The following is a 54014-nucleotide window of genomic DNA, read 5'->3' on the forward strand; positions in this document are numbered from 1 at the left end:
GCCCGGCGATCTCGTCGTTCGACAGTCCCAGTGCGACAAGCCCCACGACGTCGCGTTCCCGTCGCGTCAGCCCCGCTCAGCAGCGGGGCGCACGGCCGTGTCCGGGTCCGGGTCCCTCGCTCACCGTCCGCTCAATCGAGGCGCGCGTCCGCGTACACCACCTCGAACTCCTCCAGGCCGACCACGTCCACGTGCGCCTTCGCCGTCGCCGCGTGGCGCGCGCCGGCCATGGCCGCGCGCGAGGCGGCCAGGCAGGTACGGTCGGTGAACAGGGCCCCGGCGACGCCCCGGCCCCCCTCGCGGTCGATCAGCAGCGAGATCCTGGCCAGTCCCGGAAGGGACTCGGCCCGGGGTACCACCGTCGACCGGAACGTGTCGATGACCAGGTCCGCGTCCGGGGGGTCGAACTCCAGCCGGGTGACGCGCAGTCCGCCGCCCTGGAGGGGGTGTGCGAGGTGGTGGACCACCGCGGCCTCGTAGGCGGCTACCGCGACCGTTCCCGCGAAGGGCTCCAGGAGTCCCGCACGCCGCTCGCGCATCACCTCGTCGCTGTTCCGGCGCGCCTCCTCGGTCTCCCACCAGCTCGCGGTGAAGATCTTGCCGAGGACCCGGTCCGCGAACACACTCGCCCCGCGGTATCCGGGGCGTTCCTCCAGCAGGTCCCGTCCCTGACTGTTCAGGGACCGTACGGCCGTGCCGAGCAGGGCCGGATCGCCGGTCGCGTACACCGTGCGCACGAACATGAGCCTCGCCTCCCGAGGGCTGTGGCCGCCCGGCACCGCCGGACAGGTGCAGCACATCCGACCCCTCCAGTCTCACGGGTGGGGCAAAACCCCGCAATGCGCACGGGATTCAGCCGTTCGCCACCCAGCGCTTGACGCGGGCATGGCGGCCGGGCACGGTGGAGGACATCTGGTAAGGAAACTTTCCTAACAGAAAGGTCCCTCCCATGCGCCTCCGCTCCCTGACCCTGGCCGCGGCCTCCGGCACCGCCCTGCTCGCCGCCGGACTCCTGCCCGCGCACGCCTCCGCCGTCCCCACGCCCAGGTCGGCGCAGGAGGGCACGGTCAGCGCCGCCGACCTGCTCTCGAAGGTGACGTCCTGTTCCCAGGTCTCCAACGGCAAGTACCAGACCGACGAGGAGACGTCGGCCACCGTCCCCGTGTGCGGCAAGAACGGCGCGGTGTTCTGGAAGGCCGACCTGGACATCGACTGCGACGGCCAGCGCACCACCAACTGCAACGAGGACCGCGACCCCTGGTACCAGGACGACACCGCCTTCCACCAGTCCGACGGCAAGCCGCTCAAGGCGGAGACGCTGCCGTACATCGTCGTGCCCAGCACCAGCGGCATCTGGAACTACTCCAACGCCGGCATCAAGGGCGGCGGCGTGGTCGCCGTCATCTACAACAACAAGGTCGAGTACGCCGTCGTCGGCGACACCGGCCCCACGAAGATCATCGGCGAGGCCTCGTACGCCACCGCCAAGGCGCTCGGCATCGACCCCGACCCGGCCACCGGCGGCGCCGACTCGGGCGTGACCTACATCCTGTTCAAGAACTCCAAGGTCTCCCCCATCGAGAGCCACAGCGCCGCGGTCAGCCTCGGCAACCAGCTGGCCCAGCAGTTCCTGTCGAACAACTGACACCACCCGCCGTCTGCGGGGTGTCAGACGGGCCGTACCCCGGCGTGCACCGTGTAGGCGCCCAGGACTAACAGGTCCGGCCGCAGGTGCACGCTCGCCGGGTCGGAGGGGTCGAGCAGCCGGTCGAGGGTGGCCCGGTCCCCGGCGTCGAGGGCGTCGCCGAAACCGTCGCGCAGCCGGGACAGGTGCGCGGCGACGTAGGCGCGGGTCCGGCCGGCGGCCGGGGCGGGCAGGTCGAGCAGGAAGGTGCGGGTACGGGTGCGCCCGAGGCCGGCGGCCCTCAGCAGGGCGGGCCAGTCCTCGGTCTCGGTGGCCGAACCGGGCAGGTCGGCCCGCATCCGCGCGAACCACTCCTCCTCCAGCGCGTCCAGCCGCGCCTGTAGTCCGGGACGGCCGATGCCGATGTCCCGGGGCAGGAAACGGGAGGGCAGGCCGCCCTCGAGCAGGGCCAGCGTGCCGCCGGGGGCGAGCCGCCCGGCGAACGCCGTGAGCCCGGCACGCTGGTCGCCGAGGTGGTGCAGGCTGCGGCTGGCCCACAGCAGGCCGGCAGGGCGGTCCAGCTCGTCGAGTACGCCGGGCAGTTCACCGGCGAGCGTGCCGAAGCGGTCGGCGACGCCCTGGCGGGCGGCCCGGGCCCGGGCACGCTCCAGCAGCGGTGCGGCGCCGTCCACGGCGACGACCCGGGCGCCGGGGAAGGCCTCGGCGAACAGGCAGGAGACGACTCCGGGACCGCTGCCCGCGTCCACGATCAGGCCCGGCTCGGTCACCTCTTCCGCGAGCCACGCCATGGCCTGCTCGTACACGGGGGTGAACAGCTCCGCCTGTGTCTCCAGCAGGGGGCCCAGCTCGTTCCAGTCGAGGTCCGTGCCGTGCCCGTGGCCGTGGCCGTGCTGATGGGCGGTGCCGTGGTGGTCGTGGTGGTCGTGCGCCATGGTGGTCAGCCTCTCTTCCGGATGCGGTCAGCGTGCGACGGCACACCGGACGAGGGCCACCCATGTTGCCGATACGGCAAAAACCGGGTGCGCCGCCGGGGCCCGGCCGACGAGACCGGACCCCGGCGGATCCTCATCCGGCTACGGAAGCGCCGGGTACGCGTTCTGCATCAGCTGCTGGAACTGGGCGGAGAACCAGTGCCCGGCCAGCGGCGCGTTCGGCAGCGCGCCCGAGGGGCTGTTGCCGTTGCGGCCGTTGCCGCCGTAGGTGGGGTCGCACATCCGGTCGAAGCCCTTGCCCTCGTCGTTGGTGATGGCGGAGCTGGCGCCGTCCGACTCCCCCGGGGGCTTCACCCACACGTAGGCGTCGATCCCGGCCGCGGGGGCCGCGGTCGGCCGCTCACCGAGACCGGCACCGCTCTGGTTGCACCAGTTGCCGACGTGGATGCGCCGGTCGGTGCGGCTGCCGTTGACGTAGTCGTCGACGGAGGTCAGCGGGCCGGACTTGGTGGGCCGGGCGGCGCCGCCCCAGCCGTTGCGGGAGGTGTCGATCAGCATGCCGAGACCGGAGTTGAAGCCGACCGAGACCAGCTTGTCCCGCAACCCCTGGGCGAAGGACTGCTCGTCCACGTACTGGTTCCAGTCCACCCACTTCGACTGGCGCACGGTCTGCCCGTTCACGCTGTCGGTGACCTTGAAGTACGGCTCCTTGGTGGCGCTGTAGTTGGCGGTGTTGACGATGAAGCCGGTGACGTCGTTCACGCTGGCGCCGTTGGTCGTGGCGACCTTGTAGAACTCCTGGGCGGCCGGGCCGAGGTTGGTGTCCCAGCCGAGCCAGCCGTGGTGGCCGGCGTCGATGTAGTTGTAGACGTTCGGGATGGCGCCCAGCTTGTCCAGGGCGTAGCTGACGCCCTTCTCGTAGTTGCCGTTGGCCTTCATGGTCGCGCAGGCGTCGGTGCTGCCGGCGGTGCCGCCGGCGTTGGTGGTGAGGTTGGGCAGCGAGTCCGGTTCGATGACGGTGGCGATGCGCAGGCCCGCGTACTTGGCGTCGGCCAGGATGGACGCGATCGGGTCGATGTACTGCGACTTGTACTTGTCGATGTCGTTCGGGCCGAGCTCGCCGTTGGAGGCGAGGGCGGCGCAGTCCCGGCCGGGCAGGTCGTAGATGACCAGCTGGACGACGAGGTTGCCGGAGCCCTTCTGCTTCAGGGCCTCGTCCAGATGGGCGCGCAGGCCCATGCTGCCGCTGACCCCGTTGATGGTGGCGATCCGGTCGAGCCAGACCGCGGTGGGCTGGTTGGAGACGCGGCTGCCGCCCGGTTCCGCGGCGGCCTTGGCGGACCACTCCGGGTTCACGTAGACCTTGGCGCCGGTGTAGGGGTTGTCGGCGCGGCTGCCGGTGTCCCCGCCGCCTCCGCCGCCCGTACTGCCCCCGGTGTCCCCGCCGGTGCTGCCACCGGTGGTGCCGCCGGTGCTGCCGCCGGTGCTGCCACCCGTGTCCCCGCCGGTGCTGCCGCCGGTGCTGCCACCGGTAGTGCTGCCACCGGTGCCGCCGTCGGCGTTGCAGGTGACGCCGTCGAGCGTGAAGGTGGCGGGGACGGCGTTGGTGCCGCTGTAGGTGCCGTTGAAGCCGAAGCTGACCGAACCGCCGGTCGCGAGCGAGCCGTTGTAGCTCTCGTTGGCAGCGGTGACCGCGGTGCCGCTCTGGGTGAGCTTGGCGTTCCAGCCGCTGGTGACCTTCTGGGTGCCGCCGTACGACCACTTCACCGCCCAGCTGGACTTGGCGGCGGCGTTGTTGGTGACGGTCACGGCGGCGGTGAAGCCGGTGTCCCACTGGCTCTGGATCTTGTAGTCGACCGTGCAGGGCACGGCGGCGGCGGTGTCGGCGGAACCGGCCGGCAGGGCCGCGAACGCCGTCCCGGAGGCTCCGGCGAGCAGGCCGAGGGCCACCAGCAGTGTTGTTCGGGTACGGCTCATGGGTGCGGGTTTCCTTCTTCCGTGGGTGCGGGGCTCAGGGGTTCAGGGCGCGCAGGTGGTCACGCAGCCCGGCGCCGTACGCGGTGGGTGTGCCGTCGTAGGCGGAGATGAGGGACGGCCCGGAGGAGCAGTCCCAGGTGTTCCAGGTCCAGCCCAGGTAGGACAGGCCGTGGTCGTCGAACCACTTCATGACCTGGTCGACGAACCCGTGCGAGCAGGTGTTCTCACCTATCTCCCCGGCGATCAGCGGCACTTGGGCCGCCACCGGGGCGAGCGTGGAGTTCCAGCAGCTCTCGGTCGAGCAGGTGTTGAAGTTGTAGACGTGGTAGGCGGCGGCGAGATTGTCGGCCGGGTCGGTGGGCCGGTACGCCGCCCACTGGCTGAGGTCGTTCGAGTAGGCCAGACCGCCGGCCATGACGACGTTCTTGGCTCCGGTGCCGCGGACGCTGTCGACCAGGTCCTGCATGCCGGCCACCTCGTAGGAGATCCCGGGGCAGGTGCCCCCGTCCCGCCAGCACTTCCAGGCGTCCGCGGCAGTGCTGGTCGCCCGGTCCGGGTACGGCTCGTTGAACAGGTCGAACACGGCGGCCCGGTCGTCCTTGAAGGTGTTCGCCACCGACGCCCAGAACGACGGGCTGTACTGCATGTCGGGCATCGGCTTCTGGCAGGTGGCGTGCACGTCGGAGCAGCCCGCCGAGTTCCCGGTGTACTGGCCGTAGGTCCAGTGCAGGTCCAGGATCGGCGTCATGCCGTGCGCCTCGACGCGGGCCACCAGCTCCTTCACGGCGGTGATGTAGTTGGCGCCGGCGTACTCGGGTTTGACGTTGGCGAGACCCAGCCAGCACTCCTCGTTGAGCGGGATGCGGACCGCGTTCGCCTTCCAGTCGGCGATCGCCTTGACGGCCGCGTCGTCCACGGGGCCGTCCCAGATGCCGTAGCCCTGCACGCACATGAACTCGCCGCCGGACCGGTTGACGCCGAGCAGACGGCGGGTCCGGCCGTCGGCGTCCACGAGTTTGCTGCCGGAGACGTGCAGTGCGGGCGCGGTGCCGCCGGACGGGGGTGGCGTCGTCGGTGGCGGGGTCGTGGGGGGTGGGGTCGTCGGTTCGGTGTCCACGTTGCAGGTCGTGCCGTTGAGCTTGAACACGGTGGGCGTGGCGTTGCTCCCCGACCAGGAGGCGAGGAACCCGGCGCTGACGCTCGCGCCGGTGCCGAGCCCGCCGTTCCAGCTCTCGCCGGCAGCGGTCACGGTGGTGCCGGACTGGGACCATGAGGCGTTCCAGCCCTGCGTGACCTTCTGCCCGCCGGCGAGGTCGAAGGTGAGCTTCCAGCCGCTCAGCGCGGCGCGGTTGTTGGTGATCTTCACCGACCCCTGGAAGCCGTTGTCCCACTGGCTGGTGACGGAGTACTCCACCGAGCACGCGGGCGTGGCTCCCTGGGCCGACACCACCGGGACGATCGCGCTCGTGACGAGCGCGATCGCACCGGAGGCGGCTAGAAGTACTGAACGCGGGGGGTGTCGCATGAGCGACTCCTTGCAGTTTGGCGCGCCGTGACGGACGCGTCGACTGAATGGAATCGCTCCCACTGGTGCGATGGAAGGTAGCGCCAACTCGCCGCCGTGCCCAGGGGAGTTGCTCGACTTTTCTCCAACCGGTCCAGTCGAATCTTTTCGATTCTTCAAGCATCTTGACCGCCCCCGCCCGCATCCCCACTATGGGAGCGCTCCCACTGGTTCAAGCCTTGACTTCTTCCCGAGCCGCACGCCGCAAGGAGGAACCAGCACCATGGATCCCGGACGGAAGAGCAGAGCCGGGCGGCGGTGGTGGACCGCGGTCGCCGCCGCGTTCGCCCTGCCGCTGTCGATGCTCGCCACCGGCACGGAGACCGCCCACGCGGCCACCGTGCAGTGCAGCGTCGACTACAAGACCAACGACTGGGGCTCCGGCTTCACCGCCGAGCTCACCCTCACCAACCGTGGCACCGCCGCCCTCGACGGCTGGACGCTGACCTACGGCTACACGGGCAACCAGAAGCTGTCCAACGGCTGGAACGGCACGTGGTCCCAGTCCGGCCAGACGGTCACCGTGAAGAACGCCTCGTACAACGGCACCGTCGCCGCGGGCGCCGCCGTCACCACCGGCGCCCAGTTCACCTACAGCGGCACCAACACCGCCCCCACGTCCTTCGCGGTCAACGGCACCTCCTGCACCGGCGCCCACCAGCCGCCGGTGACCGTGCTGACCAGCCCGAGCGCGGGCGCGGTCTACACCCAGGGCGAGGCGGTGCCGCTCGCGGCGACCGCGGCGGCGGCCGACAACGCGACGATCGGCAAGGTGGAGTTCTACGACGACACCACGCTGCTGGGCACGGACACGAGCGCGCCCTACTCGCTCTCGGTCTCCAGCCTGGCCGCGGGCAGCCATTCGCTGGTGGCGAAGGCGTACGACAGCCTGGGCGCGTCCGCCGCGTCCACCCCCGTGGGCATCACGGTCGCCTCCGGGCCCGCCGTGGTCGCCTCGCCCTCCCAACTTGGCGTGCAGCAGGGCAAGTCGGGCACGTTCTCGGTGAAGCTGTCGACGCAGCCGAGCGCGAACGTGACGGTGAGCACCGCCCGTACCGACGGCAACGCGGGCCTGTCCGTGACGGCCGGTTCCGCACTGACCTTCACCCCGTCGAACTGGAACACCGCGCAGCCGGTGACCATCACGGCGGACTCCTCCGGCACCGGCGGCGCGACCTTCACCGCGTCGGCCACCGGGCACACCAAGGCGACGGTCACGGTCACGGAGCTGCCCGCGTCGAAGGCGTACGACGCCCGCTTCCTGGATCTGTACGGAAAGATCACCAACCCGGCTAACGGTTACTTCTCCCCCGAGGGCGTTCCGTACCACTCGGTGGAGACGCTGATCGTGGAGGCCCCGGACCAGGGCCATGAGAGCACGTCGGAGGCGTACAGCTACCTGCTGTGGCTCCAGGCGATGTACGGCAAGGTCACCGGTGACTGGTCGAAGTTCAACGGCGCGTGGGACGTCATGGAGAAGTACATGATCCCCACCCACGCCGACCAGCCGACGAACTCCTTCTACAACGCCTCCAAGCCGGCGACGTACGCACCCGAGGCGGACACGCCGAACGAGTACCCGGCGAAGCTCGACACGTCCGTGCCGGTGGGCACGGATCCGATAGCCGGCGAGCTGAAGAGCGCGTACGGCACGGACGACGTCTACGGGATGCACTGGATCGAGGACGTGGACAACGTCTACGGCTACGGTGACGAGCCCGGCAAGTGCGAGGCCGGACCGACGGCCACCGGACCGTCGTACATCAACACCTTCCAGCGCGGGCCGCAGGAGTCCGTCTGGGAGACGGTGCCGCAGCCGACCTGCGACGCCTTCAAGTACGGCGGGAAGAACGGCTACCTGGACCTGTTCACCGGCGACTCCTCCTACGCCAAGCAGTGGAAGTACACCGACGCCCCGGACGCGGACGCGCGCGCCGTGCAGGCCGCGTACTGGGCCGACGTGTGGGCGAAGGCGCAGGGCAAGGGCGGTGACGTCGCCACGACCGTGTCCAAGGCCGCGAAGATGGGCGACTACCTGCGGTACGCGATGTACGACAAGTACTTCAAGAAGATCGGCAACTGTGCCGGACCCTCGTCCTGCGCCGCCGGCACCGGCAAGGACGCCTCGCACTACCTGCTGTCCTGGTACTACGCCTGGGGCGGCGCCAACGACACCAGCGCCGGCTGGGCCTGGCGGATCGGCTCCAGCCATGTCCACGGCGGCTACCAGAACCCCCTGGCCGCGTACGCGCTCAGCTCCTACGCCGACCTGAAGCCCAAGTCGGCGACGGGCGCCTCCGACTGGAGCAAGTCGCTCCAGCGGCAGCTGGAGTTCTACCAGTGGCTCCAGTCGTCCGAGGGCGCGATCGCGGGCGGCGCGACCAACAGCTGGCAGGGCCGGTACGCGACCCCGCCGGCGGGCACGTCCACCTTCTACGGCATGTACTACGACGAGGCTCCCGTCTACCACGACCCGCCGTCCAACCAGTGGTTCGGCTTCCAGGCGTGGTCGATGGAACGGGTCGCCGAGTACTACCAGCAGACCGGGAACGCCCAGGCGAAGGCGGTCCTCGACAAGTGGGTGAAGTGGGCGCTGTCCAAGACCACGGTCAACCCGGACGGCACCTTCAAGATCCCCTCCACCCTCCAGTGGTCGGGGCAGCCCGACACCTGGAACGCGTCGAGCCCCGGCTCCAACAGCGGGCTGCACGTGACGGTCGCCGACTACACCGAGGACGTCGGCGTGGCCGCCGCGTACGCCAAGACCCTGACGTACTACGCCGCCAGGTCCGGTGACGCGACCGCCAAGTCCACGGCGAAGGCGCTGCTGGACGGCATGTGGAACAACCACCAGGACAGCCTGGGCATCGCCGTCCCCGAGACCCGCAGCGACTACAGCCGGTTCAACGACAGCGTGTACGTGCCGAGCGGCTGGACCGGCACCATGCCGAACGGCGACGCGATCAACTCCTCGTCCACGTTCGCCTCGCTGCGGTCCTTCTACAAGAGCGACCCGAACTGGTCGAAGGTCGAGGCCTACCTCAAGGGCGGCGCCGCGCCCGTGTTCACGTACCACCGGTTCTGGGCCGAGGCGGACATCGCCATGGCCATGGGCTCGTACGCGGAGCTGCTCGAATAGTCCCCGCTGACGCTCCGCGTGCACGGCCCCGTCACCGGACGACGGGGCCACCCGGCCGGGCGGCCACCACCCGCACAGGTGGCCGCCCGGTCCGCGCGTCCGCCCGCCCCCGGACGCGCCACGATTCCCCCCCGTGACGCCCGCCGTCCTCCCGGGGCCGTCCCGGTCCGTCAGTCGCCGTCGCTCACGCGGAAGTGGCCGGGGCGTTCGTGGGCCGGCGGTTTCCGGAAGGCCAGTAAGCCGAAGCGCGGGTCGGGGCGCGGGCGGTCCTGGTCCGGGAGTCCGGCCAGCCGTGCGGCGAACTCCTCGGTGCGCGGCTCGCCCGGCGGCAGCAGGGTGAACCAGCCGCGGCGCAGGTCGGCGATGGTGCTGCGGGGGCTGCGGCCCTGTCCGGCGCCGCGGAACGCGGTGCGGCCGGCCGGCCGGAACCCCTGCCGGACGGCGTGGGCCGTCACGGCGCCGGGGGCGTCCGCGGCGGGGCGGCGCGGGCGGGCGGCGAGGACGGCGTCGATGTCGCTGCCGACGTCGTGCGCGGCGGCCTTGTCCACGGTGGTGACGTACGTCCCGCCGGGCCGCAGCACGCGCGCGCACTCGGCGACCACCGCCCGCACGTCCTCCGGGTCGTGCAGCAGGTGCAGCAGCCAGACGGTGACGACGGCGTCGAAGGTGCCGGCGCGGAAGGGCAGCCGGCGGCCGTCGGCCCGGACGATCGCGCCGGGCAGCCGGGCCGCGGCCCTGCGCACCATGGCCGGGGTGGCATCCACGCCCGTCACCCGCGATTCCGGGCGGACGGCGGCGAATCGCCTGGTCACGATTCCGGTGCCGCAGGCGACGTCCAGGAGGCGGCCCGGACCGCCCGGTATCAGACCGAGGACGGCTTCCGCGGCAGCCGCGGCGCGGGCCTCGCCGCCGCGCAGGGCGTCGTAACGGCCGGCTTCCTTCTCGTAGTCCAGCACATCGCTCAGTGTGCTCCGTGGCCCGGCGCGATGTCCTCCACCCTGCGGGCGAGAGCGAAGTCCTTCGCGGTCACGGCGCCGCCCGCGCTGTGGGTGTGCACGGCGAGGGACACGCTGTGGTAGCCGAGGGTGAGGTCGGAGTGGTGGTCCAGCTCGTCCTGGACGGCGGCGATGTGCACGACCAGCGCCGCCGCCGCGACATGCGAGGGGAGCCGGTAGGAGCGGGTCAGCCGGTCACCGTCGGCCGACCAGCCGGGCAGTTCGGTGAGCCGGTCCTCGATCTCCTGCTGCGACAGCGGTTCCACGGCCATGGCCGGGCTCCCTTCGTGAGGTGCGGGGTGCCGGACACGGGTCCGGCGGTCCAGCGTGCCACGGGGGCGGGGGGCGCGGTACGGCGACGCGTCGGGACCGGCGCGTCCGCCGTTCGATGCCCTCCGCCGTCCTCGACTAGGGTCGGCGGTATGACGATCGTCGCGTCGAGCCCGACCGCCTCCGCCGCCGCCCTCCCGGGCAAGGGGGCCGGGCCGTTGCTGCGCGCCTGGCGGGAGCGGCGCCGGATCTCCCAGCTGGAGCTGGCGCTGCGCGCCGACTCCTCCGCCCGGCACATCAGCTTCATCGAGACCGGGCGGTCCCGGCCGAGCGAGGAGATGGTGCTGCGGCTCGCCGAACAACTGGACGTGCCGGTACGGGAGCGCAACTCCCTTCTGCTGGCGGCCGGTTACGCCCCGCGCTATCCGGAGACCCCGCTGGACGACCCGGCGCTGGACGCGCTGCGTGACGGCATGGAACGCCTCATCCGGGGCTACGAGCCCTACCCCGCGCTGGTGGTCGACGCCGGGTACACGGTCGTCGCCGCGAACCGGGGCATCGCGATGCTGCTGGAGGGCGTGCCGGAGGAGCTGACGGCACCGGCGCCGAACGCGATGCGGCTGACCCTGCACCCCGAGGGGCTGGCGCCGCGCATCCGGAACCTGCGCGAGTGGCGCGGGCACCTGCTGGCGCAGATGGAGCGGGAGATCGCCCTGCACCGCTCGGACCGGCTCCGCGCCCTGTACGAGGAGGTGGCGGCGTACCCGGTGCCCGAGGAGCCGCCCGGCGCCGAACCGGCCGCACCTGTCCCGTACTTCGCGCTGCCCCTGCGCATCGAGCACGACGGCCGGATCCTGTCGTTCGTGTCCTCGATCTCGACGTTCAACACGCCGATGGACGTCACGGTCGCCGAACTCGCCATCGAGACGTTCCTGCCGGCGGACCCGGCGACCGCCAAGTACCTGCACACACTGGTCGGCTGAGCCGTCCTCCCGGCCGCCGGCCGCCCCGGGGGCGGGTACGGGACGGCGGCACATGACAGACTGCTGCCCGCGTACGTCGGTCGCAGGGGAGGGGCGTGGCGTGAGTGAGCGGCGGGCCGCGCCCACGGTGGGTCAGGTGGTGCTCGGCAAACGGCTTCAGGAACTGCGCGAGGCGGCGGGGCTCAGCCGTGAGGAGGCCGCCCGCGTCCTGAGGGTGGCGTCGGCGACCGTACGGCGGATGGAGACGGCCGAGGTCGCGCTGAAGATCCCTTACGTGCAGGTGCTGCTGTCCACCTACGGGGTGACCGGGGAGGAGACCGACGCGTTCGTGCGGCTCGCCGAGGAGGCGAACCAGCCGGGCTGGTGGCAGCGCTTCCACGACGTGCTGCCGGACTGGTTCAGCCTGTACGTCAGCCTGGAGGGCGCCGCCCGGATCATCCGCTCCTACGAGCCGCACTTCGTGCCCGGACTGCTCCAGACCGAGGCGTACGCGCGCGCCGTCATGGAGGCCGGGACGATCGGGCAGACCTCGCCGGAGACGATCGAGCGGCATGTGTCGCTGCGCATGGAACGGCAGCGGCTGCTGGAGCGGGACGACCCGCCCCACCTGTGGGTCATCATGGACGAGACGGTGCTCAGACGCCCGGTGAGCGCACGGCCCCAGGTGATGCGGGACCAGCTGGACCGGCTGCTGGAGTACGGCGAACGGGACCGCGTCACCCTCCAGATCGCCGAGTTCGCGGCGGGCCCGCACCCGGGGACGTACGCGCCGTTCACACTGTTCCGGTTCGCCGAGCCCGAACTGCCGGACATGGTGTTCACCGAGTACCTGACCGGCGCGCTCTACCTGGACGCGCGCCGCGAGGTCGCCACGCACCTGGAGGTGCTGGACCACATGACGGCCCGGGCCGGGTCCGCCCGGCGCACGCGGGAGCTGCTGCTGGAGTACCGCGACCGCCTCTGAGGCCGCGGGCCCGTCCGGTGTGACCCGTACGGGTCCGGTGACGGGTGCGTTCCGGGACGCGGCCCTAGGTTCTGAGTACGGGGCGGACCGAGGGAGCGCACGTGACCGACACGCAGACACCGCCCGGGCAGTCCGGTGCGGCCCCGCTCGCCGCCGCCCGTCTCCTCCGGCCGGGGCCGGCCGTACCCGGCCCTTCCCCAGCCGGCTCGTACGGCCCGGGCAGTCCGGTGCGGGAGCCCTGATGCCCTCGGACGCGGTGCTCCACCAGGCGGCCGCCCTCTGTCTGACCTATCCGGACGAGGACCTCATCGCCCGTCTGCCACTGCTGCGCGAGGCCGCCCCGCAGCTGCGCGGGTTCACCGACCACGCGGCCGTCACCCCCGCCCGGGAGCTGGCCGCCCACTACCAGCGGGTCTTCGCCGCCGGGCACCGGCACGGCCTGTACCTGAGCCGGTGGCGCGACGGCCCCACCCCACGGCGGGCGGCACTGGACCGCTTCGAGAGCCTCTACCGCCGGCACGGCCTGGAGTGCGACGGCGGGCGACCGCCCGACTTCCTGCCCGCGGTGCTGGAGCTCACCGCGCGGACCGGCGACACCAGCGTGCTGACCGAGTACCGCGACGGCCTGGAGCGGCTGCGCGCGCGGCTGGCCGAGGACGGCACGCCGTACGCCGGTGTGCTGGACGCGGTGTGCGCCACCCTCCCGGCCGCCCACGGCTGAGCGGTACGGCCGGCGGCCCGCCCGGGAACCGCGATGCCGCGCCCCGGCGGGGGCGCGGCATCCGGGGACGGACGAGCGTCAGGCCAGCTCGGCCGTCAGGGTGATGGTCGTGCCGGTCAGGGCCTGGCTGACCGGGCAGTTCTTCTTGGCGTCCTCGGCGGCGGAGGCGAAGCCCTCCGCGTCGACGCCCGGCACCTCGCCGCGCACGGTGAGGTGGATGCCGGTGATGCCCTCGCCCGGCTGGAAGGTGACGTCGGCCTTGGTCTCCAGCCGGGTGGGCGGGGTGCCGGCGCCGGCCAGGCCGTGCGAGAGGGCCATGGAGAAGCAGCTGGAGTGGGCGGCGGCGATCAGCTCCTCGGGGCTGGTCCTGCCGTTCGCCTGCTCGGCGCGCGAGGGCCACGACACCGGCTGCTGGCCGATGCCGGAGGAGTCGAAGGTGACGACGCCGTTGCCCTCGAGCAGGTTGCCTTCCCAGACGGTGTGCGCGGTGCGCGTGGTTGCCACGATGGTTCCTTTCGCGAGTGTCGCGTACGGGGTTCCCCGTGGCCCTATCCGATCACATCCGGGCTCGTCGCACGCTGCGGACGGCCCACGCGGCCCGGACGGGAGGCACATCGGGCGGCGGGACGGCGGGTTCAGGCGGCCTGCTCCTCCTCGGCGGCGGCGGTGAGCGGCACCTGCGGTCCGTCCAGTTCGCGCAGCCAGCGGCGCAGTACGCGGTGGACGTGCTCGGCGCCGGCCGGTTCCCCGCCGTCCTCGACCGGTGCGGACAGCTCCCGCGGGAAGAGCAGGAACGGGCGGGACTGGGCGCCGCCGAGGCCGCCGTGGGAGCCGATCTGTTCCTCGAAGGCGAGGACCTCGCCGTCGGCGGGATCGTAGGCGGAGTTCACCATGATGTCCGCGGTGTGCGGGAAGGAGTGGGTGCGGCGGACGGCGTCGGCGGCACCGGGGCCGAAGGGGGCCAGCGGGCCGGGCTCGTCGTCGAGCCGGGCCAGCGGTGTCTGGGCGCCGTCGGCGCCGAGCACCACGCCGTCGTGCTCCGCGCTGCGCACCAGGAGGAATCCGACGCCGGGATGGTTGGCGAGGGTGGTGAGCAGCGCGGGGTGTCGGGCGTCGATCTCCTCCTTGGTCATGCGGTGCGGGACGTCCGGGAAGGAGACCAGACCCAGGTTGCCGGAGGCGAGCACGATCGGCTCGAACTCGCGGTCCGGGCCGTGGCCCTCGTCCTTGGGCCGCTCGGGCCGGCGCAGTGCGGCGCGGACGGTGGCGCGGGCCTCGGCGCCGCTGCGGGTGCGTTCGGCGCGGCGGGACACGGGCAGTCCGCAGCCGGCCCGGACGAGGTCGCCGAGGGTGAGGCCGTAGCGTGCGCGGAAGGTTTCGCCGGGGCTCTGTCCGTGGTCGGACAGGACGACGATGCGGTAGGGGCGCGGGGCGTGTTCGGCGACGCGTTCGATGAGGGCGAGGGACCGGTCGAGGCGCTGGAGGACCTTCTCGGCGTCGCGGCTGCGCGGGCCGGAGTGGTGGGCGACCTCGTCGTAGGCGACGAGGTCGGCGTAGACGGCGGTGCGGCCGGCGAGCATGTCCCCCATGACCGCGGCCACCACGACGTCCCGCTCGATGACGGTGGCGAACGCGCGGATGAACGGGTAGAGGCCGCCCCGGCCGACCCGCGGGCGCTGTCGGCGGATACGGGCCCGGGTCGACTCACCGATCTCGCGCGCCACCTCGGCGACGAAGCTGAGCGCGGTGCGGACGGCGTTGGCGGGGTCGCCGAAGTAGGCGAAGTACCCGGCGCGGGAACGGTTCTGGCGGCCGCGGCGGCGGATCGCGATCGACAGCACGAGGGCCTGTTCACCGGCGCCGCCGCTGAAGAGGTTGCCGCGGCTGGCGCCGTCGACGGCGAGCAGCCCGTCGTCGCCGGTGCGCAGGACGGCCCGGCGTTGCAGCTCGGCCGCGCTGGTCGGGCGGTTGCACACCATCACCTCGCCCCGGTCCTTCTCGTACCAGCGGAAGGCCGGCACGTCGAAGGTGCTGCCGTGCAGGATGCCGAGCTGGCTGGCGCCGGTCTGGCTGGACCAGTCGGTGCGCCAGGGCGTGAGACGGTGGGTGGGCCGTGCGCCGCCCGCCCGCTCCTCCCCGGCGGCGGCCGGGGACATGCCGTCCCGCGGGGACAGCCAGCGGGCGACCGTCGGCATCAGGCCCTCCCGGACCGCGTCGACGAGGACGTCGTGACCGACGCCGTCGAGCTGCACACAGACCAGCCCGGGGGCGCTCGGGCACGGTGGCGAGAACCGGCGGTCGCGGGTGGCGAGGCGGAGCAGGCGCCGCCGGTAGGGCTCGTCGTCGCGGACGGTGAGGGCCGCGCCGGTGGCGGAGGCGACGGCGGACATCACGGCGGCGACGATGACCGCGGTCTCGGGCGCGGCCTCCGCCCGGCCGGAGGGGCTGATGTACAGGGCGAGCAGCAGCAGAGAGCCGTTGAGGAAGAAGACGAGCAGGCCGAGGACGAGGGCGGGGACGAGCAGCAGGAGCCGGACGAGGAGCGGCCAGAGCACGGCGGAGAGCACACCGAAGGCGCCGGCGCCGCACGCGGCGGTCACGGCGATGCGGGTGGCGCTGTCGCCGTCGGGGGACTGGAGCCGGAAGTCGGGCAGGAGGCCGGCCAGGGCCAGCATGGTGGCCGTGGAGACCGCCCACACGGCGATGCTCCGCCCGATCTGACCGGCGGTCCGCCGCCACCGTACGTCTCGTAGGCCCCGCACGCCCCGTACCCCCCACGTCCCGGCCCGCTCCGCCTACCGGGCCGGCTCCACCTTGTCATATGGGCCGACCGGGCCCGGGAGGGGCCTTGCGAGGGTCACCGTCCGTCGTAGCCGGCCGTGGGCATCGACAGCCGCCGGTGCACCCGTGCCTTCGCCTGCGCGTCGTACGACGGCTCGGCCCGCCCGACCGTCTCCACGCGCACCCCCCGGCGGGCGCACTCGGCGGTGAACTCGTCCACCGACGACAGGGCCCGCCGCAGCACCCGCAGGCTGGGGGCCACGAACAGGTCCACGCCGGGCCGGACCCCGTCCCACAGCGCGCAGTGGTCGAACCGCAGCCCGCCGACGAGGAGTTCCCGGGCGATGACGTAGCCGTGCTCGGCGGCCCAGTGGGCGCACATGGCGTGCTGACTGCGCGAATCCACCAGGAAGGGGTCGGCCTCCAGCTCCTCCAGAGGTGTCAGGCTGGCGATGGCGGTCACCCGCACCGGCGTGAACGCGCCGAAGCAACCCAGCAGCTGTCCCATCGCCTACCCCTCACCTCCGGGTTTCGCCGCCGACCCTACTCCTGCCCGTAGGCTTCGGGGAGTCGCGTGAAGGAGGCGAAGAAGGTGCCGGTGGAGATCACCTGGTGGGGTCACGCCACCTGCACGGTGGAGGACGCGGACACACGGGTGCTCACCGATCCCCTGTTCGCCCGCCGGCTGGCGCATCTGCGGCGCCGCCGGGGTGCCGTGCCGCCCGCCGGGGCCCGTCGCGCGGACGTGGTGCTCGTCTCCCATCTGCACGCCGACCATCTCCATGTGCCGTCGCTGGCCTGCCTGGAACCGGGCACGCGCCTGCTCGTGCCCCGGGGCGCACCACGGTCGGTACCGGGTCTGCGCCGGCTGCGGCAGCTGCGGATCACGGAAGTGGCGCCCGGTGACGAGGTGCGCGCCGGCGGCCTGCTGATACGGGTGGTGCCGGCGCTGCACGACGGGCGGCGGCTGCCGGTGGGACCGCACCGCTCCCCCGCGCTGGGCTACGTCGTCCAGGGCGAGGCACGGACCTACTTCGCCGGGGACACGGGGCTGTTCGACGCGATGGCCGAGCAGGTGGGGCCGGTGGACGTGGCACTGCTGCCGGTGGGCGGCTGGGGGCCGTACCTCGGGGAGGGGCATCTGGACGCGGGACGGGCGGCGCGGGCGCTGGCCCGGCTGGCACCGCGGGCCGCGGTCCCGGTGCACTACGGCACGTACTGGCCGATCGGCATGGACGCGGTGCGCCCGCACGAGTTCCACGCCCCGGGTGAGGAGTTCGTGCGGCTGGCGGCCGAGGCCGCGCCCCGGGTGGCGGTGCACCGGCTCGGGCACGGGGAGAGTGTGCGGCTGGAGGTCGCCCGGTGAGATGGCCGGCCGCCGCGGTGCTCGCCACCGCCATGACGTCGACCGTGCCCGACCCGACGCGGCAGGCGCTCGGCTATCCGTCGCTGTTCCTGCTCGTGCTGACCGGGGCGCTGGTGCCGGTGGTGCCGACCGGGGCGCTGGTGAGCGCGGCGGCGGTGGTGGCCTTCCACCGGACGGCACCCTTCTCGCTGCTGCTGGTGTTCCTGACGGCGTCGCTGGCCGCGTTCCTGGGGGACGCGGCGCTGTACTGGCTGGGCCGGCGCGGACTGCGGTCGAAGAACGGATCGCGGTGGCTGAAGGCGATCCGGTCGCGGGCACCGGAGGAGCGGCTCGGGCAGGCCCAGGAGAAGCTGGCCGGGCACGGGGTGGCGGTACTGGTGCTGTCGCGGCTCGTCCCGGCCGGGCGAATACCGGTGATGCTGGCCTGTCTGCTGGCCGAGTGGCCGCTGCGGAGGTTCAGCCGGGGCAACCTGCCCGCGTGCCTGGCCTGGGCGGTGACCTATCAGGTGATCGGCATTCTGGGCGGCTCGCTGTTCAGCGAACCGTGGGAGGGCGTCGTCGCCGCGATCGCGCTGACCGTCCTGGTCAGCGCCGTGCCGGGGGTGGTGCGGCGGGTGCGGTAGTCCTCCCGCCGACGGCGTCGGGCCCTGACAGCGCGTCAGTCCAGCACGCTGGAGGCCCCCACCGGCAGGTCCCACAGGTTCTCCCGGTCCAGGCCGGCCCGCTGCCAGGCGGCCCGGGTGCGAATGAGGGGTTCGAGGACCGGTTCGGCGGAGAGGACGAACGTGCCCCAGTGCATGGGGGCCATGCGGCGGGCGCCCAGGTCCAGGGTGGCCTGCACCGCCTCTTCGGGGTCGCAGTGGACGTCGCTGAGCCACCAGCGCGGGTCGTAGGCGCCGACGGGCATCAGGGCGAGGTCGATGCCGGGGTAGCGGCGGCCGATGCGGGAGAACCAGTGGCCGTAGCCGGTGTCGCCGGCGAAGTACAGGCGCTGTCCTTCGGCGGCGGTGAGGACCCAGCCGCCCCAGAGGCTGCGGCAGGTGTCGGTCAGGGTGCGCTTGGACCAGTGGTGGGCCGGCACGAAGTCGAAGCGGACGCCGGACAGTTCGGCCCCCTCCCACCAGTCCAGCTCGGTGACGCGGGTGAACCGGCGCCGGCGGAACCAGCGGCCGAGCCCGGCGGGTACGAACACCGGGGTGTGACGCGGGAGTCGGCGCAGGGTGGGAGCGTCCAGGTGGTCGTAGTGGTTGTGGCTGATGACGACGGCGTCGACGCGGGGCAGGGAGTCCCAGGGCACGCCGACCGGGGTGATGCGGGCCGGGGTGCCGAGGATGCGTCGGGACCAGACGGGGTCCGTGAGGACGGTGAGCCCGCCGATGCGGACGACCCAGCTGGCGTGCCCCGCCCAGGTGACGGCGACGGTACGGGTGTCGACGCGGGGCAGCGGCGCCGGCGCGTACGGCAGCCGGGGGAGGTCGGCGAGGCCGTCCGGGCCGGGGCGTAGGGCGCCTTCGCGGGCGAAGCGGGCCATGGCCCTGAGGCCGGGCAGCGGGGCGGTCAGCCGGTCGTGGAAGGTCCGGGGCCACACCCGGTGCTCGCCCAGCGGGCGGGGCCCGGCCGGCGGCGGGGACGGAGGCGCGAGCGGGACCGGCGTGCCGGGTGTGCCGGCCGGCGTGGCCGTCGGGGCCGGACCGGGCTCGTGCGTCTGCGTCATCGAGGAGACTCCCGTCGCTGAGCGTCGTCGCGGAGATCGCCGAAGGCCGACCTCAATGAGGTCAACGCGCGGTGAAGGTGGGGCAGTTCCAGCGGTGCGGGGGACGTGAGGCATTCCAGGCGCTCCTGAGCCGTGCCGCCCAGCAGGGCTCCGGTGGAGAGCCGTACCCGCAGCGCCCCCAGATCGTCACCGAAGCGGTGACCGCCGGCTGCGGGCATGCCGAGCCGGGCGGTGAGGACGTCCTCCAGTTCCTGCGCGTCCCCCACGTCCCGGGCGGCGAGCGGTTCGCGCAGCGGCCCGAGGTCGGCGTACAGGTGGCGGCCGGCCCGCGGCGGCCGGGCGAGCGCGCCGGCGGCGACCACCGCCGTGTACGCGGCGGCGGCCACGCGCGCGTGCAGCCGTACGGTGGCCTCGCGCCGCTCGGTGACGGGCGGGGGCTCGTCGAGGGCGTAGCCCGCGGCCGCGGCGACCGGTGCGGCGATGCGGGCGCCCAGTGCGGTGAGGATGTCGAGCACGCGCGCGTGCAGGTGCCGTCCGGTGCCGGTGTCCGGGAACCGCGCGACGGCGGCGGGCCAGCCGGTGGGCAGCAGGGCGCCGGCCAGGTCGGTGACGACGGTGACCCGGTCGGGCCGCATCTCGGCGGGGCTGAGCAGGACCGTCCCGTGCGGGTCGTGCAGGGTGTCGCGCCAGGTCTCGTCGCTGACCAGGTGCAGGTCCTCGGCGGCGGCGGCCTCCACGGTCTCGTGCAGCAGTTCGGGCGGGGCGACGGTGGCGGTGGGGTCGTCGGCGACGGACAGCACCAGCAGCCGTGGGTCGCCGCCCTCGGCGCGGACCCGGCGGACGGTCTCCAGGAGGGCGTACGGGTCGGGGACGCCGCCGCTCTCGGCGGTCGTCGGCACGTGGTAGACGGGCCGCCCGAGGATCCGGGCGTACGGTGCCCACCAGGCGGCGCAGGGGCGGGGCACGAGGACGTCGGCGCCGTCACCGGCGAGCGCGGCGGTCAGGGCGAGCAGCAGGGCGGGGGCGCCGGGACCGGCGGCCACCTGGTCGGGGACGGTGGGCAGTCCGCGCCGGGTCCAGTAGCCGCAGGCCGCCTCCAGCAGGGCGGGGGCGCCGCCGACGGGCTGGGCGTCGGAGCGGCTCGCGGCGGCGGCGAGGACGGCGGACAGTTCGGGGAGCACGGGCAGCCCGTCGGCGGGGAGGGGCGGGCCGTAGCGGACGGGGCCGTGGTCCTCGCCGGGATCCGTCCGCCGCATGTCCGCCTCCGCGCAGTCCGTCGTGCCGTCGTGCCGCCCGGTGGGGCCGCGCTGTCCGTCCGGGTCCCGCCGCTCCCGTCAGCCGCCGCCGTCCCGGCTGCCGGGGGTGCCGCCGTGTGTGCCGTGTGCCGTGTGTCGTGTGCCGTCGGTCCGTTCCGTCGCCGTGCCGTCGCGAAGGTGTCTACCCGCCCGGTCGCTCTCCATGAGCGGCGGCACGGTCGCCCTGGTCACATTCCCGTGGACCGGTCCCCCGCGGAACGCCTGCGGCCGTACAGCCGGTACCCGGCTCCCACGCAGGCCGCCGCGATGAACACGCCGCCGGTGACGAGCGCGGGCACGGAGCCGGCGAAGGTGCCGCCCTCGCCCGCCTCCACCCCGCGCTGGACGGTGGCCGGGGCGCATCCGGCGCCGTCGTGGGACTCGCGGCAGTCGGGACGGCCGTCCGGGCAGGCCCCGCCGGGGGTCTGTCCGCAGCGGTGCCCCCCATCGGCACAGGACGCCGCGCCGGCACACTGCTTGCCGGCGTCGTGCTTCCCCCCGTCCTGTTTGCCCCCGCCCCCGTCCTGCTTCTGGCCGTCCTGCTTGCCCTCGCCCCCGTCCTGTTTGCCCCCGCCTCCGTCCTGCTTCTGGCCGTCCTGCTTGCCACCGTCCTGCTTACCGCCGACGTCCTGCCTGCCGCCCCCGTCCTGCTTGCCGGTGTCGTCCTTGCCGGGCTCGTGGCACTGCTCGCCCGGCCCGCACGCGGACCGCTCCGGGCACAGCTCGTCCTGCGGGCAGCGCGTGTCCTCCTGGCAGGCACCCCCTTGCTCGCACAGCGCGCCCGCCTCACCGGCGCAGGGTGCGCCCCCGTCGCACGCGTCGGCGGTGCCCGCGGCGGCGGACGGGCAGGCGCCGTCCGGCGGAGCGGCGCCGAGGGGGTCCGGCGCCTCTCCGGAGAGGGCGTCGCAGGGGACGGAGAGGGGGACGGCGGCGGGGCCGGCGACGGCGGTCGGCCCGGTCAGGGCGAGCGCGGCACCGGCGGCGAAGGCGACGGACAGGGTGCGGACGGTGCGGCGCATGGGAGGGGCTCCTCGGCGGGCGGCGGGGCGGTCGGAGGGGCGGTACGCCGGCGCACCGGTACGACGGCAACGCCGTGCGGCGCCCGGGTACGGGGCACGGGTCGTGCCCTCGCTGCCATCACAGCCCGCCCGGCGCCGTACCGCGCGCGGCCGGACCCCATTCGCGGGACACACGGGGCCAGGCGGGTGACGGGCGCGCCGGAGGAGCCGGCCCGAGGTTTTCCGTCCCCCGGGCAGGTGACTCGGACCCTGCTGACCGGATCGTCCGCACCGCACCGCACCGCACCGCACCGGGGAGGTCTCTCCATGAGCATCAAGGTCTCCGACCACATTCTCGAGCGCCTGCGCGCCTGGGGTGTGGAGCAGGTCTTCGCCTACCCGGGCGACGGGATCAACGGCCTGCTGGCCGCCTGGGGCCGGGCCGAGGACCGGCCGCGTTTCATCCAGTCGCGGCACGAGGAGATGTCCGCCTTCGAGGCGGTGGGGTACGCCAAGTTCAGCGGCCGTATCGGCGTGTGCGCGGCGACGTCGGGGCCAGGCGCCGTCCATCTGCTCAACGGCCTTTACGACGCCAAACTGGACCATGTGCCGGTGCTGGCCATCGTCGGCCAGACCAACCGGACCGCGATGGGCGGCTCCTACCAGCAGGAGATCGACCTGCACACGCTCTACAAGGACGTCGCCTCGGAGTTCGTGGAGACGGTGACGGTGCCGGAACAGCTGCCGAACGTGCTCGACCGGGCGATCCGCACCGCGTACGCCCGGCGCTGCCCGACGGCGCTGATCATCCCCGGTGACGTGCAGGAACTGGACTACTCGCCGCCGACGCACGAGTTCAAGATGGTGCCCTCCAGCCTGGGCATGAGCGACTACACGACGACCCCGACGGACGAGGCGCTGCGCCGGGCCGCGGACGTGCTGAACGAGGGCGACAAGGTCGCGGTCCTGATCGGCCAGGGTGCCTCGGGCGCGGTCGCGGAGGTGCAGGAGATCGCCGAGCTGCTCGGCGCAGGGGTGGCGAAGGCGCTGCTCGGCAAGGACGTGCTGAGCGACGAACTGCCGTACGTCACGGGGCCGATCGGGCTGCTGGGCAGCCGGCCGTCGTACGAGATGATGCGGGACTGCGACACGCTGCTGACGATCGGTTCGTCGTTCCCGTACACGCAGTTCATGCCGGAGTTCGGCAAGGCGCGCGGCGTGCAGATCGACATCGACCCGCACATGATCGGTATGCGCTACCCCTACGAGGTGAACCTCGTCGGGGACGCCCGGGCGACGCTGCGGCAGCTGATCCCGCTGCTGAAGACGGACCGGGGCGGGCGCGAGTGGCGCGACACGGTGTGCGCGAACGTGCGGCGCTGGCACGAGACGATGGACCGGCGGGCCGCGCAGTCGGCCGACCCGATCAACCCCGAGTACGTGGCCCGGGCGCTGGATCCGCTGCTGCCCGACAACGCGATCCTGACCTCGGACTCCGGGTCGGTGGCGAACTGGTACGCGCGGCACATCACCATGCGGCCGGGCATGCGGGGTTCGCTGTCGGGGACGCTGGCGACGATGGGTCCGGGGGTGCCGTACGCGATCGGGGCGAAGTTCGCCCACCCGGACCGGCCGGTGTTCGCCCTCGTCGGGGACGGGGCGATGCAGATGAACGGCCTGGCCGAGATGATCACCGCGGCGAAGTACCGGGACCGCTGGTCCGATCCGCGGCTGGTGGTGGCCGTGTGGAACAACCAGGATCTGAACCAGGTGACCTGGGAGATGCGCGCGATGGAGGGCGCCCCGTCGTTCCTGCCGTCGCAGTCCCTCCCGGACGTGCAGTACGCGGCGTTCGCCCGCTCGCTCGGCCTGACCGGCATCCGGGTGGAGAAGGCCGAGGACGTGGAGGCGGGCTGGCGGGCGGCCCTGGAGGCGGACGGGCCGGCGGTGATCGAGTTCCTCACCGACCCGGCTGTACCGCCGATCCCGCCGCACGCCACCTGGGAGCAGATGGAGGCGACGGCCAAGTCGGTCCTGAAGGGCGACGCCGACCGGGGCTCGATGATCAGGCAGGGCCTGAAGGCGAAGGTCCAGGAGTTCCTGCCGGGGCGGGACAAGCAGTAGCCGCGCGGCTGTGGCACGGCACCGGCCTACCGGTAGAAGACCGCTACGCCCCCGTGGTGCGAGCACGCGCCCTGATGGTGGGCGGCGTACGAGTAGGTGCCGTCGTTGCAGAGAGCGGTGGCGCCGTTCGACGCGTCGCCGGAACCACCCGAGGAGCTCGAACTCCCGCTCCCGGACGACCCGCCCGACGCGTCACCACCGCCTCCCGAACCCGCGGCGGCCGCGTGCGCGGTGACGGTGACCCTCACCTTCACCTTGACCGTCTTCGTCGCCGTCACCGTCGGCGCGGGCGCGGGCGTCGCGGTCTCCGTGGCCGTGGCCGTCGCGGTGACGGTCGCGGTCGCGGTCGGCCGCACCTTCGCGGCCGCCGCCTTCACATCCTTGCCGTTGTCGTTGCTCCGGCCGTCGGCACCGGCGCCGATGCCGATGAAGAAGGCGAGCCCGAGGGCGGGCAGTACGTAGCGCTTCCGCGCCCACCTCGGCGCCGTTCTGACAGGCGGCTGTGGCGGCATGGTGTACGGGTCGGTCATGTGTCCCCCCAGGGCGCGTCGGAGCGCTGACCGTAACGCCCCCTGTGAAGACCGTGTGCCGTTTCGGTGTAGTAGTCATCTGTTCGTTATTCAACTGTGGTCGGCATTCCGGTCACCGTGGCAGCACGCCGGTCCGGCGAGCTGCGTCCCTCTTGGCGCCGACCGCTGTTACGGGAGAGCCCATCCGGGTACGCGGTGCGGACCGTCGACCCTCTGGAGGGAGACATGCAGCGAGGCAGTGACCGGCTGAGCGTCCACCGTGACGACGAGATGAAGCATGAGCTGAGGGGGTTGCTGAGGTCCGGGCATCCGACGCGCGTCGAGGAGTGGCACGACCCCGAACCGGCCGCGGACGACGATCCGGAGGTCTGGAGCGGCCCGGTGGGCGGCCTGGGCTCCCCGGCGTCGCTGGAGCGGACGAGGCTGGAGCTCGCCCGGCACTTGAGCCGGCACACGTTCCCGGCGAAGCCGGGCGAGGTCGCCCGGGCGCTGCGGCGCAACAACGCGCCGGGCGGCCTGATCGACGCCGTGGCCGCCCTGCCGCACGGGGAGCGCTACGAGAACGCGCAGCAGCTGGCGGAGGCGCTGGCGGGCGGCGAGTGAGCGGGGGCCAGGCGGCTCGGATCGCGGGTGGCGGCACGGTCGACACCGTCGACGTGGGAGATGTCACCACGCGGTTCCTGCTGTACGGGCTGCTGCCCGGCTGGTTCGTCCCCGGGCTCGCCGACTGGGTGATGCACCGGCGGACCCGGATCGAGGACACGGCGGGGACGAAGGAGTCCCTGCTGCACTCCCTGATGATGGCGGAGGTGGGCGCGCCCATCGCGCTCACGCTGCGCTACGAGGTCAATCCGCTGCTGCTGACCGTGCAGCTGGGCGCGGCGGCGGTGCACGAGGCGACGGCGCTGTGGGACGTGCGGACGGCCGTCGGCAGTGACCGGGAGGTCAGGCCGGTCGAGCAGCACATCCACAGTTTCCTGGAGTCGCTGCCGTTCGGCGGACTGGTCGCGCTGATGTGTCTGCACGCCGATCAGGTGCGGTCGTTGCTGCGGGGCGGGCGCGGGGACCCGGACGCGTGGCGGCTGGTGCCGCGCCGGCGCCCGCTGTCGCCTGGCTATCTCGCGGGCATCGGTGTGGCGATCGGGGCGTGCGTGCTGCTGCCGTACGGCGAGGAACTGGTGCGGTGCCGGCGGGCTGCCCGGGACAGGAAGCGGCGTGCCCGGGCGCACCGGGCCGTGCTGCGGAGAGTGAAAGGAAGCTGAGGATCATGCGTATCGCGTTTCTGGTGGCCCCCGAGGGCGTCGAACAGGTGGAGCTGACCGAGCCGTGGCAGGCGGCCTCCGCAGCGGGGCACGAGCCGGTGCTGGTGTCGACGGAACCCGGGAAGATCCAGGCGTTCAACCATCTGGACAAGGCGGACACCTTCCCCGTGGACGAGGTGGTGGGCGAGGCGTCGGCCGGGTCGTTCGGCGGTCTGGTGCTGCCGGGCGGCGTCGCGAACCCGGACTTCCTGCGGATGGACGAGAAGGCCGTCGCGTTCGTGAAGGACTTCTTCGAGCAGGGCCGTCCGGTCGCCGCGATCTGCCACGCGCCGTGGACGTTGGTGGAGGCGGGTGTCGTGCGTGGCCGGGTGCTGACGTCCTGGCCGAGTCTGCGCACGGACATCGAGAACGCCGGCGGCACCTGGGTGGACGAGCAGGTGAAGATCTGCGACCACGGTTCCAACAAGCTGGTGACCAGCCGCAAACCGGACGACCTGAAGGCGTTCTGCGACGCGTTCCTGCACGTGTTCGCCGCCGAGACGGCCGGCTGACCGTCACCCGGACGCAGCAGGGGCCGGCCCGTGGGGGCCGGCCCCTGCTGCTGCCCGGGGCGCTGCCGGTGCCGGTCGCCGCGGGCAGTCAGGTGCCCGAGGTGCCCGGGACCGCCGTCTCGCCGCTGCCCCGCCCCCGGGCGCCCTCGCGGGTGCGGGACGAGCTGACCAGGCGGCGCGGGTTGCGGCGCAGGAACTCGCCCTCCAGCTGCGCCATGCGCTCGTTGTGGGCCCGCAGCGCGTCGTTCGAGCCGTACAGGAGGGTGTCGTGACGCGTGCGGTGGATCGTCTCCAGCTCCTTCATGAGCTGCTGGTCGTCCAGCCGGCTGGGATCGACTCCGGTCGTGGTGGTGCCCCGCTCATCGTGTTCGTTCATGGGGTCCGGGTACCCCGCCCGGCGCCCGCTGCCCCCGGAGGTTCTGCCCGGGGAGTCACCGGGCGCGCTCGACCCGGCGTTCGTCCCAGACCGGTTCGGGGGTCTCGCGGACCCGGCCGTCGCTGCCGAAGACCAGGAAGCGGTCGAAGGAGCGGGCGAACCAGCGGTCGTGGGTGACCGCGAGGACCGTTCCCTCGAACGCCTCCAGACCCTCCTGGAGGGCCTCGGCGGACTCGAGGTCGAGGTTGTCGGTCGGCTCGTCCAGGAGGAGCGCGGTGGCGCCCGCGAGTTCCAGCAGCAGGATCTGGAACCGGGCCTGCTGGCCGCCGGAGAGCCGGTCGAAGCTCTGTTCGGCCTGCTGGGTCAGTTCGTAGCGGCGCAGCCGGGACATGGCGGCGCCGCGGTCCTGGGCGTGTTCCTTCCACAGGATGTCGAGGAGGGTGCGGCCCCGGAGTTCGGGGTGGGCGTGGGTCTGGGCGAAGTGGCCGGGTACAACGCGCGCGCCGAGCTTCCACTGCCCCGTGTGCGTCACGTCCTCGCCGGCGAGCAGGCGCAGGAAGTGCGACTTGCCGGAGCCGTTGGAGCCGAGGACTGCGACCCGTTCGCCGTAGAAGACCTCCAGGTCGAACGGCTGCATCAGGCCGGTCAGCTCCAGCCCCTCGCAGGTGACGGCCCTGATGCCGGTCCGGCCGCCCTTCAGGCGCATGGTGATGTCCTGCTCGCGGGGCGGCTCCGGCGGCGGGCCGACCTCCTCGAACTTGCGCAGGCGGGTCTGCGCGGCCTGGTAGCGGGAGGCCATCTCGTGGCTGACGGCGGCGGCCTGCCGGAGGCTGAGCACGAGCTTCTTCAGCTGGGCGTGCTTCTCGTCCCAGCGGCGGCGCAGTTCCTCGAAGCGGGCGAAGCGCTCCCGGCGGGCCGCGTGGTAGGTGGCGAAGCCGCCGCCGTGCACCCAGGCGTCGGCGCCGGCCGGGCCCGGCTCCACGGAGACGATCTTTTCGGCGGCGCGGGCGAGGAGTTCACGGTCGTGGGAGACGAACAGGACCGTCTTGCGGGTCTCCCGCAGCTGTTCCTCCAGCCAGCGCTTGCCGGGCACGTCGAGGTAGTTGTCGGGTTCGTCCAGCAGCAGCACCTCGTCGGTGCCGCGCAGCAGCGCCTCCAGCACGAGCCGCTTCTGCTCGCCGCCGGAGAGGGTGCGCACCTGCCGCCACTGGGCGCGTTCGTAGGGCATGCCGAGCGCGGCGGTGGTGCACATGTCCCACAGGGTCTCGGCCTCGTAGCCGCGGGCCTCGGCCCAGTCGGAGAGGGCCTGCGCGTACGCCATCTGGGCGGCTTCGTCATCGACGGTCATGAGGGCGTGCTCGGCCTCGTCGACGGCTTTCGCGGCCTGGCGGAGTCGGGGCGGGGCGACGGAGACGAGCAGGTCCCGTACGGTCGTCTCGTCGCGTACGGAGCCCACGAACTGGCGCATCACGCCGAGGCCGCCACCGACGGTGACCGTGCCGCCGTGCGGCTTGAGCTCGCCGGAGACCAGCCGCAGCAGGGTGGTCTTGCCGGCGCCGTTCGGGCCGACCAGGGCCACCACGGCGCCTTCGCCGACCCGGAAGGACACGTCACCGAGCAGCGTCCTGCCGTCGGGGAGGTGGTACTCGAGGTGCGCGGCTTCCAGATGTCCCATGGGCAGGCATTCTCCGGGTCGCCCGGGACCCGGGGCAAACCGTTATCGAAGGCGCCGGGCGGCGCCCGCGCCGGCCCCGGCGGCGTCAGGGCCCCTGCGCGGGCCCCCGGGGCGGTGAGCGCCCGGCGTGCGGAGCACAAGAAACGGGCGCTTACGGGTAAGCGCACCCCATGAGCCCAGACCTGGACCTGACTGTCCCCGCCTCCGCGGCCCGGACCCCGCTGCGCACGGCCCTCGCACTCGACGGCCGGCTCTTCCAGGCCGCCGCCGGCTGGCACTGGCCGGGGGCCGAGCGGGTGCTGCCCCGGCTGAGCCGCGGCGCGAACCACGGCGTGCTGTGGTGCGGGGTGGCCGCCGCGATGGCCGCGAGCCGCACGCCGCGGGGCCGCCGGGCGGCGGTCCGCGGGCTGGCCTCGCTCGGCCTGGCCTCACTGACGATCAACACCGTCGGCAAGGCGTCGGTGCGCCGGGCACGGCCGGCCCTGGATCCGGTGCCGCTGGTGCGCCGGCTGAAGCAGCAGCCGATCACCACTTCCTTCCCGTCCGGGCACGCCGCCTCCGCCGCTGCCTTCGCGACCGGGGTCGCCCTTGAGTCGCCGGCGTGGGGCGCGGCGGTGGCGCCGGTGGCGTTCTCGGTGGCGGCGTCCCGCGTGTACACGGGGGTGCACTTCCCGAGCGACGTGCTGGCCGGGGCCGCGCTCGGGGCGGGCGCCGCCTTCCTGGTACGGCGCCTGGTGCCGACCCGTGCGCAGGTCCGGGACTCCGCCCGCCCGCGGGCCGCGGCCCCGGCGCTGCCCGAGGGCGACGGACTGGTGGTGGTCGCCAACCAGGGGTCGGGCACGGCGGACCGGGTGCGCGCGCTGCACGACGCGCTGCCGAAGGCGGAGATCGTCGAGTGCGCGCCGGAGGACGTCGCCGAAGAGCTGGAGAAGGCGGCGGCCCGGGCGCGGGTGCTCGGGGTGTGCGGCGGTGACGGCACGGTGAACGCGGCGGCCGGGGCCGCCCTGCGGCACGGTCTGCCGCTCGCGGTGCTGCCCGGCGGCACTCTCAACCACTTCGCCTACGACCTGGGCGTGGAGGACGAACGGCAGCTGGCCCGGGCGGTCCGGCACGGCGAGGCGGTCCGGGTGGACGTGGGCCGGTTCGCCTCCGGGGACACGGAGGGCGTGTTCCTGAACACGCTCAGCCTCGGTGTCTACCCGGAGCTGGTGCGCGCGCGGGACGGCTGGTCGCACCGGATCGGCGGCTGGTCGGCCGGGGTCCTCGGGGCCCTGCGGGTGCTGCGGGCCGGCCGGCATCCGCTGGAGGTGGTGGCGGGGGGTGAACGGCGACCGCTGTGGCTGCTGTTCGTCGGCAACGGCGTCTACCACCGGATGGGTCTCGCACCGGGCCGCCGGACCGATCTCGCGGACGGTCTGCTGGACGTGCGGGCGGTGCACGGCAGCCGCAGGCCCGCGCTGCGGCTGCTCGCGGCGGCGGCCGCGGGCCCGCTGACCCGGTCGCCCGCGCACGCGGCGGTGCAGGTGAACCGTCTTCGGCTGACCGGCATCGCCCCCGGCACCCCGCTGGCCTACGACGGCGAGGTGACGACCGTGTCGGGCGAGGTGCGGCTGGAGAAGCTGCCCGAGGCCCTGACGGTGTACTGCCCGCTGGACGCGTGCGCCTGACAGCCCGTCAGTCCGCATGGCGAAATCCGTATCTCATCATTCGGTTGACGGGCGTACCGTGAGGCGGACCGGTGGACGGGCCGTCCGGTCCGCCGACGAGGGGTGAAGGGGTACAGCCATGCCGAAGGCGCAGGAGACCGCCGTCTACACGCACGGGCACCACGAGTCGGTGCTGCGTTCGCACACCTGGCGGACCGCCGCCAACTCCGCGGCGTATCTGCTCGGCGCGCTCCAGCCCCGCATGCGCGTCCTGGACATCGGCTGCGGCCCCGGCACCATCACCGCCGACCTGGCGGAGCTGGTCCCGGACGGCCATGTCACCGGCGTCGACCACGCCCCCGGCGTCCTGGAGCAGGCCCGGGCCACCGCCGCCGCCCGCGGCCTGACGAACGTGGACTTCGCGGTGGCCGACGTGCACGCCCTGGACCACCCGGACGACACGTTCTGCGTGGTCCACGCCCACCAGGTGCTCCAGCACGTGGGCGACCCGGTGCAGGCGCTGCGCGAGATGCACCGGGTGACGCGGCCGGGCGGGTTCATCGCCGTACGCGACGCGGACTACGGGGCGATGACCTGGTATCCGGCGCTGCCCGGCCTGGACGACTGGCTGGACCTGTACGAGCGGGTGGCCCGCGCCAACGGCGGCGAACCCGACGCCGGGCGCCGGCTGACGGCGTGGGCGCGGGCCGCCGGGCTGCGGGACGTCACCGCCACCTCCAGCACCTGGACGTTCGCCACGCCCGACGAGCGGGCCTGGTGGAGCGGCCTGTGGGCGGACCGCACCCTCGCCTCCGCCTACGCCGACCGGGTGAGGGAGGGCGGTCACGCCACGGCGGAGCAGCTGCGGGCGGTCTCGCAGGCCTGGCGGGAGTGGGGCCGGCGGGAGGACGGCTGGTTCGCCGTCCTGCACGGGGAGATCCTGTGCCGGAAGGAAGCCTGATCCACGCATCGCGGGAAACCCGGCGCGCAGGAGGTGCGCACCATGGTCCCCGTCCTGCTCGTACTGCTTCTGGTACTGCTCCTCTTCGGTGCCGGATTCGCGCTGAAGATCCTTTGGTGGGTCGCCCTGGCGGTGCTGATCATCTGGCTGCTGGGGTTCCTGTTCCGCGGCACGGGCGCGGGCGGCGGCCGGGGCCGCTGGTACCGGTGGTGACGCCGGCCGGCGGCCGGTTGGGTCAGTCGCGGGGAAGCAGCGGCCCTAGCGGCCCGAGGTCCAGGTTGAGGTCCTCGGGCCGCAGACCGTAGCGGTTGCGCAGCTCGGCCATCCGGTCCTCCAGCAGCATCAGGGTGAGCCCGATCCGCTCCTCCTGCTCCTCGGTCAGGTCCCCGGTGTCGAAGCGCCGCACCGCCTGGCGCTCCATGAGCTGGCGCAGCAGCTCGACCACGGTGAGCACGAGTTTCACCAGGTCGCGCTCGACGGTGTCGGGTTCCAGGTCGAGCCGCTTGCGCCGCGGGCCCTCGGCCGGGCTCTCGGTCATGTGAGTTCCTCGAAGGGCGACGGGACCTGCTCGTTCACGGAGCTGATCAGGGCGTTGAGGTCGATGCGGACCAGATCGACGTCCGCGATGCGCAGCGTGATGTCGCCGGTGAGGACGACCCCGCCGGCCAGCAGCCGGTCCAGGAGGTCGACCAGGGCGATCTCGCGGCGTTCGACTACGGTCACCGCACCTCCTCCGCCGCCACGTCCTGTGAGAACGAGTACGCGGCCCAGGGGCCGGTGAGTTCCACCCGGATTCCGGGCTCCTCGTCCTTCGTACGGTCGACCAGTTCCACGAATTCCTCGGAATGCGCGCGCGGCACGAGATAGGCCGCGTTGAGCACGTTGCGCCCCGTGGCGCCGGAGAGCGCCGCGTTCTGCGGGGGGTGCAGCCGGTGGTCCTCGGCGGGGCCGGAGAGGCGCTCGTGCAGGGACCGCGCGAACGTCTCCGCCCGCTGCCACCTGTCCTCCTGGGCGTGGCTCTGCTCGCGCCGGCGGCGCAGGTAGTCCCGTCCGCTCGCGGGCTTCGCCGCGGCGGCGGGAGCCGGCTCGGCCGCCGGCTCCTCCTCCAGGTACACCTTCACCCCCCACTCGACGCGGCCGTCCAGGCGGTCGAGCAGGCGCCGGAAGCTGTCCTCCCGGGTCTCGATCATGGTGCGCAGGGCGCTGTCGTCCCGGAAGACGGTGGCGAGCCGCAGCGGCAGCGGAGTGGTGACCGTGGTGAGCGCGTCGATCACGCCCTGGTGAGCACGCGCGGTCGCGGACAGCCAGTCCAGATCCTCCAGGTGGGCCTTCAGCGCCCCCTCGGAGAAGTCGGCCTCCGGGACCGTACTGACGACCGCGACCAGCCCGTGATGGCGCACGAGAGCCGGCGGGGCGCCCCCGATACCCGTCAGCTGGGCCTGTAGGGGCGTCCCGAAGGGGCGGCAGACGGCGTAGACGTACCGCAGTCCGGTCATGGGGCCTCCTTCGGTGCGCGGCCCGACTCCAGTTCCTCCAGCCGGGCAAGGCGTTCTCTCAGCTCGGCGTTCTCCCGGGCCAGCTCGTCCCGGCGGGCACCGGAGGAGAGAGCCGGATCCGTCTCCCACCAGTCGATGCCCATTTCCTTCGCCTTGTCCACCGAGGCGACGATGAGCCGCAGCTTGATGGTGAGCAGCTCTATGTCGAGCAGGTTGATCCTGATGTCACCCGCGATGACGATCCCCTTGTCGAGCACGCGCTCGAGGATGTCGGCGAGGTTGGCCCCCGAGCCCTGGCCATAGGGCTCGGGGAAGCGGCCGGGCATCGTCATCGACGGCCCCGGCTCTCGGCGTACTCAGGCTCCTCTTCCTCTTCGTCCTCTTCTTCCTCGTCCTCGTACGCGTCCTCCGCGGGCTCTTCCTCGTCCTCTTCAGCCTCCTCGTCCTCGTACGGGCCCTCTTCCTCGTCCTCGTACGCCTCGGGCTCGTCCTCGTCCTCGTAGCCCTCCTCGTCGCCCTCCTCGGCCTCGTCGTCCTCCTGGTCCTCCGCCTCGGCCTCGGGCTCGCCGGAGTCCTCGCCGTCCTCGTCGTTCTCGGACTGCTCGGCCTCCTCCTCGGCGACGGCGTCCTCGTGGCTCTTGACCACCTCGCCGTCGCGTATCTCGCCGCGCCAGCCGTCCTCCGCCTCACCCTTGAGGGTGATGAAGCGGGCGAAGTTCTTCAGGTCCAGCCTGGCCCGGCGGCCCTGGGCGCGCCAGATGTTGCCGGTCTTCTCGAAGAGGCCGACCGGGTAGTACTCCATGACCAGCAGCACCCGGGTGAGGTTCTCCTCCAGCCGGTGGAAGGAGACCACGCCCTTGGTGGTGCCCTTGGCACCCTCCGACGTCCACTGGATGCGGTAGTCCGGCACCTGCTCGGTCGTCTTCGCCTTCCAGCTGCGGCTGGACCAGAACACCTTGGCCTGCCAGTCGGACTGGGTGTCGTCGGAGCGGCCCGCGCTCTTGACGCCCTTGGCGAAGGTGGAGAAGTCCTGGTACTGGGTCCACTGGTCGTAGGCGGTGCGCAGCGGCACGCCGACGTCGACGGACTCCATGATGACGACCGGCTTCTTGCCCGCGCCGCCCTTCTTGCCCTTGCCGCCCCCCAGGTTCTTGACGGCGTCCATCACGTTCTCCTTGACGCGGGAGGCGCCCACCTCCAGCGCCGAGCGCACGGGCCCCTTGCCCTCCGCGAGCTTGCGCCCGCCGTCGAGCGCCATCTTGGCGAAGCCCGGGCTGTTGCCCTCGGCGATGTCGTTGAGCTTGCCGGTGGTCTCACCGAGCTTGCGGCCGAGGCCGCTCAGCAGCCGGGTGGCCTGTGCGGACAGATACTCCTGGGCCTCCTCCTTCAGCCGGTCGGCGGCCTCGCTGTGCGCGAGGGCGCTCAGCGGGTTCTCCTTGGCCGCGGAGGTGGCCGATCCGACGTTCTCCGTCATCGGTCATCGCCGCCCTTCGAACGCCGGGAGGTCGCGCGCCGGGTGGTACGGCCGGCGGAACCCGTCTTCTTCGCGGCCGTCCTGCCGGCCGTGCCCGTCTTCTTGGCCGCCGTCTTCTTCGCGGGAGCCGTCTTCTTGGCCGGGGCGGTCTTGGCCGCGGCCTTCTTGGCGGGAGCCTTCTGGGCAGGGGCCTTCCTGGCGGGAGCCTTCCCGGCAGGGGCCTTCTTGGCAGGAGCCTTCCCGGCAGGGGCCTTCTTCGCGGGAGCCTTCCTGGCGGGAGCCTTCTTCGCCGGCTTCTCCTCCGGCTCCTCTTCCTCCTCCGGCTCCTCCTCCGGCTCCTCCTCGTCCGGCTCTTCCTCCTCCTCGGGCTCTTCCTCCTCGTCCGGCTCCTCCTCCTCGGGCTCCTCCTCGTCCCGCGGCTCGCCCTCGTCCGGCTCTTCCTCCTCGTCCGGCTCCTCGTCCTCGTCCGGCTCCTCGTCCTGCTCGTCCTCCGGCTCGGTGGACTCGTCCGCGGACTCCTCGTAGTCCTCGTCGTCCTCTTCGCCCCGCTCCTCGTCCGCCTCGTCACCGGAGCCGCCGGAGGTCACGCCGGCCAGCTGGTCGCGGACCTGGGCGGTGCGGCCGTGCAGCCGGTCGGCGAGCGCGTTGATCTGCCGCTCGGCCATCGCCCCGGTGGCGGCCTTGCCGACGCCCCGCATGTCCTTGCGCAGCTGGTCCCCGATCTCCTTGAACTGGGGATTGTTCTGGAGCTGCTGGCTCACCACGTCGGCGAGCATCTTCGGACTGAGGTTGAGCTTCTTGCCGGCCACGAACGAACCGACGGCGAGCGCCATCTTCAGTTTCTTCGTGCGTCCGAGCATGTATCCGGCCCCTACGGCGAGGCCCAGTGCCGTTCGGTTCATGTCACGTCCCGTTGCCTGTGGTGTCGCCGGAGCGCGCAGTGGTCTCCAGCCGGTCGAGCAGTTCGTCCTCGCGTCGGTCGAACTCCTCCTCGGTGATCTCCCCCGCCTCCAGCTGTTCCTCGAGGCGGGCGAGCTCGGCCCGTACGGTGGAGGGGTCGTAGTAGATCCGTTCCGCCTCCTGGAGCACCTGCCTGATGGCCCACGCGCTGCCGCGTACGGGCGCGAACGGCAGCATCAGCACCTCGCCGATCAGTCCCACGGTGTTCTCCTTTCCGTCCGGGCCGGGAGCGCTACTGCGCTCCGGCGCCCGCGCCGGCCGTACTGCCGGCCGACTGGGCGGGGCCGGGTTCGACGAAGCTGTACGGCGGCAAGGGTCCGTTGACCCGCAGCTCCAGATGGGCGTGGCTCTCGCGGACCTGCTCGACGCCGGCCAGGAAACGCTCGGCCGAGTCCCGCGCGACCAGGAACGACACGTTCAGCAGCCAGCCGGTGGACTCGGGGCCCACGCTGACCGCGGCGGCGGACGGTGTCAGCAGGCTCTGCACCTCGCGCGCGTCCACGGCCTCCTTGGCCTTGACGGCGGACGCGACCATCTCGCCGAGGCGGATCTTGTCGTCGTAGCTGCCGCCACCGGACCGGCGGTTGGCCTCCGCGAGGGAGCGCAGGTCCGCGTTCTCGGCCATCACCAGGTGCAGGACGGCCTCCTCGATGTGAGTGGCCTTGACGTTGTACTCGACCTTGCCGTCCAGCTCCCGCAGCCGCTCCTGGTAGTGCTCGGCCCGCGCACCGAGCACCTGGGTGACGGACTCGTCGTCGTCGGCGACGCTGCCGAAGCGCATGGGCAGGATGCAGCCGCCCGCGCCGGCCTCGGCCAGCACGTTCTGGTGCGCGAGCAGGTCCCGGCGCTTGGGGCGCAGGTCCTCGGGGGCGTCACTGACCACGGCGGTCAGCTCCCCGGCCGTGAGGAGACGCACCGGGCGGGCGGGCTGGCCCACGCCGGTCATGCCCTCGGGCAGCGCGGGGTGGGACCGTGCGGTGATCCCGTAGACGTAGGTGCTCACTCCTGCTCCTCCTTCCGGCGTGCCGGGGCCTTGCGGGCACGCGGCCGGGACTGGGTCTCCCCTTCCGAACGCGCCTGCTTGAAGGCGTCGGATATGGTCTCCGCGGCGCCGGACAGCGCCCCCTTGGACTTGCCGCGGGCGCCGGACTCGGTGACCTCGCCGACGATCTCGGGCAGGCCCGGGCTCTTGTTCGGGCCGGACTCCAGGTCGAGGCGGTTACAGGCCTCGGCGAACCGCAGATAGGTGTCGACGCTGGCCACGACGACCCGGACGTCGATCTTCAGGATCTCGATGCCGACCAGAGAGACGCGGACGAACGCGTCGATCACGAGGCCCCGGTCCAGGACCAGTTCAAGAACGTCGTAGAGGCCGCTGCTGCCGCCTCCACCTCCACTCTGTTGAGCCGGAACAACAGTCATGCCGGCGATTCCTCCTCATGTGTAGTCGGTCGCTGTCCAGTAGGTCGCGGTAGGTCGGCGTGTACGGGCCGGTGCGGTCGGCGGCTCACCGGCCGCCGCGCGCGTCGGCCCTGCCCCGTTCGTAGCGGCGGACGCGCCGGTACCCGGTGAGCTGGCCCTGCGGGTCCAGTTCGACCTGGTAGCTGCCCATCAGGCTCATCGTGTCGGGGACCCTCGACAGTTCGAGGACCTCGACCTCCAGAGACCACCCGTCCTCCGTCTGCTCGAACGAGGACACCGACTCGGGTTCGAGGCCGGTGAGTTCGGCGAGCTGGGCGCGCGCTTGGCGCAGCACCTCGATGAGGGCCGGGCGGCGGCCGCCCGACGCGGGCCCTTCTGTGCTCTCGTGTGACGCCTGCACTTCCTCGGAGTCGTGCCTTTTCCGCGGTTTTTGTGACTGCGATGTGTTCTCTGTGTTCGACATGGCCACCTCTCCCTGCGTGTGGCCGCCACACCCCTGGCCAAACCTTCAGGAGCACATGCATGCCACTCGCATACCGTCGCGCCTGGTCAGAACGGGTACGTGTGTCACCCACGCAGTGCCGCGAGGCGACTCATGGCGGCCTTCAGGGACCGTCCGCGGGCCGGCGCGCCGGCCCATGGGCGGGTGCGTGCCTGGTCCACGGCGTCGGCGAGGGTCCAGCGCCGCGCGTGGGTGCCGGGGTCGTCCACCTGTTCCCAGGTCAGGGGCACCGCGACGGGCGCGCCCGGCAGGGCGCGCACGCTGTAGGGGGCGACGGCGGTCTGGGCGTAGGCGTTGCGCTGCACGTCGAGGTAGAGGCGGTCGCCGCGGTCCTGTCTGCGGGCGGCGGTGGTGAGCCGGTCCGGATGCCGGGAGACGGCGAACTCGGCCACCTCGTGGGCGAATCGGCGTACCTCGTCGAAGTCGTGGCGGCCGTCGAGCGGGATGACGAGGTGCAGTCCGCGCGAGCCGGTGGTCATCGGCGCCGTGGGCAGACCCAGCTCGTCCAGCAGCTCGCGCAGCCGGCCGGCGGCCTCGCGGACGGCGGCGAAGTCGTCGCCGGGCGGATCGAGGTCGAAGACCAATCGGTCGGGGTGGCCGAGGCCGCCGGCGCGGTCGGTCCGCGAGAGCCAGCGGTGCAGGGTCACACAGGCCTGGCCGGCGAGGTGGAGGAGGGTCGCGGTGTCGTCGCAGACGAGGTGGGTGACCGTGCCGCCCTCCTTGGCGACCTCGGCCCGGGTGATCCACTCCGGGTAGTGCTCCGGGGTGTTCTTCTGCATGAAACGGGGTCCGCCGAGGCCGTCCGGACGGCGTTCCAGCATCAGCGGACGGCCCCGCAGGTGCGGCAGCATGTACGGCGCGACGGACCGGTAGTAGTCGGCGAGGTCGCTTTTGGTGTACTCCTTCGCACCTCCGCCGCCGGGGAAGAGGACCTTCCCCGGCCGCCGGATCTCCACCGTGCGGCGGCCCGCGCGCAACGTCAGCGCGCCGCCGTCGCTCATCGCACGACCGCCTCCTCGACCAGCATCCTGGCGGCGGCCACGATGCCCACGGAGTCGATGCCGGCCGCGTGCAGCTGCTCGTCGGGGGCGGCGGAGCCCGGCATGGTGCGCACCGCCAGCCGGACCAGGCGGGGCACGGGCCCGCCGTCGCCGAACGCCTCCGCGACGGCGTCACCGAGACCGCCCTCAGCGTGGTGGTCCTCGACGGTGAGCAGGCAGCCGGTCTCCTCGGCGGCCCGGCGCAGGGTCTCGGCGTCGACCGGCTTGACCGAGTACAGGTCGATGACCCGCACCCGGATGCCGTCCTCGGCGAGCCGGTCGGCGGCGGCCAGCGCCTCGGGCACCGTGACCCCGGCCGCGACGACGGTCAGCCGGTCGTCCTCGCTGGAGCGCAGCGTCTTGCTGCCGCCCACCGGGAAGTCCTCGTCGGGCCCGTAGATCACCGGGGACTTGCCGCGGGAGGTGCGCAGATAACGGATGCCGTCGAGACCGGCCATGGCCGCGACCAGCTTGGCGGTCTGGTTGCCGTCGCAGGGGTAGAGCACGGTCGAGCCGTACACGGACCGGAACATCGCCAGATCCTCCAGGCCCATCTGCGAGGGCCCGTCCTGCCCGATCGAGACACCCGCGTGCGAGCCGACCAGGTTGATCCCGGAGCCGCTGATGGCCGCCATACGCACGAAGTCGTAGGCCCGGGAGAAGAAGGCGGCGAACGTCGAGGCGTACGGCACCCAGCCCCGGGCGGCCATGCCGACGGCCGACGCGACGAGCTGCTGCTCGGCGATGTAGCACTCGAAGAACCGGTCGGGGTGGGCCTTGCCGAACTCCTCGGTGCGGGTGGAGTCGCCGACCTCGCCGTCCAGGGCGACGACATCGCCGCGGGCGGCGCCGAGTGCGGCGAGGGCCTTGCCGAAGGCGTCCCGGGTGGCGACCTCCTCCCCCACGTCGAAGGACGGCAGCTGGAGTGCCTCGGTGGTGACCGAGCGCGGCGCGGCGGCGGCCTGCGGTTCGCTGACCCGGACGTGCAGCTCGCGCGGCCCGCCGAGTTCGGCGATGGCGTCCTCGGCCTCGGGCAGCGGTTTGCCGTGCAGGCCCTCGCGGTCCTGGACGGCGGCGACGCCCTTGCCCTTGAGGGTGCGGGCGAGGATCACGGTGGGCTGCCCGCTCGTGGACAGCGCCTCGCCGTACGCCCGGTCGATCTTGTCGACGTCGTGCCCGTCGATCTCGATGGTGTGCCAGCCGAACGCCTGGAAGCGGCGGGCGTAGGCGTCCAGGTCATGGCCGTGCCGGGTGGGGCCGCGCTGCCCCAGCCGGTTGACGTCCACGATCGCGATCAGGTTGTCGAGGTTCTCGAAGCCGGCGTGTTCGGCGGCCTCCCACACCGAGCCCTCCGCCAGCTCGCTGTCACCGCACAGCACCCAGACCCGGTAGTCGGTGCGGTCCAGCCGCTTGCCGGCGAGGGCGATGCCGACCCCGACCGGCAGGCCCTGGCCGAGCGAGCCGGTGGCCGTCTCGACCCAGGGCAGGCGCCGCGGTGTCGGATGGCCCTCCAGCCGGCTGCCGAGCTTGCGGAAGGTGACGAGTTCGCCGTCCTCGATGGCGCCGGCCGCCTTGTAAGCGGCGTACAGCAGGGGCGAGGCGTGTCCCTTGGAGAGCACGAAGCGGTCGTTCGCGGGGTGCTCGGGGCGTTCGAAGTCGTAGCGCAGATGGTTCGCGAGCAGGACGGCCACCAGATCGGCGGCGGACATCGAGGACGTGGGATGCCCGGATCCCGCGGCGGCGGACGCCCGCACGCTGTCCACACGCAGCTGCTGTCCCAGTTCGGCCAGTTCGGCGGTCTTCATGAATCTCCTTGGTCTCGGCGTACGGCGTTCGGCGTTCGGTGTTCGGCGTGTTGCGTACGGCGTTCGGCGTGCTGCGTACGGCGTGCTGCGTACGGCGTGCTGCGTTCAGTCAGGCGGGGCAGCGCGGTCCGCGGGGCCGGGGGTGTCGCCGGTGTCACGGGCCCCGGAGGTGTCGGTGCGCCTGACGGGGCCGGGGGCCGGACGCTCCGGCCCGGCCTCGGCGGGCTCACCGCCGGGCTGGTTGCGTGCGGGCTCACCGCCGGGCCGGTTCCTGGCGGGTTCGCCGCCGGGCTGGTCGCGTGCGGGCTCCGCGCCGCGCCGGTCCTCCTCGTGCGCGGCGCGGGTCCGGCCGGTCTCGCGCGTCATGGTTCGCCTCCCGGGGGTGTGCGGACGGCCGGTCCGGGCCGCCCGGTGGCCGCACCGCTGACGGTGGGGCCGGGTCCGGGGAACCGGCCGGCCCGTGCGAGCCCGCCGGACGCCCTGGCGCGGCGGTACGGCGTCCGGTACCCGGCCGGCGGCGTCCCCGGACGCGTTCGCGTGCGGGGCGCCTTCCGGAGGTGTGCTCCCCCGAGGACTTCCGCGTAACCGAGGCAGGGGCACCCAAACGCCGGGCGGGTCACCCGTACGCCGGGCGCGCGGGCCGTGGCGGCGTTTCGCCGGGGCCGCTCCCGGTTACCCGGCCCCGGACCGACTCCCATCGCATCCCGAGCCGCCCGCGCGGAGGTACCCCATGCCCGAGTACGGCTATTTCCTGGCGTGCGAGGAACACGATCCCGCCGCCCTCGTCGAGCAGGCCCGGATGGCCGAGCAGGCCGGCTTCCAGGCCCTGTGGGTCTCCGACCACTACCACCCGTGGAACGACGCACAGGGGCAGAGCCCCTTCGTGTGGTCGGTGATCGGCGCGCTCTCCCAGGCGGTGTCACTGCCCATCGAGACGGCCGTGACCTGCCCGACCGTACGCATGCACCCCGCGGTGGTGGCACAGGCCGCGGCGACGAGCGCGGTGATGACCGAGGGCTTCCGGCTCGGCGTCGGCACCGGCGAGGCGCTGAACGAGCACATCCTCGGCGACGCCTGGCCGCCGCTACACGTGCGCCTGGAGATGCTGGAGGAGTCGATCCAGGTGATGCGCCGGCTGTTCACCGGCGAGGAGGTCAACCACCACGGCACCCACTACACGGTGGAGAACGCGCGTCTCTACACCGTCCCCGACGAGCCGATACCGATCGACATCTCCGGCTTCGGCCCGAAGGCGACCGCGCTGGCCGCCCGCGTGGGCGACGGCTACATCACGATGATGCCGGAGGAGGAGATGGTCACCCGCTACCGCAAGGGCGGCGGCGGGACCGGTCTCGTCAGCGGCGGCACGAAGGTCTGTTACGGCACCGACCGCGAAAGCTGCGTCCGTACGGTCCACGGGCTCTGGTACAACGAGCTGCTGCCCGGCGAGATGGGTCAGGTGCTGCCCTCGCCACGCCACTTCGAGCAGCTGCACGAGCTGGTCACCGAGGAGATGGTGCGGGAGAAGGTGGTGTGCGGGGACGACGCCGACCAGCACGCCGCCACGCTGCGGGCGTTCGCCGACGCCGGCTTCGACCGGGTGTACGTGAACCAGATCGGCCCCGACCAGCGGGGGTTCTTCGACTTCTACCGCACGAAGGTGCTGCCGCGTCTCGACCGGGACTGAGCGCCGGTACCGGGTGCCGTCACGGCCTCCGACTGCCCCGGCCCCCGGCGGGCCCCGGCCTCCGCCGGGGGCCGGGGCAGTGACCGGGACGGCCCGGACCGGGTCAGGCCCGGTGGTGCGGGGTGTCGGGGTCGGTCGGGGGCTGCGGCGGCGCCGGCGGGTACGGCATGCCGCCCAGGCCGCCGGGCGGGGCGCCCGGCTCGGTGCCGCCGATGACCCGGTGCGGGGCGTGCGGGGTGTCGCCCCGGTGACCGTGGCCGGGACGGGCGGCGCCGCGCAGCACGTACGCCACCACGGCCAGCAGTGCGGCGGTGATCAGCGCGGCGGCCCAGCCGGGCAGTCCGGTCGCCAGGGCGAGGCCCACGGCGAGGGCCACGGCACCGCCCGCGTACAGGGCGGCGGCACCCGACGCGGCGTAGAGCATGGCGGTCCGCCGCTGCTTGCGGCTCTGCTCGCGCAGTTCGTCCCGTACCGTCTCGCGTGCCACCTGTGCCAGTTCTTCGACAAGGTGCTTGTCCAGATGTTCCAGGTGATCGATGCGGTCCATACCCTGCGGGTACCCGCTGCGCACAGCCGGTAACGCCGTGGCGCTGCGCGGTCCGGGCAGCCCCAACTAGGCTCTGCCGTATGGAGATTCTGGGCGCCTCGCTGCGCATCTGCGTCGACGACCTCGAAGCCGCCGTCCCCTTCTACGAGCGTCTGGCGGGCGGCAGGGCGCAGCGCTTCCGGCGCGGTGAGGTCGAGGTCGCCGCGGTCGGCTCCTTCCTGCTGATGAGCGGACCGGAGACGGAGCTGGAGATCCTGCGGAAGGTGTCGGCGACGATCGCCGTGCGGGACGTGGACGAGGCGCACCGGCTGCTGGCCGAGCTGGGCGCCCGGGTCGTCGCCGGGCCGGTGCCGACGCCGGGGGGCCGCAATCTGCTGGCCGTGCATCCGGACGGGTCGGTCTTCGAGTACGTGGACCGGCGCGGCTGAACCCGCGGGGACCGCGGCCCGGTCCCGGCCCGCGGTCCCCGGTCCGGTACGTCAGCCGGAGACGCGCATCTCCGCGGTGAGCGCCCAGCGTTCGTGGTCGCGCCAGGCTCCGTCGACGTGGATCATGTCCGGGGAGAAGCCCTCCAGGCGGAAGCCCGCGCCCCGGGCGAGGGCGATGGAGGCGGTGTTCCCGGGCTGGACGTTGATCTCCAGCCGGTGCAGGCCCAGGGGTCCGAACGCGTACCCGAGCACCAGTTCCAGGCCCTCGCGCATCAGACCGCGCCCGGCCGCGTGCGCGAAGGCGCCGTAGCCGAGGGCGCCGCACCGGAAGCCGCCCCGGACGATGTTGTTGATGTTGATGAACCCGGCGATGGAGCCGTCGCCCTTCTCGCACACCAGGAAGCCGGCCCGGGCCGGGTCCTCGATCAGCCGGCCGGCGTAGTCGGCGTACGCCTCGTCGCTGTCCGGCGGGAACAGCCAGGGCCGGTGCAGCTCCCGGCTCTCCCGGGCCCGTGCGGTGAACTCGGGGCCGTCCGCGAGGGTGAAGCGGCGGAGCGCGACGCGGGGGCCTTCGGGGAGGCGCGGTGGCGGGGTGTGCGACATCCGGCCAGCCTAGGGTGTCACTGGCCGCGGCGTCGCATGAGATAGGCCCCGCACAGCCCGCCGATCAGCCCGGTGGCCAGCAGGGCCGTCCACAGGGGCAGGGTGACCTCTGGCCCGAACAGCCGGATGCGGGTGGTGCCGGTGTTCTCGAAGACGAAGACCAGGGCCAGGACGGCCAGTGCCAGGACGGTCATGCGGGCGGGCGTGGTCAGCTCGCTCCGGTCCTCGCTCTCCTTGGTCTTCCGGCTCATGCGACCAGGGTGTGACCCGGGGGGCGTGTCCGCACGGCGGGCGCCGCCGTCCGGGTGAGCCGGCCGCCCGGCGGCCGGGCGGGCGGCCGTCAGCGCAGCGCGGGTTCGTCCAGGGTCAACGTGCCGGTGTCGGCGTCCAGTTCGGCGGTGACACCGAACGGGATCGTCAACGCGCCCGCGCAGTGGCCGAATCCGACGTTCTCCGCGACCGGGACGCCGAGTCCGCCGAGCCGGTCGGCCAGCAGGGGCCGCAGCCGGGCCTCGTCGGCGCAGCCCTCCCACGAGCCGAGCAGCACGCCCCGGACCCCCTCCAGCAGCCCGGCCCGCAGGAGTTGGGTCAGATAGCGGTCGATCCGGTACGTCTCCTCGCCCACGTCCTCCAGGCAGAGCAGTCCGCCGCGCGCCGAGGGCCGGGCGTGCGGGGTGCCCAGTTCCGCGGCGAGCAGGCACAGACAGCCGCCGAGGGTGACACCCCGTGCCCGGCCGGGCACGAGGGCCGTACCGCCGGAGGCAATCACACGGACCGTCTCGGGCGCGAAGAGCGTGGCCCGCAGATGCTCCTGCGCCCGCGCGTTCTTCACGAAGTCGACGCCGGCCGCCATCGGCCCGTACAGCGTGGCCAGTCCCAGACGGGTGGCGAACGCCTCGTGCAGCGCGGTGACGTCGCTGAACCCGACGAGGATCTTCGGGCCGGCCGCCCGCATCGCCTCCCAGTCGAGCAGGTCGATCACGCGCTGTGCGCCGTAGCCGCCCCGGGCGCACAGCACCGCGTCCACGGCCGGGTCGCACCAGGCGTTCAGGAGGTCGGCGGCGCGGTCGGCGTCCGTGCCGGCGAGGTACCCCAACTCGGGGTGCCGGTCCAGGACATGAGGGCCGGCCACGGGGTCGAGGTCCCAGCCGCGCAGCACGTCGAGTCCCGCCTGGAGCCGCTCCTCGGGCACCGGCCCGCTGGGGGCGACGACGGCCACCCGAGCGCCCGGTGCCAGCCGGCGGGGCCGGACGAGTCCGTTCACGGGGTCAGCTCCACCTTGGGCACCGGCGGTGCCGGACGCAGCTTGAACACCTGGGCGTACAGGGACAGTTCCGCCTCCAGGACGCGGATCATCGTCTCGGCCCGCCGGAACCCGTGCCCCTCTCCCTCGAAGGCGAGGTAGGCGTGCGGCACGCCCCGGCCGGCGATCCGGGCGAGGAAGCGTTCGCACTGGGCGGGCGGGCAGATGACGTCGTCGAGGCCCTGGAGCAGCAGGAAGGGCACGCTGAGCCCGTCGGCGTGCGCGATCGGGGAGCGCTCGGCGTAGCGGGCCGGCACCTCGGCGAGCGGGCCGATCAGGGTCTCCAGGTAGCGGGACTCGAAGTCGTGGGTCTCCCCCGGGCCCCAGGTGGTGAGGTCGAGCACCGGGTACAGGACGGTTCCGCAGGCGTAGACGTCGGTCGTGGTCAGGGAGGCGGCGGCGGTCCAGCCGCCGGCGCTGCCGCCCCGGATCGCGAGCCGGGCGGGGTCGGCGATGCCCTCGTCGGCGAGGGCGCGGGCGACGGCCGCGCAGTCCTCGACGTCGACCACGCCCCACTGCTCGCGCAGCCGCTCGCGGTAGGCCCGCCCGTATCCGGTGGAGCCGCCGTAGTTGACCTCGGCGACCCCGATGCCCCGTGAGGTGAAGTAGGCGATCGAGAGATCAAGCACCAGCGGTGCCCGGCCGGTGGGACCGCCGTGCGCCCAGATGACGTACGGCGGCAGCTCGCCGTCGGGCGCGGTCCGCCGGGGGTGGTGCGGCGGGTGGATGTGGGCGTGCACCTCGCGGCCGCCCGGGCCGGTGAAGCTGCGCTGCCGCGGTCGCGGATAGTACGCCGGGTCGACGGGGTCCCGGTGCCGGGCGCCGACGGCGCGGGCGCGGCCGGTGACGGTGTCCAGCTCGATCACCTCGAAGGCGGTGTGCGGGCCGGCGCCGACCGCGATGACCCGCTCGCCGTGGGTGGCGAGGGTGGCGGCGTACTCCGTCCAGGGTCCGGCGGCGTCGACGATCTCACCGGACTCCGGGTCCAGTATGCCGAGCACGGCCGGCCCCCGGCCGTGCACCACCGCCAGCAGGCCGTTGTCGAGCGGCGCGAACCAGCGCAGCCCGAGCTGCCACAGCGGTCCGCCGAACTCCTCCTCGCGCGGGCACAGCGGGGTGCCGTCGCGGTAGAGGTTCCACCAGCCGCCGCGGTCGCTCGTGTACAGCAGCCTGCCGTCCGGCGCCCACTCGGCCTGGGCGACGGCCTCCTCGGGGCCGCCGGCGACCGTGCGCGCGTTCTCCAGCCGGCCGTCCTCCCCCACGTCGGCGACCAGCAGTTCCGTCCCGTCCCACGGCATCCGGGGATGGTCCCAGCCCAGCCAGGCGGCGCGCCGGCCGTCGGGTGAGAGCCGGGCGCCGGTGACGAACCGGTGCCGGGCGGGGGTGAGTTCACGGACGGCGCCGCGGTCGCCGGCGGCCGAGCCGTCCAGCGGGACGGCGGCCAGGACCCGCCGTACGTCGTCGGGGCCGTCGCCGGTGAACTCCTCCAGCACGCCCCACACCTCACCGCGCGCGAGGTCCACCCGGGGCTCGGCCCAGCGCAGCCCGCCGGCCACCGGGGAGGAGGGGGTGAGCGGACGGGGCTCGCCACCGGGCTCGAACCGGTACAGCCGCTGGTCGGCGAGGTGGACGAAGACGATCAGCGGCCGCCCGTCCCGTTCGGTCCCGGCCCAGGGCCGGCCGCCGTACTCGATGACCCGGCTGCGCACGTTCCACGGCGCGGGCAGCACCGACTCCTCGACGCCGTCGGCCCGGCGCCGCACCAGGGTCCGCCGGCCGCCCTCGGCGGGCCGGGGCTCGGTCCACCAGGTCTCGTCCCCGACGATGCCCACCCAGTCCGGCCGCCCGTCGTGCGCGGCGGCGAGCGCGGCGTCGACGGGCGACGGCCACGATCCGTAAGGCGCCTCGTGCATCGTGTCCTCCATCGGTCAGGCCGTCCGCAGGAAGCGGTCCAGGACATGGACACCGAAGTGCAGCGCCTCCACGGGCACCCGCTCGTCCACGCCGTGGAACAGCGCCTGGTAGTCGAGGTCCGGGGGCAGCTTCAGCGGGGTGAAGCCGTAGCCGGTGACGCCGAGCCGGGAGAACTGCTTGGCGTCCGTGCCGCCCGACATGCAGTACGGCACCACGTACCCGCCGGGTGCGAACTCCTCCACCGCGGCCCGCATCGCGGCGTACACCGGCGTGTCCAGCGGCGCCTGGAGGGCCACCTCCCGGTGGGCGAACTCACACCGCACGTCCGGGCCCACCAGCTCGTCGATCGTGGCGGCGAACTCCTCCTCGAAGCCCACCAGACAGCGGCCGTCGACGTACGCGACGGCCTCGCCGGGAATCACGTTGACCTTGTAACCGGCGTCCAGCATGGTCGGGTTGGCGCTGTTGCGGATGGTCGCCTCGACCAGCCGGGCGGTCGGCCCGAGCTTCTCCAGCAGCCGGTCCACGTCGGTGAAGTCGGCGTCGATGCCGTTCAGGCCGGCGAGCCGGGTCAGGGCGGCCCGCACGGTCGGGGTGAGGCGGATCGGCCACTGGTGCTCGCCGATGCGGGTGACGGCGGCGGCGAGCCGGGTCACCGCGTTCTCCTCGTTCACCTTGGAGCCGTGCCCGGCCCGGCCGCGCGCGGTGAGCCTCAGCCAGCCGGTGCCGCGCTCCCCCGCGGCGATCGGGTAGATCTCCCGGCCGGCCCCGTCGTGGAAGGTGAACGCGCCGGACTCGCTGACGCCCTCCGTGCAGCCCTCGAAGAGTTCGGGGTGCCGGTCGGCGAGGAACCCGGAACCGTCCTCGGCGCTGGCCTCCTCGTCCGCGGTGAACGCGATGACGAGGTCGCGGCGGGGCCGCACACCCTGCCGGGCCCAGGACCGGACCACGGCGAGGATCATCGCGTCCATGTTCTTCATGTCGACGGCGCCCCGCCCCCACACGACCCCGTCGCGGACCTCGCCGGAGAACGGGTGCACGCTCCAGTCGGCGGCCTCGGCGGGCACCACGTCGAGGTGGCCGTGGACCAGGAGGGCGTCGGCGGACGGGTCGGTGCCCGCGATCCGGGTGACGACGTTGGTGCGGCCCGGGGTGCGTTCCAGCAGCAGGGGTTCCAGACCGGCCCCGGCCAGCCGTTCGGCGGCGTACTCGGCGGCGGGCCGTTCCCGGCAGTCGCCGCCGCCGCGGTTGGTGGTGTCGATGCGGATCAGGCCGGAGGTGAACTCCACGACCTCGTCCAGGGCCTGCCAATCAGCCATACTGCTCCTCCACGGCGGCGGAGACGATCGTGGTGACCGCCTTGAACGTCCTGATCCCCTCGTACATGGTGGCGCCGGTGTACGCCACCTTCCGCTCACCGGTCCGCGCCACGCCGGGGACGACGGTGGCGGCCGACGCCAGATGCTCGGCGTCGAACTCGACGGCGACCGTGAACGGGCCGGCCTCGGCGGGCTCGTGGCGGACCGCCAGCGCGGCGGCCTCCTTGGCCGCCGCGCGGATGTCCGCGGCGGTCCGGACCGGGGTCCGGCAGACGGCCGCGTACCGCGACACATGGTCCTTGACGGCGACCTTCCAAGCCTCCGGCGCGTATCCGAGCGCGTCCTCGCAGGCCACGTCGTCGCCGGTGACGAGGACGACGGGGACGCCGTACTCGGCGACGACGTGCGCGTTGAGCAGACCCTCGCTGGCGCGGACGCCGTTCAGCCACACGCCGGTGATCTGGTTGGCGAGGTAGGTGTGGGCGAGGACGCCCGCCATGCCCGCGCCCGCGTGGTAGCCGACGAACGCGATGCCGTCCACGTCGCCGTGCTGGACGCCCTCCACCATGGACAGCGCCTTGTGCCGGCCGGTGAGCATCTCGACCCGCTCGTCGAGCCGCTCCAGGAGGAGGTTGCGCATGGTCCAGTGGGCCTCGTTGACGAGCACCCGGTCGGCGCCGCCGTCGAAGAAACCTTCCACGGCGGCGTTCACGTCCGAGGTGAACATCGTCCGGCACCGCTCCCACTGCGGCGTCCCCGGCAGCACGTCGGCGGGCCAGGTGACCCCGGTGGCCCCCTCCATGTCGGCACTGATGAGGATCTTCATCTCCGTCACGTTACGCGCCGGGCGCCGGTCGGGCTACGACCCGGGCACGCTCACGCGCCTGCCGAGGGCCGCCGGGTCCCGGTCAGGCGCCCGCGAGGACGAACCAGCGGGCGGGCAGGTCGATGCGGGTGCCGTCCGCGAGGTACTCGGTCTGCGGCAGGGCCGTCCCGCCGTCGGCCAGGACGGTCAGGCCGGCCTCGGTGAGCAGGCGCGGGATCTCGTCGTCGTCGGCGTCGGCGGGCTTGAGCCCGTGGTGGAAGACGCGCTGGAGCTTGGGCGGCGGGCCGGCCGGTTCGGACGCCGCGCGCCGCAGGACGTCCCGGGAGGCGGAGGTCAGTTCCACCACGAACGCGCGGCCCTCGGCGCCGATGAGCCGGGCGACGGCGGCGGCCACCGCGGGACGGGCGGCCGGCTCGCTCTGGTGGATGACGGCCCGCATGTAGACGTTGGTGTCGCCGAGCCGCTCGTGCAGGGCGTGTACGGCGTCGGTGTCGGTGAGGTCGAGCTGCTGGAACTCGACGTTGTCCGTGTGCGCGGCGCGGCGGGCGTGCGCCACGGCGGCGTGCGAGAGGTCGACGCCGACGGCGTGGGCGAACCGGGTGGCCAGGTAGTGCGTCTGGGTGCCGTTGCCGCAGCCGAGGTCGACGATCGTACGTGTGGCGTCGGCGTACGGCAGGAGCAGTTCGCTGTGCGGTGCGGCGCTCAGGGAGGGGTCGGCGTCCCATATCGCCTCGCCCCGGGTGTCAGAGGTTTCGCTCCAGTAACTTTCCCAGGCGTTCCGGTAGTCGGTCGAGACGTTCATGCGATCTCCCCACGGTTCGGTTCCGTGATCGGGATATCGCGGCGGCCCGGAGCGGGGCAAGAGCCTGGAGGCCACCTTCACGAGATGTACGGGCCCCGGTCGTCCCGCGAGGCGCGCGGCCCTGCGCGCGCCTCGCGGGTCAGGCGGTGCCGGTGAGGGCCTGTTCGAACCAGACGGTCTTGCGGTGCCCGCTGGCGCTGGCGCCCCACTCCCGGGCGAGCCGGCTGACCACGCGCAGCCCGCGGCCGCACTCGTCGTAGGGGCCGGCGCTGATCAGGCCGGGCAGGGCGGGTTCGTCATCGGTCACCTCGAACAGCAGGGCGTCGGTGCGGACGACCCGCAGCCCGATCAGCGCACTCCCCGCATGCCGGACGGCGTTGGTGACGACCTCACTGACCAGCAGTTCCGCCGTCTCCACGGCGTGCTCCAGGCCCCAGTGCAGCAGCCGTTCACGGACCAGTCGGCGGGCCCGGGCCACCCCGCGCGGGTCGGCGTCGAGCCACCACTCGGCGACGTCGTCGTCGGGGATGCCGTTGAGGCGGGCCATGAGCAGGGCGACGTCGTCCTTGCGTCCACCGCGCGTGTTGAGGGCACGGATGATCGTGTCGCAGGCGTCGTCCATGGAGGCGGCGGGGTGGGCGGCGGACTCGCAGAGCGCGGCCATGCCCTCGCCGATGTCGGAGCCGCGCACCTCGACCAGGCCGTCGGTGCACAGCACCAGCCGGTCGCCGGGCGCGACCTTGACCCGGGACACCTCGAAGGGGACCCCGCCGACACCGATCGGCGCACCGGTGGGCAGTTCGAGCAGCTGACTGCCGCCGTCCTCGGCACGGACCAGCACCGGCGGGATGTGACCGGCGTTGGCGAGGGTCAACTCGCCGCGGATCGGGTCGTAGACGGCGTACAGGCAGGTGGCGAGGTAGGTGTCCCCGAGCCGGCGGGCCAGGTCGTCGAGATTGCGCAGGAGCTGGGCGGGCGGGGTCTCCATGGCGGCCATGGTCTGCACGGCGGTGCGCAACTGGCCCATCATCGCGGCCGAGTTCAGGCCGTGGCCCATGACGTCGCCGACGACGAGGGCGGTGCGGGAGCCGGGCAGTTTGATGCTGTCGAACCAGTCGCCGCCGATCCGGCCGAGCCGGGCGCCGGGCAGGTAGCGGGTGGCGACGTCGCAGCCGGCCATCCGCGGGGAGACCTGCGGCAGCATGCTGTCCTGGAGGGTGTCGGCGACGTTCTCCTGGTAGGTGTACATGCGGGCGTTGTCGAGCACCAGGCCCGCGCGGGCGGCGAGTTCGGCGCCGGTGGTGCGGTCCATGTCGTCGAACTGCGGCCGGTCGGGGCGGCGCATCAGCACCATGAAGCCGAGGACGACGTTGCGCGCCTTGAGCGGGACGATCAGCAGGGACCGGCCGCCGATGAGCGGCCTGAGGTCGCGCTTCTCGAACTCGCCGGCGATGCGCTCGGACAGCTCCTCGGTGACCCGTGGGACGAGCACCGGCTCACCGCTGTCCATGCAGCGGTAGAACGGGGTGTGCTCGGGGAAGGCGAACGCCTCGCCGACCGGCACGGTGTCGTCCCAGCGGCCCGGTTCGTCGTTGTGCTCGACCCAGACGCGGAACATCACGGTGGTGGCGTCCGGCGGTCCGTCCGGGAAGCCCTCGCCGGCCAGCACGGCGGCACGCAGATGGGTGCCTGCGAAGTCCGCGAACCGGGGTACGGCGGCGCTGGTGACCTCGCGGATGGTCTCGCCGAGGTCGAGGGAGGAGCCGATGCGGGAGCTGACCTCGTTGAGGAACTCCAGCCGCTCGCGGACGGCGGCGTACTCCAGGTCCTCCTCGGCGCCGGCCGGGACGCGGACCACCGGTGTCCGGTCCAGCGGTGCGACGGCTTCGGCGCGGGCGCGTCCGGCGCGGCGGGGCACGCCCCAGTACGGGGTGACGGGCACCCGCTCGAACTGGCTGAACTCCAGCACGGGATAGCCGAGTTCGAGGACCTGGGAGACGATGCGGGCGCTGAGTCCCGGGCCCATGCTGGGCAGGATCTCGGGCAGGCGCCGTTCGAGCTCCTCGAAGGCGGGCAGTTCGGTGTGGCGGGCGAAACCGGGCGAGATGCGTTCGGCCGTCTCGTCGTCGTAGCCGCGTTCGTCGCGCAGCCGGGTGGCGTCGGCGGCGAGCACGAGCAGCCGGGAGGAGCCCGGCCCGACCAGCGGGTAGGCCCACCACAGCACGTCCAGCCGCTCGGCGTCCGGGTCCTGCCGGGGCGGGACCAGCCGGGCCCGGCCCGCGGTGGCGTAGCCGGTGTGGCCGCCGAGCGAGGTCTCCAGGTCGGGGCCCGGCCCGTCGTACGCCTCGTACGCGTCGGGCAGGGCGCCGGCGTGCGGGTCGCCCGCCTCGTACGCGTCCGGCATCGCGGCGCGCAGGTCGTCCGGCAGGGCGCCGGAGACGGGCAGCAGGTCCGTCACGGGATGCCCGACGGCCTCCTCCCGGCCCACGCCGAACAGGCGCCGCGCGCCGCTGCTCCAGTGGGACACCACTCCGGCGCGGTCGACGACGACCACGGCCAGCGGGATCCGGCCCGCCGCGGCGTCACCGGTGCCGTGCCCGGGGACGGTGTCCCGCTCGCTGCCACGGTCCATGGCCCAGGCCCTCTCTCCCCACGGCTGTACGCAGAACGATCTGTGCCGCCCGCCACCACGGTAAGGCGACGGCCGGTCGCGATGTGCGGCAATCCTGGAATTGATGTCACCGGATCGCACCGGCGCGCGGCCCGCCGCCGCACGTGCGCCCCTCAGTCCTCGTGCCCGAGCTGGAGGTCCCGTTCGGTGCGTCCGCCGCCCGCGACCTGCAACACCGTGGCGACCGGCGGGTAACCGGCGGCGATGACGGTGTACTCGCCGGAGGAGAGGTCCACGAACCGGAAGGTTCCGTCGGCTCCGGTGGTGAGGGTGTCGACGACGTTCCCGGCGGCGTCGAGCAGTGTCACGCGCGCGTCCTCCACGGCCCGTCCGCCGCTGGCCCGCACCGTGCCCTTCAGCACGGCGCCGCCCGCCAGTTCGATGTCCTGCCGGGTCTCGCGGGATGCCTGCACGGTGACCGGGAGGGCGGCGGGCCGGAAGACGGGGGCGCTGGCGGCGAGGGTGTACTCGCCGGCGACCAGCTCGGTGATCACGTAACCGCCCTCGCGTCCGCTGCGGGTCGCGGCGACGACCTCGCCGTGCACGTTGGTCAGGGTGACGGTGGCGTCGCGGACGGGGGTGCCGTCGGCGGTGAGCACGCTGCCGGCGAGGCGTCCCGCGCCGCCGAGGACTACGTCGAGTTCGACGGGGCGTTCGCCGACGGTGACGGAGACGGCCTGCGGCTGATGGCCGCCGGCGGCGGCGATCAGCACGTACGACCCGGAGCCGGGCGTGCCGAGGGCGTACCGCCCGTCGTCGCCGCTGGCGCCCCGCCCGATCTGCCGGCCGGTCACGTCGATGAGGGTGAGGGCGGCGCGGGGCACCACGGTGCCGTCGGGGTGCTGCACGGTGCCGCAGACCGGGATGCCGGCGGTGTACGGCGAGCGGGACGGGGCGGGGGTCCCCGCGCCCGGCGGCTGGTGGCGGGCCTGCGGGACGGGGGCGGTCACGGACACGGGGTCCGTTCCGGCGGCGTTGTGGGACACCAGTGGTTTCTCCTTGAGGAAGAAGGCGATCAGCAGGCCGAGGACGAGCACCGGCACGAGGTACAGGAAGATCCGCGGCATCGCGTCGGCGTAGGCGCGGATGTAGGCGTCGCGCAGCGCCGGGGGCAGCGCGTGGACGAGCTGCGGGGTGAGGGAGTCAGCGTCGGGCAGCCCGGTGCCCGCGTGCGGGGGCAGCCGGTCGCGCAGGGCGTCGGTGAGCCGGCCGGCGAAGAGGGTGCCGAAGACGGCGGCGCCGACGCTGCCGCCGATCTGCCGGAAGTAGTTGTTGGCGCTGGTGGCGGTGCCGAGGTCGGCGGGGCGTACGGAGTTCTGCACGGCGAGGACGAGGACGGGCATCACCAGGCCGATCCCGGTGCCGAGGACGGCCATCCAGATGCTGTAGTGCAGCCGGGGCGTGTCGGTCTCCAGCCGGGACAGCAGCCACATGCCGACGGCGGAGACGGCGCTGCCGAGCACGGGGAAGATCCGGTACCGGCCGGTGTGGCTGATGAGCTGTCCGCCGATGACCGAGGCGCCGACGATGCCGGCCATCATGGGCAGCATCAGCAGCCCGGACTCGGTGGCGCTGGCCCCGTCGACCATCTGGAGGAAGGTCGGCAGATAGCTGGCCGCGCCGAACAGGGCGACGCCGATCACCAGGCCGACCAGGCCGCTGGTGACGAAGACGGAGTCGCGGAACAGCCGCAGCGGGATGAGGGGTTCGGCGGCGAAGTGCTCGGCGACGAGGAAGAGGGCGGTGGCGGCGAGGGCGCCGGCGGCGAGGCCGAGGATCTGCCGTGAGTCCCAGGCGTACTCGGTGCCGCCCCAGCTGGTGAGCAGGACCAGGCAGGTGGACGCGGTGGCGAGCAGCAGGGCGCCGGGCAGGTCGAGGCGGGCGCGGACCCGCGGCCGGGGGAGCCGGAGGACGGCGGTGACGACGGCGAGGGTGACCAGGCCGAAGGGGACGTTGACGTAGAAGCACCAGCGCCAGGAGAGGTGGTCGGTGAAGTAACCGCCGAGCAGCGGGCCGGCGACGGAGGCGAGGCCGAAGACGGCGCCGATCAGGCCCATGTACCGGCCGCGTTCCCGGGGCGGCACGATGTCGGCGATGATCGCCTGCACGCCGATCATGAGGCCGCCGGCGCCGACACCCTGGAGTGCCCGGTAGGCGATGAGCTGGTCCATGGTCCCGGCCCGGCCGGCGAGGGCGGAGCCGAGGACGAAGACGGCGATGGCGAACTGGAAGACGCCCTTGCGGCCGACCAGGTCGCCGAGCTTGCCGTAGAGGGGCAGGCCGATCGTGGAGGTGAGCAGGTAGGCGGTGATCGCCCAGGACATCCGGTCCAGGCCGTGCAGTTCGCCGACGATCTTCGGCAGCGCGGTGGCGACGATCATCTGGTCCAGCGCGGCCAGCAGCAGGGCCAGCATCAGTCCGAGGAACACCAGGCGGACCCGGCGGGGGGCGAGTGCGGCGAGGGGCGGGGCGGCGCTCTCCTGGCCGGCGGCGTGCCCCTCACCGGCGATGTGTCCCTCGCCGGCGGTGCTCGTCCTGCCGGCAGCCGGTGCCACGACCGCCTCGTGCTGCACCAGTGTCGTCCCGCCCACGTACCGCTCCCCTCGTCACGCCTGTCACATTTCCCGCGTATGGCGACAACTGCGAACAACTGCGGCGAGTTACGGCACCACCCGGGGCCGGGGGGAGATCCACCCGAACCGGTGAAGGGGTCAACACCCCTTCACCGTCCGGGTCTTGGGGCTAC

General features: G+C 73.2%; 55 protein-coding genes and 1 pseudogene (1 of these 56 running past the window's edge). 16 read left to right on the top strand and 40 right to left on the bottom strand.

Translation table 11 applies throughout. From position 1 onward, the window contains the following. Both ABZ117_RS29525 and ABZ117_RS29530 read right to left on the bottom strand, forming a co-directional pair. Positions 1-70: pseudogene (locus tag ABZ117_RS29525) on the bottom strand (DNA-binding response regulator); the annotation flags it as partial. A gap of 61 nt (positions 71-131) precedes the next feature. Then, positions 132-743 (bottom strand): hypothetical protein, encoded by a 612-nt coding sequence (locus ABZ117_RS29530; protein WP_356824986.1) that lies wholly within the window; start codon positions 741-743, stop codon positions 132-134. 206 nt (positions 744-949) lie between these two features. On the opposite strand from ABZ117_RS29530, the gene ABZ117_RS29535 reads away from it, so the two are divergent. Then, positions 950-1645 (top strand): glycoside hydrolase family 75 protein, encoded by a 696-nt coding sequence (locus tag ABZ117_RS29535; protein WP_356824988.1) that lies wholly within the window; start codon positions 950-952, stop codon positions 1643-1645. Between the two features lie 23 nt (positions 1646-1668). Here ABZ117_RS29535 and ABZ117_RS29540 read toward each other — a convergent pair whose 3' ends face one another. The 3 genes from ABZ117_RS29540 to ABZ117_RS29550 form a co-directional block, all read right to left on the bottom strand. Further along, positions 1669-2577: a methyltransferase domain-containing protein gene (locus ABZ117_RS29540; RefSeq protein WP_356824990.1), complete on the bottom strand. Its 909-nt coding sequence runs from the start codon at positions 2575-2577 to the stop codon at positions 1669-1671. Between the two features lie 141 nt (positions 2578-2718). Continuing rightward, positions 2719-4554, bottom strand: coding sequence for a glycoside hydrolase family 6 protein (locus tag ABZ117_RS29545; RefSeq protein ID WP_356824992.1), 1836 nt, complete (start codon positions 4552-4554; stop codon positions 2719-2721). A 34-nt stretch (positions 4555-4588) separates the two neighbouring features. Continuing rightward, entirely contained in the window at positions 4589-6079 is a 1491-nt protein-coding gene (locus ABZ117_RS29550) for a cellulase family glycosylhydrolase (RefSeq protein ID WP_356824994.1), read from the bottom strand. Positions 6080-6341: 262 nt separating this feature from the next. On the opposite strand from ABZ117_RS29550, the gene ABZ117_RS29555 reads away from it, so the two are divergent. Further along, positions 6342-9257, top strand: a complete 2916-nt coding sequence (locus tag ABZ117_RS29555; RefSeq protein ID WP_356824996.1) for a glycoside hydrolase family 48 protein — start codon at positions 6342-6344, stop codon at positions 9255-9257. A 170-nt stretch (positions 9258-9427) separates the two neighbouring features. Here the strand turns inward: ABZ117_RS29555 and ABZ117_RS29560 are convergent, their stop codons facing one another. Together ABZ117_RS29560 and ABZ117_RS29565 are read right to left on the bottom strand one after the other, a co-directional pair. Continuing rightward, on the bottom strand, positions 9428-10213 hold the full coding sequence (locus tag ABZ117_RS29560) for a class I SAM-dependent methyltransferase (RefSeq protein WP_356824998.1): 786 nt from the start codon (positions 10211-10213) through the stop codon (positions 9428-9430). A gap of 5 nt (positions 10214-10218) precedes the next feature. Then, positions 10219-10524, bottom strand: a complete 306-nt coding sequence (locus ABZ117_RS29565; protein ID WP_356825000.1) for a 4a-hydroxytetrahydrobiopterin dehydratase — start codon at positions 10522-10524, stop codon at positions 10219-10221. Positions 10525-10674: 150 nt separating this feature from the next. On the opposite strand from ABZ117_RS29565, the gene ABZ117_RS29570 reads away from it, so the two are divergent. The 3 genes from ABZ117_RS29570 (at position 10675) to ABZ117_RS29580 (ending at position 13190) form a co-directional block, all read left to right on the top strand. Further along, entirely contained in the window at positions 10675-11505 is an 831-nt protein-coding gene (locus ABZ117_RS29570; protein WP_356825002.1) for a helix-turn-helix transcriptional regulator, read from the top strand. Between the two features lie 100 nt (positions 11506-11605). Beyond that, positions 11606-12469: a helix-turn-helix transcriptional regulator gene (locus ABZ117_RS29575; RefSeq protein ID WP_356825004.1), complete on the top strand. Its 864-nt coding sequence runs from the start codon at positions 11606-11608 to the stop codon at positions 12467-12469. A 241-nt stretch (positions 12470-12710) separates the two neighbouring features. Beyond that, positions 12711-13190, top strand: coding sequence for a molecular chaperone TorD family protein (locus ABZ117_RS29580; RefSeq protein WP_356825006.1), 480 nt, complete (start codon positions 12711-12713; stop codon positions 13188-13190). A gap of 78 nt (positions 13191-13268) precedes the next feature. On the opposite strand, the gene ABZ117_RS29585 is transcribed toward ABZ117_RS29580, so the two are convergent. From ABZ117_RS29585 to ABZ117_RS29595, 3 genes are all read right to left on the bottom strand, one after another. Next, positions 13269-13694 (bottom strand): OsmC family protein, encoded by a 426-nt coding sequence (locus ABZ117_RS29585; RefSeq protein WP_356825008.1) that lies wholly within the window; start codon positions 13692-13694, stop codon positions 13269-13271. Between the two features lie 131 nt (positions 13695-13825). After that, positions 13826-15952 (bottom strand): phage holin family protein, encoded by a 2127-nt coding sequence (locus tag ABZ117_RS29590; RefSeq protein WP_356825010.1) that lies wholly within the window; start codon positions 15950-15952, stop codon positions 13826-13828. A 95-nt stretch (positions 15953-16047) separates the two neighbouring features. Beyond that, on the bottom strand, positions 16048-16479 hold the full coding sequence (locus ABZ117_RS29595) for a hypothetical protein (RefSeq protein WP_356825012.1): 432 nt from the start codon (positions 16477-16479) through the stop codon (positions 16048-16050). An 84-nt stretch (positions 16480-16563) separates the two neighbouring features. On the opposite strand from ABZ117_RS29595, the gene ABZ117_RS29600 reads away from it, so the two are divergent. Both ABZ117_RS29600 and ABZ117_RS29605 read left to right on the top strand, forming a co-directional pair. Then, on the top strand, positions 16564-17337 hold the full coding sequence (locus tag ABZ117_RS29600; protein ID WP_356825125.1) for an MBL fold metallo-hydrolase: 774 nt from the start codon (positions 16564-16566) through the stop codon (positions 17335-17337). A 32-nt stretch (positions 17338-17369) separates the two neighbouring features. Further along, entirely contained in the window at positions 17370-17960 is a 591-nt protein-coding gene (locus ABZ117_RS29605; protein ID WP_356825127.1) for a VTT domain-containing protein, read from the top strand. 35 nt (positions 17961-17995) lie between these two features. On the opposite strand, the gene ABZ117_RS29610 is transcribed toward ABZ117_RS29605, so the two are convergent. The 3 genes from ABZ117_RS29610 to ABZ117_RS29620 all read right to left on the bottom strand — a co-directional run bounded on the left by ABZ117_RS29610 (position 17996) and on the right by ABZ117_RS29620 (position 21365). After that, complete coding sequence (locus tag ABZ117_RS29610) at positions 17996-19051, bottom strand: MBL fold metallo-hydrolase (protein ID WP_356825014.1); 1056 nt, start codon at positions 19049-19051, stop codon at positions 17996-17998. After that, positions 19048-20307 carry an aminotransferase class I/II-fold pyridoxal phosphate-dependent enzyme gene (locus tag ABZ117_RS29615; protein WP_356825016.1) on the bottom strand — a complete coding sequence of 420 codons (1260 nt, stop codon included), beginning with the start codon at positions 20305-20307 and terminating at the stop codon, positions 19048-19050. Before ABZ117_RS29615 ends, ABZ117_RS29610 begins: the two co-directional genes overlap by 4 nt. A gap of 227 nt (positions 20308-20534) precedes the next feature. Further along, the gene (locus ABZ117_RS29620; RefSeq protein ID WP_356825018.1) at positions 20535-21365 is read right to left on the bottom strand and encodes a hypothetical protein; all 831 of its coding nucleotides are present in this window, start codon (positions 21363-21365) and stop codon (positions 20535-20537) included. Between the two features lie 306 nt (positions 21366-21671). Between ABZ117_RS29620 and ABZ117_RS29625 the strand changes: the two genes are divergently transcribed. Beyond that, positions 21672-23468 (top strand): thiamine pyrophosphate-requiring protein, encoded by a 1797-nt coding sequence (locus ABZ117_RS29625; protein WP_356825019.1) that lies wholly within the window; start codon positions 21672-21674, stop codon positions 23466-23468. Positions 23469-23494: 26 nt separating this feature from the next. Here the strand turns inward: ABZ117_RS29625 and ABZ117_RS29630 are convergent, their stop codons facing one another. Next, the gene (locus ABZ117_RS29630) at positions 23495-23998 is read right to left on the bottom strand and encodes a DUF3761 domain-containing protein (protein ID WP_356825021.1); all 504 of its coding nucleotides are present in this window, start codon (positions 23996-23998) and stop codon (positions 23495-23497) included. A 225-nt stretch (positions 23999-24223) separates the two neighbouring features. Between ABZ117_RS29630 and ABZ117_RS29635 the strand changes: the two genes are divergently transcribed. The 3 genes from ABZ117_RS29635 to ABZ117_RS29645 are packed head-to-tail and all read left to right on the top strand — an operon-like array spanning position 24224 to position 25811. Continuing rightward, the gene (locus ABZ117_RS29635; protein WP_356825023.1) at positions 24224-24601 is read left to right on the top strand and encodes a DUF2795 domain-containing protein; all 378 of its coding nucleotides are present in this window, start codon (positions 24224-24226) and stop codon (positions 24599-24601) included. Continuing rightward, complete coding sequence (locus ABZ117_RS29640; RefSeq protein ID WP_356825025.1) at positions 24598-25260, top strand: diguanylate cyclase; 663 nt, start codon at positions 24598-24600, stop codon at positions 25258-25260. Before ABZ117_RS29635 ends, ABZ117_RS29640 begins: the two co-directional genes overlap by 4 nt. A gap of 5 nt (positions 25261-25265) precedes the next feature. Continuing rightward, positions 25266-25811, top strand: coding sequence for a type 1 glutamine amidotransferase domain-containing protein (locus tag ABZ117_RS29645; protein ID WP_356825027.1), 546 nt, complete (start codon positions 25266-25268; stop codon positions 25809-25811). An 88-nt stretch (positions 25812-25899) separates the two neighbouring features. Here ABZ117_RS29645 and ABZ117_RS29650 read toward each other — a convergent pair whose 3' ends face one another. Together ABZ117_RS29650 and ABZ117_RS29655 are read right to left on the bottom strand one after the other, a co-directional pair. Beyond that, positions 25900-26187: a DUF6158 family protein gene (locus ABZ117_RS29650; protein WP_356825029.1), complete on the bottom strand. Its 288-nt coding sequence runs from the start codon at positions 26185-26187 to the stop codon at positions 25900-25902. A 55-nt stretch (positions 26188-26242) separates the two neighbouring features. Further along, positions 26243-27862 (bottom strand): ATP-binding cassette domain-containing protein, encoded by a 1620-nt coding sequence (locus tag ABZ117_RS29655; RefSeq protein WP_356825031.1) that lies wholly within the window; start codon positions 27860-27862, stop codon positions 26243-26245. Positions 27863-28032: 170 nt separating this feature from the next. On the opposite strand from ABZ117_RS29655, the gene ABZ117_RS29660 reads away from it, so the two are divergent. From ABZ117_RS29660 to ABZ117_RS29670, 3 genes are all read left to right on the top strand, one after another. Continuing rightward, positions 28033-29529 carry a phosphatase PAP2 family protein gene (locus tag ABZ117_RS29660; protein ID WP_356825033.1) on the top strand — a complete coding sequence of 499 codons (1497 nt, stop codon included), beginning with the start codon at positions 28033-28035 and terminating at the stop codon, positions 29527-29529. Between the two features lie 118 nt (positions 29530-29647). Continuing rightward, positions 29648-30469, top strand: coding sequence for a methyltransferase domain-containing protein (locus ABZ117_RS29665; RefSeq protein WP_356825035.1), 822 nt, complete (start codon positions 29648-29650; stop codon positions 30467-30469). Positions 30470-30511: 42 nt separating this feature from the next. Further along, entirely contained in the window at positions 30512-30682 is a 171-nt protein-coding gene (locus ABZ117_RS29670; RefSeq protein ID WP_356825037.1) for a hydrophobic protein, read from the top strand. Positions 30683-30704: 22 nt separating this feature from the next. Here ABZ117_RS29670 and ABZ117_RS29675 read toward each other — a convergent pair whose 3' ends face one another. The 13 genes from ABZ117_RS29675 to ABZ117_RS29735 all read right to left on the bottom strand — a co-directional run bounded on the left by ABZ117_RS29675 (position 30705) and on the right by ABZ117_RS29735 (position 39534). After that, the gene (locus tag ABZ117_RS29675; RefSeq protein WP_356825039.1) at positions 30705-31007 is read right to left on the bottom strand and encodes a gas vesicle protein K; all 303 of its coding nucleotides are present in this window, start codon (positions 31005-31007) and stop codon (positions 30705-30707) included. Next, positions 31004-31192 carry a gas vesicle protein gene (locus ABZ117_RS29680; protein ID WP_121786038.1) on the bottom strand — a complete coding sequence of 63 codons (189 nt, stop codon included), beginning with the start codon at positions 31190-31192 and terminating at the stop codon, positions 31004-31006. Before ABZ117_RS29680 ends, ABZ117_RS29675 begins: the two co-directional genes overlap by 4 nt. Then, positions 31189-31965 carry a GvpL/GvpF family gas vesicle protein gene (locus ABZ117_RS29685; RefSeq protein WP_356825041.1) on the bottom strand — a complete coding sequence of 259 codons (777 nt, stop codon included), beginning with the start codon at positions 31963-31965 and terminating at the stop codon, positions 31189-31191. Before ABZ117_RS29685 ends, ABZ117_RS29680 begins: the two co-directional genes overlap by 4 nt. Continuing rightward, positions 31962-32297 carry a gas vesicle protein gene (locus ABZ117_RS29690; RefSeq protein WP_356825043.1) on the bottom strand — a complete coding sequence of 112 codons (336 nt, stop codon included), beginning with the start codon at positions 32295-32297 and terminating at the stop codon, positions 31962-31964. Before ABZ117_RS29690 ends, ABZ117_RS29685 begins: the two co-directional genes overlap by 4 nt. After that, the gene (locus tag ABZ117_RS29695; RefSeq protein ID WP_356825045.1) at positions 32294-33439 is read right to left on the bottom strand and encodes an SRPBCC family protein; all 1146 of its coding nucleotides are present in this window, start codon (positions 33437-33439) and stop codon (positions 32294-32296) included. Before ABZ117_RS29695 ends, ABZ117_RS29690 begins: the two co-directional genes overlap by 4 nt. After that, positions 33436-34341 carry a DNA primase gene (locus ABZ117_RS29700; RefSeq protein ID WP_356825047.1) on the bottom strand — a complete coding sequence of 302 codons (906 nt, stop codon included), beginning with the start codon at positions 34339-34341 and terminating at the stop codon, positions 33436-33438. Before ABZ117_RS29700 ends, ABZ117_RS29695 begins: the two co-directional genes overlap by 4 nt. Position 34342: 1 nt before the next feature. Next, a complete protein-coding gene (locus tag ABZ117_RS29705; RefSeq protein WP_356825049.1) occupies positions 34343-34600 on the bottom strand; it encodes a gas vesicle protein GvpG in 258 nt (85 codons plus the stop codon). 31 nt (positions 34601-34631) lie between these two features. Continuing rightward, positions 34632-35402 carry a GvpL/GvpF family gas vesicle protein gene (locus ABZ117_RS29710; protein WP_356825051.1) on the bottom strand — a complete coding sequence of 257 codons (771 nt, stop codon included), beginning with the start codon at positions 35400-35402 and terminating at the stop codon, positions 34632-34634. Continuing rightward, complete coding sequence (locus ABZ117_RS29715; RefSeq protein ID WP_356825053.1) at positions 35399-35821, bottom strand: gas vesicle structural protein GvpA; 423 nt, start codon at positions 35819-35821, stop codon at positions 35399-35401. Before ABZ117_RS29715 ends, ABZ117_RS29710 begins: the two co-directional genes overlap by 4 nt. An 85-nt stretch (positions 35822-35906) precedes the next feature. Continuing rightward, the gene (locus ABZ117_RS29720) at positions 35907-36284 is read right to left on the bottom strand and encodes a gas vesicle protein (RefSeq protein WP_356825055.1); all 378 of its coding nucleotides are present in this window, start codon (positions 36282-36284) and stop codon (positions 35907-35909) included. A 104-nt stretch (positions 36285-36388) separates the two neighbouring features. After that, entirely contained in the window at positions 36389-37324 is a 936-nt protein-coding gene (gene ligD / locus ABZ117_RS29725) for a non-homologous end-joining DNA ligase (RefSeq protein WP_356825057.1), read from the bottom strand. Next, positions 37321-39168, bottom strand: coding sequence for a transketolase (locus tag ABZ117_RS29730; protein ID WP_356825059.1), 1848 nt, complete (start codon positions 39166-39168; stop codon positions 37321-37323). The genes ligD and ABZ117_RS29730 overlap by 4 nt, the downstream gene beginning before the upstream one ends. A 105-nt stretch (positions 39169-39273) precedes the next feature. Further along, positions 39274-39534, bottom strand: a complete 261-nt coding sequence (locus ABZ117_RS29735; RefSeq protein ID WP_356825061.1) for a hypothetical protein — start codon at positions 39532-39534, stop codon at positions 39274-39276. Between the two features lie 364 nt (positions 39535-39898). Here ABZ117_RS29735 and ABZ117_RS29740 point away from each other — a divergent pair, with 364 nt between their 5' ends. Further along, entirely contained in the window at positions 39899-40855 is a 957-nt protein-coding gene (locus tag ABZ117_RS29740) for a TIGR03557 family F420-dependent LLM class oxidoreductase (RefSeq protein ID WP_356825063.1), read from the top strand. Between the two features lie 103 nt (positions 40856-40958). Here ABZ117_RS29740 and ABZ117_RS29745 read toward each other — a convergent pair whose 3' ends face one another. Then, on the bottom strand, positions 40959-41402 hold the full coding sequence (locus ABZ117_RS29745; RefSeq protein ID WP_356825065.1) for a phage holin family protein: 444 nt from the start codon (positions 41400-41402) through the stop codon (positions 40959-40961). An 80-nt stretch (positions 41403-41482) separates the two neighbouring features. Here ABZ117_RS29745 and ABZ117_RS29750 point away from each other — a divergent pair, with 80 nt between their 5' ends. Continuing rightward, positions 41483-41830 (top strand): VOC family protein, encoded by a 348-nt coding sequence (locus ABZ117_RS29750; protein ID WP_356825067.1) that lies wholly within the window; start codon positions 41483-41485, stop codon positions 41828-41830. A gap of 51 nt (positions 41831-41881) precedes the next feature. On the opposite strand, the gene ABZ117_RS29755 is transcribed toward ABZ117_RS29750, so the two are convergent. From ABZ117_RS29755 to ABZ117_RS29800, 10 genes are all read right to left on the bottom strand, one after another. Further along, positions 41882-42433 (bottom strand): GNAT family protein, encoded by a 552-nt coding sequence (locus ABZ117_RS29755; RefSeq protein ID WP_356825069.1) that lies wholly within the window; start codon positions 42431-42433, stop codon positions 41882-41884. A 17-nt stretch (positions 42434-42450) separates the two neighbouring features. Next, positions 42451-42684, bottom strand: coding sequence for a hypothetical protein (locus tag ABZ117_RS29760; RefSeq protein ID WP_356825071.1), 234 nt, complete (start codon positions 42682-42684; stop codon positions 42451-42453). An 89-nt stretch (positions 42685-42773) separates the two neighbouring features. Then, positions 42774-43697 (bottom strand): LD-carboxypeptidase, encoded by a 924-nt coding sequence (locus ABZ117_RS29765; protein ID WP_356825073.1) that lies wholly within the window; start codon positions 43695-43697, stop codon positions 42774-42776. Beyond that, a complete protein-coding gene (locus ABZ117_RS29770) occupies positions 43694-45649 on the bottom strand; it encodes a prolyl oligopeptidase family serine peptidase (protein WP_356825075.1) in 1956 nt (651 codons plus the stop codon). The genes ABZ117_RS29765 and ABZ117_RS29770 overlap by 4 nt, the downstream gene beginning before the upstream one ends. 15 nt (positions 45650-45664) lie before the next feature. Further along, complete coding sequence (locus ABZ117_RS29775) at positions 45665-46969, bottom strand: M20/M25/M40 family metallo-hydrolase (RefSeq protein ID WP_356825077.1); 1305 nt, start codon at positions 46967-46969, stop codon at positions 45665-45667. Next, positions 46962-47795 (bottom strand): M55 family metallopeptidase, encoded by an 834-nt coding sequence (locus tag ABZ117_RS29780; protein ID WP_356825079.1) that lies wholly within the window; start codon positions 47793-47795, stop codon positions 46962-46964. Before ABZ117_RS29780 ends, ABZ117_RS29775 begins: the two co-directional genes overlap by 8 nt. 82 nt (positions 47796-47877) lie before the next feature. Then, the gene (locus ABZ117_RS29785) at positions 47878-48597 is read right to left on the bottom strand and encodes a class I SAM-dependent methyltransferase (protein ID WP_356825081.1); all 720 of its coding nucleotides are present in this window, start codon (positions 48595-48597) and stop codon (positions 47878-47880) included. A gap of 139 nt (positions 48598-48736) precedes the next feature. After that, entirely contained in the window at positions 48737-51229 is a 2493-nt protein-coding gene (locus ABZ117_RS29790; RefSeq protein ID WP_356825083.1) for a SpoIIE family protein phosphatase, read from the bottom strand. Positions 51230-51381: 152 nt separating this feature from the next. Then, positions 51382-53859 (bottom strand): MFS transporter, encoded by a 2478-nt coding sequence (locus ABZ117_RS29795; RefSeq protein ID WP_356825085.1) that lies wholly within the window; start codon positions 53857-53859, stop codon positions 51382-51384. A gap of 151 nt (positions 53860-54010) precedes the next feature. Next, positions 54011-54014, bottom strand: the end of a protein-coding gene (locus ABZ117_RS29800) for an SRPBCC family protein (RefSeq protein WP_356825129.1). Its footprint extends 440 nt past the window's final position; 4 of the gene's 444 nt are visible here — the last part of the coding sequence; the start codon falls outside the window, past its right edge; it ends in the stop codon at positions 54011-54013.

This window comes from Streptomyces sp. NPDC006309 (genome assembly GCF_040613095.1).
Classification (GTDB): domain Bacteria; phylum Actinomycetota; class Actinomycetes; order Streptomycetales; family Streptomycetaceae; genus Streptomyces.

Excerpts from the sequence above, each read along its gene's own strand:
- ABZ117_RS29570 (WP_356825002.1), top strand. The coding sequence starts at position 10,675 with ATGACGATCGTCGCGTCGAGCCCGACCGCCTCCGCCGCCGCCCTCCCG.
- ligD (WP_356825057.1), bottom strand. The coding sequence starts at position 37,324 with ATGAGCGACGGCGGCGCGCTGACGTTGCGCGCGGGCCGCCGCACGGTG.
- ABZ117_RS29660 (WP_356825033.1), top strand. The coding sequence starts at position 28,033 with ATGAGCCCAGACCTGGACCTGACTGTCCCCGCCTCCGCGGCCCGGACC.
- ABZ117_RS29530 (WP_356824986.1), bottom strand. The coding sequence starts at position 743 with ATGTTCGTGCGCACGGTGTACGCGACCGGCGATCCGGCCCTGCTCGGC.
- ABZ117_RS29540 (WP_356824990.1), bottom strand. The coding sequence starts at position 2,577 with ATGGCGCACGACCACCACGACCACCACGGCACCGCCCATCAGCACGGC.
- ABZ117_RS29615 (WP_356825016.1), bottom strand. The coding sequence starts at position 20,307 with ATGCGGCGGACGGATCCCGGCGAGGACCACGGCCCCGTCCGCTACGGC.
- ABZ117_RS29605 (WP_356825127.1), top strand. The coding sequence starts at position 17,370 with ATGACGTCGACCGTGCCCGACCCGACGCGGCAGGCGCTCGGCTATCCG.
- ABZ117_RS29610 (WP_356825014.1), bottom strand. The coding sequence starts at position 19,051 with ATGACGCAGACGCACGAGCCCGGTCCGGCCCCGACGGCCACGCCGGCC.
- ABZ117_RS29720 (WP_356825055.1), bottom strand. The coding sequence starts at position 36,284 with ATGTCGAACACAGAGAACACATCGCAGTCACAAAAACCGCGGAAAAGG.
- ABZ117_RS29535 (WP_356824988.1), top strand. The coding sequence starts at position 950 with ATGCGCCTCCGCTCCCTGACCCTGGCCGCGGCCTCCGGCACCGCCCTG.
- ABZ117_RS29545 (WP_356824992.1), bottom strand. The coding sequence starts at position 4,554 with ATGAGCCGTACCCGAACAACACTGCTGGTGGCCCTCGGCCTGCTCGCC.
- ABZ117_RS29695 (WP_356825045.1), bottom strand. The coding sequence starts at position 33,439 with ATGACGGAGAACGTCGGATCGGCCACCTCCGCGGCCAAGGAGAACCCG.
- ABZ117_RS29580 (WP_356825006.1), top strand. The coding sequence starts at position 12,711 with ATGCCCTCGGACGCGGTGCTCCACCAGGCGGCCGCCCTCTGTCTGACC.
- ABZ117_RS29650 (WP_356825029.1), bottom strand. The coding sequence starts at position 26,187 with ATGAACGAACACGATGAGCGGGGCACCACCACGACCGGAGTCGATCCC.
- ABZ117_RS29665 (WP_356825035.1), top strand. The coding sequence starts at position 29,648 with ATGCCGAAGGCGCAGGAGACCGCCGTCTACACGCACGGGCACCACGAG.
- ABZ117_RS29620 (WP_356825018.1), bottom strand. The coding sequence starts at position 21,365 with ATGCGCCGCACCGTCCGCACCCTGTCCGTCGCCTTCGCCGCCGGTGCC.
- ABZ117_RS29735 (WP_356825061.1), bottom strand. The coding sequence starts at position 39,534 with ATGACGCGCGAGACCGGCCGGACCCGCGCCGCGCACGAGGAGGACCGG.
- ABZ117_RS29690 (WP_356825043.1), bottom strand. The coding sequence starts at position 32,297 with ATGACGATGCCCGGCCGCTTCCCCGAGCCCTATGGCCAGGGCTCGGGG.
- ABZ117_RS29675 (WP_356825039.1), bottom strand. The coding sequence starts at position 31,007 with ATGACCGAGAGCCCGGCCGAGGGCCCGCGGCGCAAGCGGCTCGACCTG.
- ABZ117_RS29595 (WP_356825012.1), bottom strand. The coding sequence starts at position 16,479 with ATGGGACAGCTGCTGGGTTGCTTCGGCGCGTTCACGCCGGTGCGGGTG.
- ABZ117_RS29670 (WP_356825037.1), top strand. The coding sequence starts at position 30,512 with ATGGTCCCCGTCCTGCTCGTACTGCTTCTGGTACTGCTCCTCTTCGGT.
- ABZ117_RS29550 (WP_356824994.1), bottom strand. The coding sequence starts at position 6,079 with ATGCGACACCCCCCGCGTTCAGTACTTCTAGCCGCCTCCGGTGCGATC.
- ABZ117_RS29685 (WP_356825041.1), bottom strand. The coding sequence starts at position 31,965 with ATGACCGGACTGCGGTACGTCTACGCCGTCTGCCGCCCCTTCGGGACG.
- ABZ117_RS29760 (WP_356825071.1), bottom strand. The coding sequence starts at position 42,684 with ATGAGCCGGAAGACCAAGGAGAGCGAGGACCGGAGCGAGCTGACCACG.
- ABZ117_RS29740 (WP_356825063.1), top strand. The coding sequence starts at position 39,899 with ATGCCCGAGTACGGCTATTTCCTGGCGTGCGAGGAACACGATCCCGCC.
- ABZ117_RS29655 (WP_356825031.1), bottom strand. The coding sequence starts at position 27,862 with ATGGGACATCTGGAAGCCGCGCACCTCGAGTACCACCTCCCCGACGGC.
- ABZ117_RS29780 (WP_356825079.1), bottom strand. The coding sequence starts at position 47,795 with ATGAAGATCCTCATCAGTGCCGACATGGAGGGGGCCACCGGGGTCACC.
- ABZ117_RS29630 (WP_356825021.1), bottom strand. The coding sequence starts at position 23,998 with ATGACCGACCCGTACACCATGCCGCCACAGCCGCCTGTCAGAACGGCG.
- ABZ117_RS29775 (WP_356825077.1), bottom strand. The coding sequence starts at position 46,969 with ATGGCTGATTGGCAGGCCCTGGACGAGGTCGTGGAGTTCACCTCCGGC.
- ABZ117_RS29565 (WP_356825000.1), bottom strand. The coding sequence starts at position 10,524 with ATGGCCGTGGAACCGCTGTCGCAGCAGGAGATCGAGGACCGGCTCACC.
- ABZ117_RS29730 (WP_356825059.1), bottom strand. The coding sequence starts at position 39,168 with ATGAAGACCGCCGAACTGGCCGAACTGGGACAGCAGCTGCGTGTGGAC.
- ABZ117_RS29645 (WP_356825027.1), top strand. The coding sequence starts at position 25,266 with ATGCGTATCGCGTTTCTGGTGGCCCCCGAGGGCGTCGAACAGGTGGAG.
- ABZ117_RS29700 (WP_356825047.1), bottom strand. The coding sequence starts at position 34,341 with ATGAACCGAACGGCACTGGGCCTCGCCGTAGGGGCCGGATACATGCTC.
- ABZ117_RS29625 (WP_356825019.1), top strand. The coding sequence starts at position 21,672 with ATGAGCATCAAGGTCTCCGACCACATTCTCGAGCGCCTGCGCGCCTGG.
- ABZ117_RS29770 (WP_356825075.1), bottom strand. The coding sequence starts at position 45,649 with ATGCACGAGGCGCCTTACGGATCGTGGCCGTCGCCCGTCGACGCCGCG.
- ABZ117_RS29790 (WP_356825083.1), bottom strand. The coding sequence starts at position 51,229 with ATGGACCGTGGCAGCGAGCGGGACACCGTCCCCGGGCACGGCACCGGT.
- ABZ117_RS29755 (WP_356825069.1), bottom strand. The coding sequence starts at position 42,433 with ATGTCGCACACCCCGCCACCGCGCCTCCCCGAAGGCCCCCGCGTCGCG.
- ABZ117_RS29555 (WP_356824996.1), top strand. The coding sequence starts at position 6,342 with ATGGATCCCGGACGGAAGAGCAGAGCCGGGCGGCGGTGGTGGACCGCG.
- ABZ117_RS29750 (WP_356825067.1), top strand. The coding sequence starts at position 41,483 with ATGGAGATTCTGGGCGCCTCGCTGCGCATCTGCGTCGACGACCTCGAA.
- ABZ117_RS29635 (WP_356825023.1), top strand. The coding sequence starts at position 24,224 with ATGCAGCGAGGCAGTGACCGGCTGAGCGTCCACCGTGACGACGAGATG.
- ABZ117_RS29785 (WP_356825081.1), bottom strand. The coding sequence starts at position 48,597 with ATGAACGTCTCGACCGACTACCGGAACGCCTGGGAAAGTTACTGGAGC.
- ABZ117_RS29715 (WP_356825053.1), bottom strand. The coding sequence starts at position 35,821 with ATGACTGTTGTTCCGGCTCAACAGAGTGGAGGTGGAGGCGGCAGCAGC.
- ABZ117_RS29745 (WP_356825065.1), bottom strand. The coding sequence starts at position 41,402 with ATGGACCGCATCGATCACCTGGAACATCTGGACAAGCACCTTGTCGAA.